Consider the following 52,304-nt stretch of genomic DNA (forward strand, 5'->3'; position numbering starts at 1 on the left):
CGGCAAACACCGGGGGGCTGGAGATGAATCCTGAGACGATTGCGATGATCAGGAAAGGGGTGGTCTTCATACCTAAGAGTTTATGCAGGCTGCCGGAGTTTGTCAACCCGTGGAACGGAAATTAACCGACTTTTTAACTCGGCAGCCCTTGCAGCGCGGCGCCGAATTCCTCCGGCGAGTGGTAGCGCTGCTCCGGATCCGGAGCCAGCGCCTTGGCCACGACCTCGTCCACGCCGGCCGGCAGTCCGGAGACGACCTGGCTCAAGGGGATATGCTTGCCGTTGACCTTGTTGAGCAGCATGCCGGCGCCCTGGCCGGCGAAAGGCAGCCTGTTGCTGAGCATCTCGTAGAAGCATACCCCGAGGGCGAAGACATCCGATTCCCGGCGCACGCTCCCCTGCTCCTGCTCCGGGGCCATATAGGGCGGGGTCCCCACGATGGTGTTGGTCTGGGCCACCTTGTTCAGCGCCTCCTGGGCTTGGCGCGCCACGCCGAAGTCCATCACTTTGACCTGTCCGCTGGCCGCCAGCATGATGTTCGAGGGCTTCAGGTCGCGGTGGATGACGCCCTGCTGGTGGGCGTAAGAAACGGCAGCGCAGGCGTCCTTCATGATGCGCTTGGCGTCGACCAGGGCCAGAGGCCCCTTCTCCCCCAGGAACTCATGCACGGTCCGGCCGTCCACGAACTCGAAGACCAGGTAGATGTCCCCGGAGTCCTCCACGATGGAGTAGATGTCCACGATGTTGGGGTGGTGCAGAGTGGCCACGGTGCGCGCCTCGGCCAGGAAGCGCCGGCGCTCCTCGGGGTCGGCGCGGACCTCGTCGCGCATCTTCTTGATGGCCACGCGGCGGGCCAAGGCGCTGTCCGTCGCTTCATAGACGACGCCCATGCCGCCGGAGCCGAGCTCGCGGGTCACGGTGTAGCCGCTCCAGAACCCATCCCCGTTCTCCTCCGGGCCTACGGCCGGGGCCGCGCCGGTGAGGCGGCGCAGCGTGGCGTGGACGGTCTGCCGCCAGCGCGACGAGAAGATGTGGAGCAGTCCCAAGGCCACCAGGCCGCCGCCCAGCACCGAGACGAGCATGAGGTGCGCGAAGCGCTTCTGCCGGCTGACCGGAGCCGGCGCCTCCGCAGGGGCGCCCTTCTTGGCGCCTACGTCGGCGAAGAGGAAAACGAGGTCCGAATCCCGGGGCGCCTCCAGGGCCTGCTGAAAGGTCTGCTGGAAGCGGTGGTCGAGCTCCGCGGCCTTCTTGAGGGATTCGATGGCGCCATCGCGCTCCTGGAGGCCGGCCAAGGCGAAGGCCCGGTTGTAGTAGGCGTAGGCGTTGGCGGGGTCCCTCTCCAGGCTGTAGTTGGCGTCGCCCAAGGCTTCTTTATATTGCCCGGCCTGGGCAAAGGCCCAGGAGCGGGTCTGCAAAGCGGCGGCGCTGCCCGGGGAGAGGCCCAAGGCGAAGCTGGCGTCATGGATGGCGTCGTTGTATTTCCCGAGCTTGTTCTCGGCGATGGCGCGGGCGTTGTAGGCCTCGGCGTTGCGGCCGTTGAGCGCGATGGCCTGGGTGAGGATCTCCTCGGCCTTGGAGAAATCGTGCACGGCCATGGCCGCGGCGGCCTGCTGGGTGAGGGCGGCGGACTGCTGGACCGCGGTGGGCGGGGCGTTGGCCTGGCGCTGGGCCGCGGCCGCGACCTCGGCCGGGGACATGGAACGGAACGAGGTCCCCATGACGCCGGAGCCGGCGCTGGAGTCGGGATTAGGGCTGATGTTGAGGTCGCCGGGCTTGTTCTTCGCGTCGAGGACGTTGGGCAAGGTGACCGAGGGGGCGCGGTTCTCCGAAAGCTTGAGCACGGCCATAGCGGCCTCATGCGCGGGCGCCTGATCCAGAGCCATCCTGGCGGCCTTGGCGGCCAGGCGCGTATCACCCATGTTGTAGGCAGCGCTCCCATAAGCCGCCAAGGTATCGGCTGACTTGTCGCCCCGATCGATAGCCGCCTGATAATTCTTCAGGGCCGCCGCATAATTCCTGTCGCGGAGATACAGCTTTCCCGCTTCACGGTAACCCCAGGGGTCGTTAGGATAGACGCTCTGCATCTGTCGAGGGAATTCATACACCACGGACTGGGACGACGGGGGCGGCATAGTCCCGGTCGCGGAGGGAGCCACCGGAACCTGGGGGGGCTGGATGGGGGCACCCGGGGGAGGCACCACCTCGGTCGACGGCGGCGGTGACGTCATGAAAGCCTGGTATTTCTTCCAAACGTCTTGCGAGTAGCGATGAGTCGGATCGATCTTGAGTAAGTTGTTGATCAGGGGCTTTATCTTGCCCTGATCGAAAGCACTGAGCTCGTTCTCATTTCTTCCGTCTTGCTTCATCTGTGTCCGTTGTTGATAAAGGCCCATCAACTGCTGGCCCAAATCGAAGATCTTCGGGTCCCTGGTGACCGTCGTCGGCACCGCAGGAGGGACAGTCTCTTCCGTGACCGTCGTCGGCACCATAGGAGGGACAGTCTCTTCGGTGACCGTGGTCGTCACCGCAGGAGTGACCGTCTGCGCTGGTTTGTTCGGATCGGTACCGGCCTGCACGAGGAGCGCGCCGCGGAATAAGCAGAATAAGAAGATGATTATAGAGATTCTTCGCATAGGCCCTCCCAGAAGCAAGTTTATCCCCTGCCTCTCGACTTGTCAAGCAAGTATCGCGATTTTTACTTAGATTTTGCCCCTTCTGCCGTCCCCCGCCGCCTCGCTCAGGCATGGCTTCTCCCCAGCGTTAAAATTCGGTAAATCGCGCCGTCTGCCCCTTGATTTGGCTGGGAAGTCCTGTTATACTCCCGACAGGAGGTTCAAATATGTTGAACATCATTCTACCCCTGATGATGTCCTGCGTCATGAGCGGTCCGGCGCACGCCGACGATGCCCAGGACCTGCGCAAATTGCAGCCCTTGACCGCCCAAGAGCAAGCGCTCTACGCCAATGCCAAGAGCGCCCCCGACAGTCTGCGCCAGTTCATCGCGACCAGGAAGTACGTGCGGATGGTGAAGCCGCTGGTCAAAGACCCCGCGAATTTCAACGGAAAGGGAATGCCCCCGATGCCGAAGACGGTGTCGGTGACATACGTGGTCGACGACCAGGAATGGGACATGCTCTGGAACATAATGCTGGCGCAGAGTTGATTCCGTCCCGATAAGGCACCGAACCCTCCGGCACGCGCCGGGGGGTTCTAGTTATCCAGGGCCAGCTTTGCTGCCAGTTTCGCAGCCTCGATGGTCGCCGTCGCATCCGCCCGGTTCATCCCCGCGATATCCATCGCCGTGCCGTGGCCGGGAGACACGCGCACGAAAGGCAGTCCCGCGGTCCAGTTGATCACGCCCAATCCCGCCGCGGCCTTGAGCCCGATCATGGCCTGGTCGTGATAAAGGCATACCAAGCCGTCGCAGCCGCCCTCAACGTGCAGCCTCCAGGCCGCGTCCGCGGGCAGTGGTCCGGACAAGGTCAAGCCAGCGCGCCGGGCCCGACGCACCGCCGGGACCAGCAGCGTCTGCTCCTCCCGTCCCAGGAGGCCTCCTTCTCCCGCATGCGGGTTGAGGCCGCATAGGACGAGCCTCGGCCGCTTCAGGCCGGTCGCTCTGAGAGAATCGGACAGGACGCGCGCCGCGGAGAGGACGTTCGCCGGCGACAAAGCGGAAGGCACGCGCGCCAGCGGCACATGCCTGGTCGCGAGCACGCACCAGAGCTTGAGCTGCGGCGCGGCCAGGATCATCTGCGCATCGGCCCCGGTCACGGCCCTCAGGTATTCCGTGTGGTCGTGATAAGGGACCCCTGCCAGGCTCCAGGCGGCCTTGTTGATGGGCGCGGTCACCACGGCGTCCACCAGCCCCCGCGCGGCCAGCCGCACCGCCGCCGCCACCGCGGCGAAAGACAGCGCCCCGCCGGCTGCGCTGACCCGCCCGTAGGCAGGCGCCTTCAGTCCCCGACCGGTGTCCCAGACCGGGATGGCTCCGGGCCGCCAGCCCGCGCGGCGCCAGACCGCCGTCTCTCCGACCAGAAGCGGCCGGCAGAGTCTCACGAGCCGGCCGCGCCGCAACGCCGCCATCACCGCCTCCGGCCCGATGCCGGAGGGATCGCCGCTGGTAAACGCGAATACGGGCCTACAGCGGCGAGAGGTTCCTTTCAATGACGGCCTGGGTCTTGAGAGATTTGACGTAGGACTCCAGTTCCCTCTGGTAGGCCATGTTCATCATCGCCTTGGAGAGCTCGTCCTTGAACTTCTCGAACTCCGGCTCCTCCGCGGCGCGCTTCTCCTGGACGCGGATGAGGAAATAGCCGACCTCGGTCTCGATGGGCTGGCTGATCTCGCCCACCGGCAGAGAGAAAGCGGACTTCTCGAAATCCGGCGGCGCCACGCCGCGGACCAGGAAACCGATGTCGCCGCCGCGCGTCGCGTACTCCGCCTCCTCGGACGCCTCCTTGGCCACCAAGGCGAAGTTCGAGGTCCCGTCCAGAAGGCGCCGGCGCGTCTCCTGGGCGGCGGCCAGCGCGCGCTTCCTCTCCCGCGCGGAGTTGGCGGGCGAGAAGCGGATGAGGATGCGCGACACCCTGACCCGCTCCGAGGTCATGGCCTTGACCTGGCCGGCGATCTCCAGGAAAGCCTGGCCCTCGTCTTCGCTCACAGCCTTGGGCGGCTCGGTCGCGCCGCTGACGATGAAAGCTTTGAGGCGTTCGAAGTAGTCCTTCACATCCTTCTCGGCGGGGGGCTGGACCTTGGACTTGACCGCCTCCTCCACGACCTTGCGCGCCATGATCTGCTTGGAGAGCCGGCCGCGGAACTGCTCGTAGGTCAGGCCCATGGCCTTGAGCTTCTTGGCGAACAAGGCCTCGGCGTCGGCCTCGCCGACCGGGTTGCCCTCGTCGTCCTTGGAGAAGCGGTCCTTGACCTCGGCCACGCCGTTGTCGATGTCGCGCTCGCGCACCCTGACCTTGAGCTTGGTGCCCTCCTGGAAGAGGACCTCGCGGTCGACGAGCTGCTCCAAAGTCGTCTCCCGGAGCTTGCGCACATGCGCCGGGTCCGCGGCGGCCGCGGGCATGGCCTTGCGCCAATAGTCCATCACCTCGTCGATCTCCTTCTGGAATTCCGAGAGGAGTATCGGCGTGCCGTTGACCACGGCGACGGTGTCCTCCAGGACCTTGGCCGAAACCGAAGCGGCCAGCCCCATCAGCACGACGCAAAGAGCCTTACTTGAACTGTTCATCGACGACCTCCACGGGGAACTTATCTTGAATCGACTGCAGGTAGCGGTCGAGCTTCTGCTTCTCCATGATCCTGGCGATGCGGTCGTGCGCCGCTCCGAACTCCACCCTGTGCTCGGACTCCTTCCTGACCACATGGTAGCCGAACTTGCTCTTGATGGGCCCGGCGATCTCCCCGACCCTCATCTTGAAGGCGATGTCCTCGAGCTCCGGGATGATCTCGCCGTAGACGGCCGGGGGCATGCGCCCCCCGTCCACGGCGGTGGCCGCGTCGAGCGAGTGGTCCCGGGCCAACGCGGTCAGGCTGGCGCCGCCCCGAGCCCTCTTGGCCAATTCCTCGGCCTCGACCGGCGAGGCGCAGAGGATGTGGCGGACCTCGATCTCCAGGGGATAGCGCCGATGGTAGTCCCGGATCTCATCCTCGCTGGTCTTGAGCGTCCCGTTGCCGCGCAGGTCGGCGATCCACATGCGGGTGAGCAGGTAGTCGCGGCCCTCGCGCAGGCGCTCCGCCTCGTCCGCCTTGAGCCGGTCCAACTGCACCCGAAAATCGACGGACCTGGGCACGTCCGAGTTCTGGGCCGCGGCCAGGATCAGCTTCTCGCGGATGAGGATGTCGAGGAACTGCCGGCGGCCGTTGGGGGTGGCCACGTAGTTCTGGTAGTTCTGCGCGACCTCCGCGAGCTTGCGCTGGAACTCGGACTCGGTGATCCTGAGGGGGCCGACCTTGGCCACCATGGCGTCCCGGTTCCGGCAGCCCGCCGCCAGGAGCGCGAGGAAGAGGAGAAGATACCTCACGCGCTCATCGTATCATTTTTGCCGTATTCGTCCCAACCAAGGCCGCGAGGAAGGCCTCCAGCCAAGGCAGCGGCTCCTCGCCGCGCAGGTCCACCACCAGCCCGTCGCCGTCGGGGCGGGGCGCGAAGCGCAGGCGTCCGGAGTAGGTCTTGAGCCAGGACTGCGTCGTGGCCGGGCCGATCGGCGCGTCCGGGCGGAACAGGACCTCCAGCGAGCTCTCCTTCTGCGTCACGGAGCGCACGCGCGCGCGCGCCGCCAGGGCCCTGACCTCCAGGACCCGGAAGAGCAGGCGCGCCGGCCCGGGCAGGGGTCCGCAGAGATCCTCGAGCTCCCGGCGCAGCGCGGCGGCCTCCTCCGAGCCGGCCTTGAGGATGCGCTTGTAGTAGTCGAGCCTCTCCATCTCCCCCGGCAGATAGCTCTCCGGGATGAAGGCGTCCAGATTGAGGTCGAGCGCCACCGGGGCCTCGCTCGGGGCCTCGGGCCGGCCCCGGCGGCGGCCGAGCTCGGCGTCCAGCAGGTCCGCGTACATCTCCACGCCCACGGCGTGGATGAAGCCGTGCTGGCGGGCGCCCAGGAGCTCCCCGCAGCCCCGGATCTCCAGGTCGCGCATCGCCAGCTTGACTCCCGAGCCCAGCTCGCCGAACTCGCGCAGGGCCTGCAGCCTCTTGCGCGCCTCGTCGGTCAAGGCCGAGAGCTCCTCCGCTTCGGCGGGGAAGAAGAGGTAGCAGACCGCCCGCTGGCGCTCCCGGCCGATGCGGCCGCGCAGTTGGTAGAGCTGGGCCAGCCCGAAGTCCTGGGCGTCCTCCACCAGCAAGGTGTTCACCGAGGGGATATCCAGCCCGGACTCGATGATGGTGGAGGCCACCAGCACGTCCGCATTCCGCTGATAGAACTCCCACATCGCGGCCTCGATCTCGGAAGCCCGCATGCGGCCGTGGATCATGACGAAGCGCGCCCGCGGCAGGAGCTTCTGCAGGCGGCCGCGGCACTCATCCAAGGACCGCACCCGGTTGTGGACGTAGTAGACCTGTCCGCCGCGGGAGAGCTCTTCGCTGACGGCCGCGGCGACCGCGCCCTCGTCGTAGGGCCCGACCTTCGTCACGATGGGCTGGCGCCCCACCGGCGCGCTCTGGATGAGCGAGATGGCGCGCAGGCCGGAAAGCGCCTGATTGAGGGTGCGGGGTATGGGGGTGGCGGAGAGGGCCAGGCAGTCCACGGTCCGGCGCAGGAGCTTGAGCTTCTCCTTGTCGGCCACGCCGAAGCGATGCTCCTCGTCGATGATGGTCAGCCCCAGGTCCTTGAGTCTGACGTCCTTCTGGAGCAGCCGCGCGGTGCCGATGGCCACATCCACCGTGCCCGCGGCCAAGCCAGCCAGGACCTTGCGGACCTCCGCCTTGGGCTGGAAGCGGGTCAGCAGCCCGAGGCGCACGGGATAGTCCGCGAAGCGCGCGCTGAAGGTGCGGTAGTGCTGCTCCGCCAGGATGGTGGTGGGCACGAGCAGGACGGCCTGCTTGAAGGCGGCCGCGCATTTGAACGCCGCGCGCATGGCCACCTCGGTCTTGCCGAAGCCCACGTCGCCCACCACGACGCGGTCCATGGGATGGGGGGCGCACATGTCGGCCAAAGTGTCCGCGATGGCCGCCGCCTGGTCCGGGGTCTCCTCGTAGGGGAACTCCGCGGCGAAGGCCCGCTCCATGGCGCTCTCCGGGGGGAAGGCGAAGCCGGGCTTGGCGGCGCGCTCAGCCTGGGTCCGCAAGAGCGCCTCGGCGAGCTCCCGGACCCCTTCCCGCACCGCCCGCTTGACTTCCTCCCAGTTGCGCGTGTCCAAGGACGAAAGCCGCGGGCGCTTGCCCTCCGCGCCGGAGTACTTCTGGACCCTGCCGAACTCGTACATGGGCAGGAAGAGCCGGTCCGAGCCGCGGAACTCCAAAGCCAGGCAGTCCACCGTGCCGTGGCCGGGCGCGGAGACCGGCTCCAAGTCCCCCCTCTTGAGCTCGCCGAGGCGCAGGGCCCCGCGGTTGGCCGCCGTGAAATGCCGCCAGCGCAAAGACGGGCGGTAGTTGCGCGAGAAAATCTCCGAGGCGGAGAACACGGCGAGCCGGTGGCCGGGATGATGGAAGCCGTGACGCAGAGGGCCCACGAGGAACTGGCAGGGCGGCGCCCCGGCGAAGCGGTCATCTAGGAGCTCCTGCATGCGGCGGTCCTCGCCGCGGTTGAGGCTGAAGAGGACCGTGCGATAGCCCTCCGCGGCCCGGGACGCGAGTTCCTCCCAGGCCCGGGCCGGATCGCCGAGGCACGGTCCGTTGGGACGCGCTCCCAGCTCCAGCGCCGCAACGGCCCCGGCGGACAGAGCGTCGAGGCCGTCCTCGGCGACTCGAGACCAGCCCTCTGCGAACCAGCCGGCCAGGGGCGCGCCCTGTTCCGGGGCCGCGGCGCAGACGGCCCGGGCTCGCCTCAGGAGTTCGCGGGTCTGCTGGGTCACGGGGTCCACGCTGCGCACGGAGGAGACCTCGTCCTCGTCGAAGAGGACGCGCACGGCCTCCAAAGGCTCCAGGCCGTAGAAGTCGAGGACCGCGCCGCGCTCCGCGAACTCGCCCGGGGTCTCCACAAAGTCGACTTTCCTATAGCCGGCGCGCAGCAGCCCCTCCACGGCCCGGCCGCGGCTCATGCGCTCGCCGACGCGGAACTCCACACCCAGCCCGGAGAGCTCGCCCGCAGTCGGGGCGGGCGCGCTCAGGGCCTCGGGCGTGGCCAGAGCCAGGCGGGCCCCGGAGCGCAGGAGCTCCAAGGCGGACAGGCGCTGGCGGGGGTCGTCGCCGAACAGGGCGGGGCGCAGGGGCGCGTCGTTGAAAAGCGGGGCGAGGGCCGAGGCCGCATCCGCCACGTCCTCGAGGTCGGCGTTCTCCCGGCGGATGAGCAGGAGCTTGCCCGCGAAGCCTATCCAGGCGCAGGGGTATTCCAGCCGGGGCGTGAGCAGGCAGCGCGCCAGGTAGGCCCAGGCGCCGGAGCCCGGCATGCTGAAGGAGTTCATGGACAGGCCGCCGCGGCGATCTCCGCGCAGGGAGCCGCACCCATGACCGTGCCGCGCCAGCTCCGGCTCGGGTCGATGAAAACGCACCTGCCCGCCCGGCCGAGAGCCGCCTGGCCCAGCGCCGCCGGATAGCCGGGCAGAGCCTCCCAGGCGAGGATCTTGGGGTCCGGACAGGGCAGATGATGGGCGAACTCCGGCAGGTAGTAATAGCGCAGGGACGGGTAGTAATAGGGTCCCATGTGCACGATGATGTCGCGGCGGTCGCAATGCTGGCGAACCGCCTGGGTCAGCTTGGCCAGGCGGGCGTCCAGCCAAAGTCCTTGGAAGGCGTACGCCGTGGTCCCCGCCAGGACGATTCCGCCGAGGATGGCCCGGAAGGACCGCGCGGCGAACCCCGGCTTCCCGGAAACCTCGGCGCAGAGGATGTAGAGGAGGGGCGTGAGGAAGACGAAATACCGCGGCTGGTTGAAGGCGCGGCCGGAGACCATCTCCACCAGGATCACGGAGCCCAACGGGATGGCCAGCAAAGACAGGCAGAGGACGGCGGTGCGGCCCTCGGGGCCGCGCAGCGTCCTCCACGAGGCGGCGACGGCTAGGCCTATCATGAGCAGGAGGGCCAGCCCCAGCAGGGTTACTCCGCGCTCCAAAGCCAGGCCCAAGAAGGCCGCGTCGAAGAAGAAGCTGCCGACGAGGGCGCCGATGCCGTGCAGGTCCAAAGGCCGCGTAAGCAAGGAGGTGTAAGGCTGCGCCAGCTGGGACCGCACCACGGCGAGCCAGGGCAGGTAGGCCGCGACCAGCAGGCCATGGAGTGCCAGCCAGCCGCGCAGCTGTCCGGGCCGGCGCGGAGCGGCCAGGACATAGTAGAGGAATTGGCCGACGAGCAGGGGCGCGAAGAAGACGTGGGTGTAGAGGCCGACGAGCGCCGCCGCCGCGTAAAGGCCGCGGCGCAGCGGCGAGGGCCGCTCCAGGAGGAGGAGCAGGAGGTGCAAAGAGGCCAAAGCCTCCAGCATGAACAAGGAGTAGGCTCTCCCATCCTGGGAGAGATGGACCCAGAACGAGGAGAAGCAGGCCAGGAAGAGCGCGAAGACCCGCTGGCGCGCCAGCAGCCGGTCCGCGATCCGCGCGAAGAGGAAGAGTCCCGCCACGCCGCAGAGGACCGAGAAGAGCCGTGCCGCGATCAGGGGGTCGGCGAAGAGGCGCACCCACGGATGCAGGAGCGCGAAGTAGACCGGGGGCGTCACCTCCAGCCCGCGCACCAAGGGCAGGAAGTCCCGCCAGGAGGCCTGCGCGATGATCAGGCTCTTGGCCTCATCGAACCAAAGCGAGCGCAGGCCCAGGCCGCAGACCCTGAGCAGGCAGCCCAGCAGGAGCAATGAGGTCTCCCAGGGATGGCGGCAGAGCCAATGCCAAAGGCGGCGGGCGAGATCGTAGGAGTACCAAGCCCGCTTCGCCACCCTCGCCACGCCCAGCTCTTCTGTCGTGCCGCGCTCCTTCCGATTGCGGGCCCCGCAGGGGCCCGCAACCGCTATGATACAATACACGGAGCCGGGAGGATTGGCGCCGTCTAACGGGGCTGTCTGCCCTTCAGCAAGGCTCCGAGGTAGCGGCCGGCCGGCTCGTTGCCGGGGCGGATGGCGAGGGCCCGCCGGAACTGCGCGATGGCCTCGTCGACGCGGCCTTTTCCGGCCAGGGCCAGGCCCAGGTTGGCGCGCGCGTTGAAGTCCCCGGGAGACAGCTTCAGCGCCGCCTCGCATTGCGCGATCGCCTCGTCGAGCTTGCCCTGCGCGATCAGGGCGCCGGCCAGATTCGCGTAAGCCTCGACGAACTCAGGGTCGGCGCCCAGGGCGCGGCGGAAATGAGCCACGGCCTCTTCCTGCCGGCCCGCACGGAACAGCGCGAGCCCCATGTTGTTGTTGATCGTCGGCTGGGCGGGCGCCAGTTGCAGGGCGGCCTCGTACTGCGCGATGGCCTCCGCGAGCCGGCCCTGCTTGGCGAAGGCGCGCCCCAGGTTGGTATAGGCCTCCATGTCGTCGGGCGCGATGCGCTGCGCCGCGCGGTAGTGCGCCATGGCCTCGTCGAGCCGCCCTTGTTCGGCGACCAGGGCCCCCAGGTTGACGTGGGCCAGGGCGGACTCGGGATTCTTGGCCAGCGTGTCGCGCCAGATGCCCTCCAGGCTCCGGTAGACGCGGGCCTGGCGCCAGGTCCCGAGCCACAGCAGGGCCAGCACGACCGCCGCGGCGCCGCGCCAGGCGCGCGGCCGCCCGGAGAGCGACCGGGCCAGGGCGCCCGCCGCGAGCGCGATCAGGCCGAGGCAGGCCAGATACTGGTAGTGGTCGGCGACGTAGGAGTAGCGATGGGTGTAGATCCGAGCCAATCCGAGCGCCGGCGAGAGCGTCACGATGAAGAATCCCACAGCCGCGAGGGGGCCGCGGCCCAGGCGCTCGCGCCAACGCCAGAGGCAGGCCGCCGCCGCCGCGCAGGCGCTCGGCCCCAGCCATAGCAGCGGGTCGCGCGCGTCGAGGGACCACTTGGCATAGCTGAAGCAAAGATCGGCGGGCCAAACGAGCTTCATGATGTAGAACCAGGGCGCGCGGCCCGCGAGTTGGAGCCTCTGCAGCAAAGAGAGAGCGAAGCCCGGCCCCTCGGCGCCGACATGATGGATCTCGACATAGACCGTCACGAGGGCCAGCAAAGCCCCCAGCAGGAAGAACGGCGCCGCGTCCGCGAACTCGCGCTTCCCTAGCTCAAGACCGCGCAGCCAGCGCACCAGGAGCAGGACGACCGGCAGAGTGCAGGCGGTCGTCTTGCTGAGCAGGGCCAGCAGGAAGAGGCCGAGGGCTCCCAGATACCACGCCCTCGCCCGCCTCTCCTCGAAGACCAGATAGGACTCCAGGGCCAGCAGGTAGAACAGCCCAGAGAGGACGTTCTTTCGCTCCGTGATCCAGGCCACGGATTCGACCTGGACCGGGTGCAGGGCGAAGACCGCCGCCGCAAGCCACGCTCCCTGGACCTTGAGCCTGCGCAGCAGATGCCAGGCGAGCAGGGCGTTGAGGACGTGCAAGGCCGCATTGACCAGATGGTAGCCGAAGGTGTCCAGGCCCCAGAGCCGCCGCTCCAGCCAGAAGGCCGTGAAAGTCGCCGGATAATACTGCTGGGTCTGGTTGACCATCCAGATCTTCAGCAGCCCGCCGGGCGCCGTCAGGACGGGGTTCTCGCTGATGTACTGGTAATCGTCCCAGATGAAGTCCCCCCGCAGCGCGGGGGCGTAAGCGGTGATGGTGAGCGCCGCCAGCAGGAGGGCGGGCAGCCACCAGGAGTCCTGTTTCACGGCGCCGTCGCAGGGTGGAGCCATCGTCGCGTCCCTACTTTAGCAGAAATCTCCCGCCCTCTTGCAAGAGGAGCGGAGACCTGGCCCTGAATCAGCTATAATCCCCGCATGCTGAAATGGGTGGAGATAGACCTAAGCGCGGTGCGCGCCAACGCACGCTGGGTGCTCTCGCGCCTCGACGGGAAGTCCCGCCTCATGGCCGTGGTCAAGGCCGACGCCTACGGGCACGGCGCCGTGCCCGTGGCCCGCGCCGCGGTCTCCGCCGGGGCCTCCTGCCTCGGCGTCCTCAACGTGGACGAGGCCCGCGGCCTGCGCCGGGGCGGGATCAAGGCCCCCATCCACCTGCTCTCCCCCATCCTGCCCGAGGCCGCCGGCGAGGCGCTTCGTCTCAAGGTGATCCCCACCGTGGACGACCTCAGACAGGCCGCAGCCCTTGGCTCGGCCGCCGGCTCGCGGGGTCTGGCCGTGCACGTGGACCTCGACTTCGGCCTGGGCCGCTGGGGCATCCTGCCCAAGGACCTCCCCGCCTTCCTCAAAGGCCTGCGCCGCCGGCGGTTGCGCCTGGCCGGCGTCTCCACCCACATCGACTACGTGCCGGGCAAGAACGCGGTGGAGGCCGAGGACAAGCTGCGCGCTTTCTGGCGCCTGGCCCAGCGCCTCAAGCGCGAGCATCCCGGCCTGGTCTGCCACGCCGCCAACAGCTCGGTCCTCGTGGACTTCCCGCACTGGAAGATGGACATGGCGCGCATCGGCAACCTGCTCTACGGCATCAACCCGTCGGCGGCCAAGCTCGCCCCGATCCAGAGCCCCTGGCGCTTCTGCGCCCGCATCATCGCCCTGCGCCGCGTGGTCAAGGGCCGCTCCATCGGCTACGCCAGCGAGTACGTGGCCGCGCGCACCATGCGCGTGGCGACCTTGCCCGCGGGCTATGCCGACGGCCTGACCATGGAGCCGGCCGAACGCCTCATCAGCTTCGGCTCCGGCTTCCAGTATTGGGGGATGGTCGGCAAGGCCAAGGCGCCTTTCATCGGCCGCTGCGGCATCTCCCATGTCCTGGTGGACGTGACGGCCGCTCCGCGCGCCGCGGTCGGCGACGTCGTGTCTTTGCCCGTGCGCCGCACAGCGGCCAGCCCGCATCTGCCGCGAATCTATCGGTAAAGTCGTAGAAATAACCCCTTTTCGGTCCACTCAGCCCGGCAGACATCATCTGACTTATCCTGACCCTAGGTTCATTGCTGCGGGACGGTCCATGCAGCACACTATAGCGAAGGATCTCTATTATGAAAAGGCAGGGCGCTTCAGGCTTCACGCTCGTCGAGCTCATGATCGTGGTCGCGATCATCGGCACCTTGTCGGCGGTCGCCGCGCCGAAGTTCGGCTCGCTGCTCAGCAAGGCCCATGAAGGCGCGTCCAAGGGCAGCCTGGGCATGATCCGCTCCGCGCTGCTCATCTACTACGCCGACATGGAGGGACAGTACCCGGGGCTGCTGGGCGCGCTGACGGTCAACGCCAAGTACCTGCCGGCACTGCCGGAGGTCGAGGTCCCGAAGTACCATGGGAACAGCACGGCGGTCCACTACGGGTTGGCTGCCAGCGATGCCGGGGGCTGGAGCTACAACAACACGGCCGGCGACCAGAACCAGGGGACGGTGCTGGTGAACTGCACGCACAAGGACTCCAAGGGCACCATCTGGGCGACGTACTGAGCCTCCGTCCGGGAACTGACCACGTCTGACGCCGCAGTCCTTGCCCCGGGCCTAGGCCGCTTTGAGGAAGGCCAGCGCGTTGCGCCGGGCCAGCGCCATCACCGTGCCCTGCGGGTTGACGCCCAGCGGCCCGCAGAACAGGCTCGCGTCCGCAAGGTAGAGGCCCGCGCAGCCGTGCGCCTTGCCGAAGGAATCCGCCACACACAGCCCGCGGTGCTCCCCCATGGGACAGGAGCCCATCAGATGCAAAGTCACCAGGCGCGCGTCGCTCTGCGTCACCGGAGCCGCGAAGACCCTCTCGGCGCCGGCGGCCATGAGCAATCCCCCAAGCTTCTGAAGCCCCTCATCCAGGTCGCGCAGATCCTCGGGTGAGACCTCGTAACGCACCAGAGGATCGGGGAAGCCCGGCAAGCCCCTGACCTCGCCGCGTCCCGAACCCGGCACCATGACATAGAAAGAAGCCATGCGCCGCCAGTCCTTGGCCAGGCGCGACAAAGGCTCCGGATAGTCCAGCAGGTTCAAGGCCAGGTTCGCCGGGGAGCCGATCGAGCAGCCGAAGGAGAACCTCCCGTGCGGAAGCTTGACCTGCTGTGCGGCCACGCCCAGGTCCGGGCCGTTGACCTCATCAGGGAACTGAGCGACCAGCTTGGCCATGGGATGCAGGGACAAAGACGCGCCGGCGCGCGGGGCCAGGCCGCTGCGGCGCAGCAGGGCCGGGGTCTGGATGGCGCCGCAGGCCAGGAACACCGTCTCCGCCTCGATCTCGAAGACGGGGCCCGAAGTCCGAGCCTTCAAGACCCAGCGCCCGCCTCGGCGCTCCAGGCGCTCGACCCGAGTCCCCTCATGGAGCCGGCAGCCGGCCTTCACCGCGCGCGGTATAAACGTTTCGGACATGGAGCGCCTGTGCAGGCAGCCGGGACCGGGGTAAGCCATGCGCAGAGCTTGGACGCACTCCAGCCCCAGGCTCTGGGCGCCCGCCGCGAGCTTGCGGCCTACAGGATGGCCGCTGGTGGAGTCCGCCAGCAGGCCCAATTCTGCTTCCAGGGCCTCGAAATGCGAGGCCAGATTCTTCTCCCCAATCCCCTCCACAGCCAAGCGGAGAGACCACTCCTCCAGCCGTTGGGCGGGCACCCTATGGTAAAGCGCGCTGTTGACCTCGCTGCCTCCCCCCACGGTCCGGCCTTCGACGTAGGCGACCGGGCAGGAGCCCAGCGCGGCCGAGACCCCCCCATGCCGGTACTTCTCCACCATCTCCTCAACGGAGAAAGGCCGGCAGGAAGCCTGCCCCAGGCCGGCCCCCTCCTCGACCAAAAGCACCTCTTTGCCCGACTCGGCAAGCACGCAGGCGGTCACGGCCCCGCCTGGGCCGGAGCCGACAACGGCTATTTGAGCCTTTTCGCTCATGGCTCCAGGTCCAAGCGCGAATAGAGCCGGAACACGACCAGGCTCTCGTGCAAGCGCACGAACATGCGGCAGAAGGACAACGGGCTGGCCCGCCAGGCCGCCAGCCGGGCCGAGCGGAGTTCCGGCCCCAAGCGGTGGAACAGCTCGCCGCAGGACGGGAAGGCGCTCAGATCGAATGCCTTGGCCAGCAGACGCACCCCGAGGCCTTGGGGCGAGGGCATGCGGCCGACCTGTTCGTCCACGAAGCGGGCCACGTCGTCGTAGGGCGCAGCCAGCACCGGCTCGCCGGGGGCCAGTCCCCGGCAGACCGAATCGACCACGGCCGAGACGATGCGGCCGGACCAGTTCATGGCATCTGGGCGCTCGCCGCCGCGAGGACCAGCGCCGTCAGGCCCGCGCAGAGCCAACTGACGCCGTCCTTGAGCACGAAGCGCACCGGGTCCTCGTCGAGCCTGCCCCGCCGCGCCAGATGCCACATGCGGCCCAAGGCAAAGAGGATGAGGAGACAGATGAGCCACAGGAGCACGGGCTTGGTGTAGAGCCTGGCCACCTGCTCGCTGTAGATATAGAAGGCAAAGATCAGAGCCGAGACGCAGCCGCTCGTCACCCCCAGATCGCGCAGCAGAGGGGCGTCCGAGGGCCCGTAGCCCCGTCCCGGCGACAGCGCAGCGCCCGAGAACTCCACATAGCGCTTCATCAAGGCCAGGCTCAGGAAGAGGAACATGGAGAAGCCGGAGAGCCAGGGCGAGAAGGGGATGCCCGTGGCCGCATGGCCGGCGAAGAGCCGGGCCGTATAGAGCAAGGCCAAACAGAAGACGTCGAGAACCACCACCGAGCGCAGCTTCCAGGAGTAGAGGAGCGTCAACGCGTAGTAGCTGGCGAGGACCAGCGCGAAGCCCTTGGGGAGGAAGGCCGCCACGCCGGCCGCGGCCGCGAGCAGGGGCAGAAGCAGGAGCGCCCAGGACAGAGGCAAGGTCCCGGCCGCGAAGGGGCGGTCCTTCTTGCCCGGCGTGGACCGGTCGACCTGGAGGTCCAGCAGGTCGTTGAGCAGATAGACGCTGGAGGCGCAGAGGCTGAAAGAGACGGCCGCCAGAAAGGCCTGCCCAAGGATCGCCAGGTCCGACCAGCGGTGAGAGGTGACGATGGGAATGAAGATGATGAGGTTCTTGCCCCACTGGTAGGGCCGCAGCGCGCGCCAGGCCTCGCGCAGGCGGCTGGAGCCGCCCGCGGAGATGCGCTCGGCCGGGACCAAGGCCGCGACCTCGGCGGCCAAGCTCTCCGGAACGTCGACGAGGATGGCCTTGCGCGCCGCGCGCCAGACCGGCAGGTCCTTGGCGTCGTCGCCCGCGTAGTCGAACCCGCCCTTCCCGAAGCGCTCCACCAAGGCCCGGGCTTTGGCTTCGCCTATGAGATTGATCCCGTCGTGGCTGGCCAGGACTTCATCGAAGAGTCCGGCGCGGTCCGCCACCTGCCTGGCGAGCCGGATATCCGAGGCCGTGGCCAGCACGAGCCTCCGGCCGGAAGCCTTTTGCGCGCGCAAACGCTCCAAGAGCGGGCCGTGGAAAGGCAGGGCGCTGACGTCCAAGGAAGCGGACTCGGCTATGCGGCGCTTGAGGAAGGCCAAGCCGCGCGCCAGCCAGAAAGGCAGGGCCAGCAGGAACCAAGGCCGGGCCTTGACCAAAGCTGCGGCCGATTCGAACAGGAGGTCGCTGCGGATGAGGGTCCCGTCGAGGTCCACGCAGAGCGGCAGGTCCGCAGGGCTCGGCTTAGTCACAGGTCCTCGTCGGAATCCGGCAAAATTGTATCATTTATCCGCCGGCCAACCAGTCATGAAAGCCTTGGTCACGGGAGGATGCGGATATTTCGGGGACCTGCTGACTGAGCACCTCCTCAAATCCGGGCACCAGGTCCGGATCTTCGACCTCGACGACGGCGAGCCTCACCGCGAAGGAGCGGAATACCGGCGCGCAGACATCCGGGATCGGGACGCTATAGCGGCCGCCTGCGTGGGCATGGACTGGGTCTTCCACAACGTGGCCCAGGTGCCTTTGGCCAAGGACCGGGCCCTCTTCTGGTCGGTCAACCGAGACGGCACCGAGAACCTCCTGCGCGCCGCAGCCGCGGCCAAAGTGCGCAAGGTGGTGCACACATCCTCCAGCGCGGTGTACGGCCGGCCGCTGAGCAATCCCGTCACCGAGGACACGGCGCCCGCGCCGCTGGAGGACTACGGCCGGGCCAAGCTGGCCGCGGAGCAGCTCTGTTTGGAGCACGCCGCCGAAGGCCTGGATGTCACCATCATCCGCCCCCGCACCATCCTGGGCCCCGGCCGCCTCGGCATCTTCCAGATCCTCTTCGAATGGGTGCGCCAGGGGGTGAACATCCCGGTCCTGGGCTCCGGGGACAACCGCTTCCAGTTCGTACATGCCGCGGACCTCGCCCAAGCCTGCCTGCTCGCCGCGGCGCGGCCCGGCGCGGAAGCCTACAACTGCGGCGCGGAACGCTTCGGCACCATGCGCGAGGCTCTTGAGGAGCTCTGCCGCCACGCCCGGACCGATTCCCAGGTCAGGAGCGTGCCCAAGGCTCCGGCCGTGGCCCTGATGCGCCTGTGCTCCGCGCTCGGGCTCTCGCCCTTGGGCCCCTACCATGTGATGTACGGCGAGGAGCTGTTCTTCGACATCAGCAAGGCCGTGCACGAGTTGGGCTGGAAGCCGCGCTACTCCAATTTTGAGATGCTCATGGAGAGCTACAACTGGTACGCGGCGAACCGCGAACGGGTCCTCTCGACCTCCGGCTCCAGCTTCCATCGCTCCGCCGTGTCCCCGGGCGCGCTGAGCCTGCTCAAGCATCTGCTCTGATGACCAGGTTCCGAAAGCTGGACGACTTCCGCTGGGAACTGCCGCGCACGGGGGCCATGCGCGTGCCCGGCCTGGTCTACGCCACGGAGAGGATGCTCCCCAAGTTCGAAGCGGAGAAGGTCGCGGAGCAGGTGGCCAACGTGGCGACCTTGCCGGGGATCGTGCGCTATTCCATGGCCATGCCCGACGCGCACTGGGGCTACGGCATGCCGGTCGGAGGCGTGGCCGCGACCTCGGCTGCCGATGGCGTCATCAGCCCCGGGGCCGTGGGCTACGACATCTCCTGCGGGGTGCGCCTGCTGCGCACGGACCTTAGGGCCGTGGAGGTCAAGGCGGTCATCCCCAAGCTCATGGACGCGCTGTTCCGGGCCGTGCCTTCCGGGGTGGGCTCTGAGGGTCCTCTGCGCCTGGGGAAAGAAGAGCTGCGCAAGGTCTTCGCCAAGGGCGCGCGCTGGGCGGTCGAGAAAGGGTACGGCGAGCGCTCGGACTTGGAGAACGTGGAGGACGGCGGGGCCTTGGCCGAGGCTGACCCGGAGCGGCCCAGCCCGCGCGCGGTCGAGCGCGGCCAGAACCAGCTGGGGACCTTGGGCAGCGGGAACCATTTCCTGGAGCTGCAGGAGGTCACGGATGTCTATGAGCCGGGCACGGCCGCGGTGTTCGGGCTGTTCCCGGGCCAACTGACGGTGCTCATCCACACGGGCTCGCGCGGCTGCGGCTACCAGATCTGCGACGACTCCTTGCGCTCCATGCAGTCCGCGGTGCGCAAGTACAACATATCCTTGCCCGACCGCCAGCTCTGCTGCGCGCCTTTCGCTTCGCCGGAGGGGCGGGCCTACTTCGGAGCCATGTGCGCGGGCGCGAACTTCGCGCGGGCCAACCGGCAGGCCATCACGCATCTGACGCGGCAGGCTCTGCTGCGGACTGTGGGCCGGGACCTGGGGCTGCGCGTGGTCTACGATGTGGCCCATAACCTCTGCAAGGTGGAGGAGCACGAGGTCGCAGGGAAGCTGACCCGGCTCTGCGTGCACCGCAAGGGCGCGACGCGGGCTTTCCCGGCGGGCCGGCCCGAGGTGCCGGAGGCTTACCGCGCCGTGGGCCAGCCGGTCCTGGTGCCGGGCTCCATGGGCACGGCCTCCTATGTCCTGGTGGGCACGGAGACGGCCATGAAGGAGACCTGGGGGACCACCGCGCACGGCGCGGGCCGGATGATGAGCCGGACCCAGGCCCTGAAGCAGATCCAGGGGCGGGAGCTGATGAGCCAGCTCAAGGGTCTGGGCATCGAGGTGCGCACGGATTCTCTGCGGGGCCTGGCCGAGGAGGCGCCTTTCGCCTATAAGGATGTCTCCGAGGTGGTGGAGGCCTGCCACGGGGCCGGGATCTCGCGCAAAGTGGCGCGGATGCGGCCTCTGGGAGTGGTGAAGGGTTGAGAGCGGGCTTCCGCATCCTGCCGCACACCTCCGAAATGGGGCTGGAGGTGACGGCTCCGGACTGGGCGTCTTTCTACCGCTGCGCGGCAGAGGGGCTCTTGGCGATCTACGGGCTGCGGCCGGGCAAGCACGGGACGGCGGAAGTCGATCGCTCCTTCGCGGCGGAGACTCCGGAAGACATTGTCGTCTCTTGGCTCACGGAGCTGATCTTCCTCATCGGGACCGAGAAGCTGGTCCCTGCCAAGATCGAGGTTCTCAAGGCCGGCCCGCAGGACCTGCGCGTGGTGATCAAAGGCAACCGGGGCAACGACATCTCACTGGCACGCGAGATCAAGGCTGTCACTTATCACGGTCTCGAGGTGGAGAGCGGCCGGTCCGGGATGAAGGCGCGCATCATCCTTGACTTATAATCGGGGACGTGGGTCTTGACGAAAAGGGTTCGCGGGGCTATAGTCATTACGTGGACGCCCTCCGGGGGTCCAAAAGAAGACAGCCGGCGGCGCCGCCGCCGAACAAGCCAAATCCCCGACAAGGGGATTTGGCTTTTCTAGGCGCCATCCTCAAGGCTTCGGATCGACTCGATGAGTGCGGCGAGCTTCACGAGATGCCGCTTCTCCTCCTCAATGATCCGGTCCACGATCGGGAGGTCCCCGGGCGGAAGGTGGTCCTTGAGGGTGATGTACGTGAAGATGGATTCTTTTTCGATGTAGACCCCGTAGGCCAGGGCGTCAAGGTCGGTGCTCACGTCTTCCAGCAGGACCTTGGCCAAGCGGCGCTCGGTAAACACGTAGGAGGAGGCCACGGCGCGCGCGAACCCCTCTGGAGCTCCGGAGGCGGTCTGCGCGGCGCTCGGCAGAGCCCGCAGCATGTCCTCGAAGCAGCGGGAGTGCGCCGACTCTTCGCCTTTGAGGAGGGCCCACAGGCTCCTGAGCTTCTCGTCGACAGCGCGGCTCTCGAAATACTCATAAGCCTGCCGGCCGCTCTCTTCGATATGGATCGCCAGCGCGATGAGCTCCCGGCTCTGCAGGAAGACTGCCATGTTCGTCATCGGACGACATGATAGTATAATGCAAGGCGCGGCGCTTTCATAACATCAACCTGATCAAGATCAAATCCTCCTTCGCCCGCTGGCTCGTGCCCGGTCTCGGGACGGCCGGTTTCGTCAGTATTTGCCTGCTCATGCACGCGTTCGAGCCGTGGGGGCGCGGCTTCGATACCGCCGGCGGGCCCCTCTTCACCTACCATCTGCTGCGAGCCGGCTTGGCCGGCTTCTTCGCGCTGCTGCTCTATGGGGCGGGGGATCTCGTCCTGGCCCATCAGCCGATCGCGCAGGCCCCCGTGCCAGGGAGAGAAAAGGGGGTAGAGGCCGAGTGGGGGACGCTCGATCGCATCCTCGACCGATCCTTCGCCGGTGCGGCCGTCCTCAGCCTCGGCTCCTTCGCCCTTGGCCTGGCGGGCGGCTACTATCGGCTGCCGGTGATCGCGGGGGCCGCGGCGCTGGTCTTTCTCACCCTGCGGCGGTCTCTTGAGCGGTTCGTGACCACGGATCCTCCGGCCGCCCCTGCCGGGCCCGGACCGGGCTCGGGCGCGGCGCCACCCCGCACCCGCTGGCCGGTGCGCGTGGTGGTCTGGCTCGTCATCGTCGAGGCGCTCTTCCTGCTGATCACGAAGGCGACCGACCTGCCGGTGCGACGGGACGGCGACTCGGTTGTCCACTACCTGCCGTACCTCGAGTCGGTGCTCGCGCAGCACTCGCTGGCGAAAAACCACTTCTTCATGCACTTCTTCTACTCGAAGGGCTACGGCCTGCTCTTCTTCCTCGCGCTGCTCGGGGGGCTGCGGGTGGCGGCGGTCGTCTCCTTCTGCTTCGCGGTCCTCGCGGCCCTGCTCGTCGCCACCACCGTCCGGCGGGTCGCCGATCCGCTCGGCATCGACGGGGCGCTCGCCGGTGCGGTCGCGGCGGCCCTTTACCTGGCGGCACCGCTCTACGTCGAGGCGTTCGACAAGCCCCACGTGACCAGCGGTGTGCTCATCTTCTACCTCGCCACCCGCATCGGCCGGCGGCTCGCCGGGTCGTCCGAACCGGGGGTCCAGCGCGGAGACCTGCTCTGCACGATCGCCACGCTGGTGATGAGTCCGCCGGCCTTCGCCTTCCTCCTGCCGCTGCTTCTCTTCGGCGCTGCGGCGGCCATCCTCTTGAGGCGACGGGCGGCCGCGACCCACCTCGGGCGGCTCTTGGTCGCCGCCAGCCTCTCCTTTGCGGCCGTCATCGGCTTCAACTACGCGACGACCGGCCTGCCGGAATTCACCCCGGCCGCCACGATGTTCCGCCTGCGCGACGAGACGCGGCTGCGGCGATGGATCGATCCGCTGGCGATCGAGTACCAGCTCACCCTCGACAACGACAACTACCTGGTCCCGAGCAACCTGACCGCGAAGACTATCCTGGACCCGGGACCGATGGAGGATCCTCAGATGGCCAGGCTCGGGGGATTGCGCCCAGTGCTCGTTGCTGTGGCCCTGTTCGGGCTCCTCTGCCTCGTCGCTCGTCGCCGCGAGGAGCTCCGCCTGTTGGTGCCGCTGGCGCCGATCGCTCTGCTCGCGCTGCTGGCGAACCTGGGTTTTCTCTTGGCCCCGCGTCTGCCGTCGGCGCACCGCTATGCCATGTTCCTGGTCCCGACTCGCTACATCCTCTATGTGGCAGGGGTGAGCTTCGTCCTCGGTGCGCTCCGCGGTCGTCTCGCGCGCGTCCGCGGAGTGGTCTCGCTGACCGTCCTCCTCGCCTTGGCGGCGGCCGCGGTCGACGCCTTCGCCGGCGTGGTCCGCGCTTGGCCGATCGACTTCTTCCTCGGCCGCCACTCCCATGCCGACGCGCTCGCCGACGGCTTTCCGGAGGCCGCCGCATGCCGCTGGATCCAGACGAAGTTGCCGCCGCACGGGCGCATCCTGACGTTGAACTACCTGTTCGGCTGCTACGCGCTGCCAGAAAGCCGCTTCGAGCCCTCGGTGATGAGCCACCTCATCCGCGACTTCGGTCCGATCCTCTACGGATCGCCGGAGGAGTCGCGGCGCCTGCTTGAGCAGCACGGCGTCGAGTACTTCCTCGTCGCGATCGACGGACGCCCGATCATCCACTTCGGCTTCATGTCCCTCTTCTCCCGCGGCAACATCGAGCGCCACCTGCGGGTGCAGGCGATCGGGCCGGAGGCATACCTCTTCTCGTGGCGTCATCCAGGAGAACCGATCGAACCGGAAGAGCGCGTGGCCTTCGACCGTTTCCTCAAGGTCCGTGATGCCCAGGCCGAGTTGCCCTGGCAGCCCGGGGGCTGGACGGGATTTCCCCACGGCTACTTCTTCAAGCGCATGCGGGCCTACTATGAGGGGCGGCCCTTCGAGTTCCAGCCGATGGACAATACGGCCGCTCGGACCGCCGGGCCTTGACAACTTCGGAGGCCCACCTTATACTCCTAATAGGTTGGAGGTCTCTACCCCCGTGACCCGAGAGAACTTCATCGTCGCCCTCCTATTGTTTGCCTGTGGAGTCCTCCCCTCCCTATCAGGCGCGGCGGAGCGCAAGCTCGTCTGGACCTTCCCCTGCACCTTCAAATACAACGACGTCGCCAAGTCCCTGTACGAGACCAAGATCAGCAGCCCGGAATGCGATTTCATCCACGCGACGTTCGGGAAGAATTCCACGCAGGATTTCAACAACTATGCCCTGACGGCTCAGCAAGCCTTCTTGATCGATGTGGGCAGCCACAGCGCCGCCGCTTATCACCTGCATAAGGCGGTGGTGGAGAAGCTCCTCAAGGAGACCGACCCCGCGAAGCTCTCCCCCAGCCTCTCCCCGAAGGCCCGTCTGGAGAAGCTGATGGGGTCCCGAAAGACTTTGATCGACGTGACCATCGCGTCTTTCAAGCCGTTCCAGTGGGAACAAATGGTGGGGGACTCCTATCTCGACAACCGGGGCGGAGGCCTGCCCAAGAGTTGGTCCCCCTATATCGACCCGATCCGCAAGCGTGCCGAACTTCTCAATCAGATGATTCAGCCGCTGCAGTCTCAGATGATCGGCGACGCCGCCGCCGGCCTGGCGACCAAGATCAAGGTCGTGGAGACCTTGAAAGCGGTGAGCTCCACCCCCCAAGAATGGCTGGCCAAGCTGTTCGACGGCGGGTCCAAGGGGCCGGGGGCTCCCGGCGCCGCTGGCCAGCCGGGCAAGTCGGATCCGAGCAAGGCCGTGGCGCCGTCGGCCAGGCTGGGCCCTTATTCTCCCAAGCTGGCGCCTCCGGCTCCGCTGCCCCAGACCGCTCAGGCGCAGGCCAAGTACGGCAACTTCAACCGCGGCTACAAGGAGGGCATGCAGCGCGTGGCCGACGAAGCGTCGCTCGCGTGGTGGCACTACACAGGCCAGACGCGCACCGTCGGCGACCCGGTGGGCAAGTCGAACCTGGTCTTCCACCAAGAGGGCGGAAGCTGCGCCCTGGGCGCCCAGTTCCAGGCCCTGCAGGTCCGCGGCAAGATCCCGCCCGCCAAGGACGATAAGGCCATCCGCGCCTTCGTCCAGCAGGCCCAGCAGGACGGGGCCTTCGTGGAGATCCGGGACAAGAGCGGCGGGCTCTACGGCGGCACTTCGTTCGCGAACCTGGACCGGATGCTGACGGCTTACAATGTCCCCCACGCCCTCAAGCTGAAAGCCACCCAGCAGGACCTCGACCGGGCCGTGCTCCAGAACGGCGACGCCATCGTCACCGTGAACGCCGCCCTGTTCTGGCAGGATCCCCAGCACGCAGTGGGCCACGCCGTCTACGTGACCGGCGCGGAAGTGGATAAGACCGGCAAGGTCGTGGGCTACTACTTCAACGACACGGGCACCGGAGAGGGCGCGCGCTTTGTCACCGCGGCGGATTTCAACAAGGCCTGGACGCACGGTCTCATCAGCTTCACCCCGGCCCATGGCAAGTAAACGCGCCGGGCTGTTGGCTCTGGCTGCCTGCCTGGCCGCCTGCAAGGGCAGCGACTACTGGGCGGGGCGGCTCGCCGCCAACCGCCTGCATCAGCGCGCCAAGGAAGTCCGCCAATGCGTCGACTGCTTGAAGTCGGTGCCCATCGAGTTCGGCGAGACCTACCCCGTCCCGATGCTCGACGGCAAGCAGGGGCATTTCCAGGTCCTGTATTTTCCGGTCAAGTTCTCCCCCTCCACGTGCACCATGGCGAGCCCGGTCTTCGCCGGGGAATTTGTCTTGGATGAGCCGGCCGCGGACCGCTGCGTCAGCCTGGACACGACCACGGTGGAGCCCCTCGGCCGCTGCATGCCGCCGGGGCTTTCCATGACCAAGCTCGCCCGGGCCGAGGCCCGTCTGTTCGAATCCCTGGACCCGGCGGCCGCCCTCTATTTCAAGGGCGCTCCGGTGGGCCCGCAGGAGCGCAAGCTCCTCTCCGGATATGTCGAGGCCATACAGACACTCGTGACGCCCGCCATGCTGCCGTACTATTACCGGCAGAACCCGGACTTCTGGGAATGGCTGCGCAAGGAGGGCGGCCGATCCATCCCGAAGCCTTAAGAGCTATCCAGGCCTCCTCAACGAGCAGCCGACAATCTCCATGAAGGTCCTCGCCCTCAATTCAAGCCCCAGGATGGAGAAAGGGAACACGGCCCTTCTGTTGGGCCCTTTCCTCGACGGCGTCCGCGGAGCGGGAGCCCAGGTCGACTTGGTCTATGTCCGCAAGCTGGGCATCAAGCCCTGCACGGGATGCTTCAGCTGCTGGAACAAGACCCCGGGCCGTTGCCCCCAGAAAGACGACATGGAGCAGCTCTATACGAAGCTGATGGGCGCCGACGTCTGGGTGCTCGCCACCCCGCTTTATGAATGCGGCATGACCGGCACCTTGAAAGTCCTGCTCGACCGGACCGTGGCCTGCCACGGTCCGGGCTGTGCGGACGAGAAGCCGGAGAAGCTCGTGCTGGTCTCTAGTTGCGGTGATTGGGCGCTCGAACGGTTTGATGCGCTCGTCTTCTACATGAGGGATCTGTGCAAGAACATCCGGAAAGAGAAAGGCTGCGAGTTTGCAGGAGCCTTGCTCAGACCCCATGCCGCGGCGATGAAGTTCATGATGGATGCAAAGATGCCTGTGGCAGACATCTTCACTTCCGCCCGTCAGGCTGGCCTCCAGCTGGTGAAGAACGGGCGGATGGAGCCGGAGACGCTTGCGAATGTCGCCCGCCCGTTATGCACCAAGCAGGAGTTCGCAGAAGCGAGCGGCGGGAAGTGAACGATCCCGGGGCACTGGAAGCATTCCCACCAAAGCGGTATTTGATATTCCTTTGATGTCTTCTGTATAGACTATGAGCAGAGTGGCAACGGGCCCTCGGGGGGTGCTTATGGTCGGAGTTCTGAACTTGTCGGAAGGCTCCACGATAGCGCTGCACGCGGCCCTGCATCTCGGGAAGGGGCAGGGCGCCCCAGTCACGACTCACAGCGCTGCCGAGGTGATGAAAGTCTCCGAGGCGCACCTGTCCAAAATACTGCAGAGACTGCACAAGGCGGGCATCGTGAAGGCCTTGCGTGGACCGAAGGGAGGCTACGTGCTGAACCGGCCGCTGACTCAGATCCGCCTGCTCGACATCTTCGAAGCCATCGACGGTCCCATGAAATTCAACTCCGGCTCGATCACCGCGCCGAACTGCGAAACGGACGGATGCATGCTGGGAAGCTTGCTCAACGAGGTCAACAAGCTCGTGGTTCAACGCTTCGAGCTGTGCCTCTCCGAGTTGTGAAGGCTGGGCAGGAGAAATAGCCCCGCTTCTGCCCCTCCGCCTAGCTTTTGTTTTCTTTTGACCACCCGACTTCGGACATCCCACGCTTGCTCAGGAATATTGGTTGACGCGGCTCCATAAAGCTTGATAGCATGGTTTTGCCTCTACAGTCCGCCAACGCGATACCCTGATGTACCTAAAAATCTGGACCGCATGGGCCCTCGTAGCCCTCCTGATCGCATGGGATTTACATGGCGCCTTTTGCCGGTACGAAAAGGATAAGCAGGCATGGAAATTGTGCCTGCACACCCTGTTGCTCGCCATTCTTGGATACCTGATGGTGTACTTGGGCCTATTCTGCCTGCGCATGCAATTCGATCTCGGCCCCTGGGCCAGGCCAAGCAAGATGTTCCGGTCCGTCCCACGGGCCACGCAGGCCATCGGCCCCGCTGGTCACGCGGTGACGCGCCCACACAAGAAGAAGTAATCCCGCCTCCCTGACGCGGCCTGACATCGCCAGACACGGCTGATATTGCATGTCAGGACCGCCGGCACTATCCTCCTAATGCCCCAGCCGTGAAGACGCGGCAGGAGCGCTCCTCATGAAAGAGTTCTGGACCCGGCGCATCACTTTGGTGGCGATCCCGACGGCCGCGGACCTCCCCTCCTGGCGCGCCTGCCTGAGCTTGCGTCTCATCGTCCTGGCCGCGGCCGGCTGGGCCGGCCTCACCTTGCTGGTTCTCATCCTGGGCGCGCAGCTGGCCGACTACGGGATGCTCAAGGCCGACAATACTTCGCTGCGCGCGCGGCTGGCGAGCCTGGCCGCGGAGATGGCGCGTTCTCGCGCCGAGCTCGACGCGGGCCGCGCCGCCGACCAGCAGGTGCGGGCCCTGCTGCGTCTGCCGCCGCACTCGGAAGCGGCGCGCCCGGCCGCGGCGACAGTCTCGTCCGGCTCAGGGGGCCCCGGCCCGGCCGACCGGGCCCTGCTGCAACAGCTCCTGAGGGAGCCTGCCCGCGTGACAGCGGACCCACTGCGCGGCGATCTCGCCGATCTGCGCCGGCTCAGCCGCGAGCGCGTGGCCAGCTACAAGGAGATCGCGGCCCATCTGGCGTGGCGGAGCAGGCTCCTGCAGGCTACGCCCCGCGGCTGGCCCATCCCCGGCCGCATCACCTCGAAGTTCGGCTACCGTTTCTCACCCATGAGCCCGGAGGACGAGGTCGAGAGCCGGGAATTCCACCCCGGTCTCGACATCGCCGATGCCCTGGGCACTCCCATCCGGGCGACCGCCGACGGGACGGTGGTGCGGGCACGCTGGAGCGGCGGCTATGGGCGGCTGGTCATGCTCCGGCACGACCTCGGCTACGCCACGCTCTACGGGCATGCATCGCGGTTCTTCGTGAGGGAAGGAGAGCGGGTCCAGCGGGGTCAGGTCATCGCGGCCACGGGCAGCACGGGCCGGTCCACAGGCAGCCACGTGCACTACGAGGTCTGGTGGAACGGCAAGGCCATCAACCCGGCCAAGTTCCTGAAGGATTGACCGTCAGGGCAGCAGGACCGAGGCCACGGCGTGGCAGGCGATGGCCTCGCCCCTGCCGATCTCGCCCAATCCCTCGTGGCTCTTCGCCTTGACGCTGACCCGCTCGACAGGAACGCCGAAGACCTCGGCCACGGAGGCGCGGAAGGCCTTGTAGTGCGGCTTCATCTTGGGCTCCTCGGCCACGATCGTCACATCGAGGTTGGAGATGCTGCCGCCGGCATCCTTGAGGCGCTTGATGACCTCGGCCACGATGTCCTTGCTGGCCATGTCCTTCCATTTGGGCTCATCAGGCGGGAACAGCGCGCCGATCTCACCCCCCGCGAAGCTGCCCAACACGGCGTCGGCGGCCGCGTGCAGGACCGCGTCCGCGTCCGAATGGCCCAAAAGCCCCTTCTTGCCCGCGAGCTTGACCCCGGCCAGCCACAGGTCCCGGCCCTCCACGAGCCGGTGGATGTCGAAGCCGAAGCCCACGGCGATGCGCCGCCGGCCGCCCTGCCTCTGCTCCAATAATGCTTCTGCCATGACCAGGTCCTCCGGCGTGGTGATCTTGAAATTCTCGTAGCTGGAGGGCACGACCCGCACCTTCTGGCCGCACTTCTCCACCAGCTGGCTCTCATCGGTGGCGGTCCGGGCGTCCGGAAAGCGGTTCAAGGCCTCTTCCAGCACCTCGCGACGGTAGCACTGCGGGGTCTGCGCGGCCCAGTAGGCGCTGCGCGCCGGGGTGTCCGAGATCCACATCTGCTTGTTGGTCACCTTCTTCAACGTGTCCTTGACCTGCACCGCGGGCACGGCCGCGCCCGAATCGGTCGCCTCCTCCACCACGGCTCGGATGATCTCCGGGGTCACCAGCGAACGGGCGCCGTCGTGCACGGCCACGACCTCCGCGTCCTCGGACACCGACTGGAAGCCGTTGCGCACCGAGTTCATGCGCGTCGGCCCGCTCTCCACGAGCTTGACGCGCGGGCCCGCCAGGCGAGGACCGTGCTCCCGGATGTTCTCCGCGGCCGTCACCAGGATGACCCGCTCGACCTCCGGCAGGGAAAGGAAAGCCTGCAGAGACCACTCCACCACGGTCCTCCCGGCCAGAGGCAGGAACTGCTTGGGCTTGCCCATGCGGGAGCCCGAGCCGCCCGCGACGATGATCGCCTCGACTTTCACGGCCAGGCCTTTACTTCTCGCCCTTGGCCTTGCCGAAGACCATGCGGCCCGCGGGGTTCTGCAGGATCGAGGACACCGCGACGTCGACGCGCTTGCCGATGAAGCGGCGGCCGTCCTCCACCACCACCATGGTCCCGTCGTCGAGATAGCCGATGCCCTGGTCGCGTTCCTTGCCTTCCTTCATGACGAAAAGGGGCATGGACTCTCCCGGCAGCACCACGGGCTTGAGGGCCGTGCCCAAGTCGTTGACGTTGAGGCAGACCACCCCTTCCAGCGTGGCGATCTTGTTGAGGTTGAAGTCCGTGGTCACGACCTTGGCGCCCATGTCCTTGGCCAGGCGCACGACCTTGCCGTCCACGTCCGCGATCTCCGGGACGTCCTTGTCGAGTATGCGCACCGGGACCTCGGGGTTCTCCTGCAGACGGGCCAGGATGTCGAGGCCGCGGCGGCCGCGGGCGCGCTTCAAGGCGTCTGGCGAGTCGGCCAGGTGGTGCATCTCGGCCAGGACGAAGCGGGGCACGATCAGGGAGCCCGACAGGAAGCGCGTCTCGCAGACATCCACCACGCGGCCGTCGATGATGGCGCTGGTGTCGAGCACCTTCATGTCCGCGCCCCGGCGTTTGCCGAGCTTGCGCAGGTCCTTATCCAGGTCGTCGAGCTCGGGCATCTTGCGGATGGCGATGATCATGCCCAAAGCCCCCAGGGCGAAGTAGCGCAAGGCCGAATAGTTGCCCCAGATGTGGTAGAGGTTCTCGTTGCCCATCTGGAACACCGTGTAGTCCACGATCTTGGCCACGATGATGCCGCAGGCAGCGCCCAGGATGCCGGAAATGACGGTCACCAGGCTGATCTCCGCGATGAGGAACTCCGAGATCACAATGGCCAGCCCTACCACCGTCCCGACGGTGAGGCCCTTGGGGGTAGGAGAGATCTGAAAGTACACCAGGGCCGGACAGCTGAGGATCACGAGGATGCGGAATATCCAGATGCCCATGAGGACTCCTTCTTTGCCACCGCGGCTTCGCCGTGCCCCTGCCGGGCATTAAGGTTATTAAGATGAGTCCCGGCAGGTCCAGAACGGCTCGGCTGCGGCTAGGATTTAGACGGCTTATGACTGCCCGACAGCACTTCGGCGGCCGCTTGCAGGTCCGCCACGCCCACGAGTTCGATACCCGGCTTGCGGCAGAGTTCCTGGAGGCCGCGCGCCGGGACCAAAGCCCGCTTGAAGCCGGCCTTGGCCGCCTCCTTCAGGCGCGCCTCCAGGTACGGCACGCGCCCCACGTCTCCCAAGAGCCCGACCTCGCCCAGCATCACCCAATCCGTCGGGATAGGGACCTCGCGGGAGGAGCTGACCACGGCCAGGCACGCGGCCAGGTCCACGGCCGGGTCCTTGATGCGCAGCCCGCCGGCCAGGCTCACGAACACGTCGCGGTCCTCGAGCCGCAGGCGCAGATGCTTCTCCATGGCCGCCAGCAGCACCAGGACTCGGTTCAAGTCCAGGCCCGTGGCCATGCGGCGGGGCAAAGGGTATTTCGTATGCACGACCAAGGCCTGCACCTCCACGAGCATGGGCCGCGAGCCCTCCAGGGTGACGGAGGCGACGCGTCCCGGCAAAGGCCGGCCGTCGCGGTCCGCCAGGAAGAAGCGGGAGGCGTCTCCCACCTCGGAGAGGCCCTTCTCTCCCATCTCGAAGAGCCCGAGCTCGTCGGTGGGGCCGAAGCGGTTCTTCTGGGCCCGCAGCACGCGCAAGAGGTCGTGGCGCTCGGTGTCGAAATAGAGGACGGTGTCCACGATGTGCTCCAGGACCTTGGGGCCGGCCAGCGAACCCTCCTTGGTGACGTGCCCGAGGAGGAAGACCACCGCATCCGTGGACTTGGCCGCGCGCAGCAGTTCGGCCGCGCATTCGCGCACCTGGGCCACGGTGCCCGGGCTGGAGGTGAGCTCCGGGTGGAAGACGGTCTGCACGGAGTCGAGCACGATGAGCCAGGGCTTGACCTTGGCCACCACAGCGAGGATCTTGCCCAGGTCGGTCTCGGCCAGCAGGTGGATGGAGTCGCTCCGCACGGCCAGGCGCTTGGCCCGGGCCGAGACCTGGCGCAGGGATTCCTCGCCGGAGACGTAGAGGATGGGCTCTTGGGGCCGGGCCGCGGCGAAACGGCCCGCGGCCTGCAGCATCAAAGTGGACTTGCCGATCCCGGGAGGACCCGCCAACAGCGTAACCTGCCCAGGGACCACGCCGCCGCCCAGGAGCCGGTCGAACTCCCCGATGCCGGTCCCGGTGCGCGCCTCCAGGTCGGAGGGGGCGTCTTTGAGAGCCACGACCTCCGATGAGAACTCGGTCAGGCGCCGCTGCGCGGCACCCGCGAGAGCGGTCGGCCGGGCCTCCACGACCTCCTCGATCATGGTGTTCCAGGCCGCGCAGTCAGGGCACTGGCCCATGGGCTTGGGCGCGGAGTAGCCGCACTCTTGGCAGCGATAGAGGGTCTTGAGGCGGGCCATCACTTGCTCTTGGACCGGCCCTTCGTGGTCGCGGCGCCGAAGGTGGCCAAGCCGAAGAGGTAGGCGACGTCCTGGTCCTCCCACATGACGTTGGCCCAGGTGTGGAAGCGCGGGACCTCCTGCACGTCCTCCACCCGGGCGCCGATGCCCAGCCACTTGGTCAGGCGGGCGAGCAGGCCGAAATCGAACTCCGGGTGCGAGAACTGGTGTCCTTTGTATTGGCGGTTGCGGCCGAATTCATAGCCCTGAGCCATGACGCTGAACCGGTTGCCGAAGGGATCCTCATTGCCGACGGGCTTCCTGTAGAAGGGCGTGACGGTCAGGCGCGCGCCGCCGGAGGAGCGGATGGCGCCCACCGCGACGTCCACGTAGGGCCCCTTCCCGAGGACCTGGCCCTCGAAGCCCAGCAGCCCGTCGACGCGGTTGGGCGGCGCGTAGTCGATGCCGCGCCGGGTCGAGTCGTTGACGTTGGCGAGGTTCGCGCCGCCGATGTAGTAGTAGCGGCCCGGGCGCGGGGAGATCTTGAGTCCCACGTCCGCATGCGAGGTCCGGATCAAGGCGTCGTAGCGCCAGTCCAGGTTCCACCAGGTGTGGAACTGGGTGATGCGGCCGAACACATCCTTGGCCGTGGAGGCGGCGTCCTTGACCGAGGTAATGGTGATCTTGACGTCTTCCTTGACTTGGGGGTCGTGCAGGAGCGCGCCGATGGCGCCCTTGTCGGTGGAGAGGCTGGCCATCATCGTGTTGCTCTTGGCCAGGAGGTCGTCGAGCTTGGCGGTGATGGCGTCGGTGCGGTCGATGGCCTTTTCCAGGCCGGGCTTGGTGGTCTCGATGAGGTCGTTAAGGTTCGCGGTCAGCTCCCGCACGTTGGCCACCGTCTCGCGCAGGTTCTCGGTGAGCGAGCCGCGCGGGCCCTTGGCGGTGAGCTCTCCCAGCATGGTCTCCAGGCTGCCCAGGGCCTTGGTCATGGCTTTCTCCAGCATGACCGGGTCATCGCCCTGCAAAGTGGCGCCCGCCTCGATGAGCCCTTGGGAGAGGTTCCCCTGCTCGACGGCCAGGTACTTGGAGCCGATGATGCCGGTGGAGGCGACCGTGAAATGCGCGCCCTTGTAGATGTCCACGCCCTTGCGGATCTGGCAGACGGCCTTGGCCAGGCCGTGCTCCAGGACCAGGCCCTTGACCTTGCCCACCTCCACGCCGGAGAGTTTGACCGGGGCGTCCTTGCTCAGGTTGCCCACGTCGTGGAAGGTGACGCTGATACTGTAGCGCGGCTCCATGCTGAAGTCGCCCAGCAGGAAGATGGCCGTACCCAGTAGGATGAGCCCGCCCAGGACGAAGGCGCCGACCTTGGCTTCCAGGCTCATCGCGCGCCAACCTTGCCGGCCTCGGCCGTCTCCGGCTCGAAGTCCTTGAGCTTCATCTTGATGGGGCCCTGGCTGAGCCCGTCTACGAACTGCCGGACATAGGGGTCGTCGGTGGTCTTGATGACCTCAGGACGGTCCGAGGCCATGACGCGGCCTTCGTGGATCATGGCGATGCGGCTGGCGACCTTATAGGCCGACTTCATGTCGTGAGTGACGACGATGGCCGTAGTCTTGAGCGCCTTCTGAAGGTCCAGGATCAAGTCATTGATCACGTCCGACATGATCGGGTCCAGGCCCGTCGTGGGCTCATCATACAAAATATAGGTAGGCTCCGCCGCGATGGCCCGGGCCAGCGCCACCCGCTTTTTCATGCCGCCGGAAAGCTCCGAGGGCCTCATGTCCTCCACGTCCTGCAATCCCACCAAAGCCAGCTTGTCCTTGGCGATTTCCCGGTAGCGGGAGGCCGGGATCTTGGTGAGGTAGCGCAGGCCGAAGGTCACGTTCTCCCATACCGATAGGGAGTCGAAGAGCGCCGCCTCCTGAAAGAGGTAGCCGAAGCGGCGCCGGTACGTGGCCACTTCGGACTCACGAGTCAGCTTCGTGATGTCCGTGCCGTCGACCTTGATGGAGCCGGCGTCCGGCCGCACCAGCCCGATGACGCACTTGAGGAAGGTGCTTTTGCCGCAGCCGGACCCGCCGATGATGGCCAGCGTCTCGCCGTCCTGGACCGTCAGGTCCACGCCGCGCAGGACCGGCCGGCCCGGATAGCTCTTGTGGACCCCCCGGGCGTCGATCATGTGATGCCCACGGCCGACAGGATGGCGGTGACGAAATAGTCGATGATCAGGACCGAGGCCATGCTCAGCACCACGGCCGCGGTGGTGGACTTGCCCACCCCTTCGGCGCCCCCGGTGGTGGTGATGCCCTTGAAGCAGGAGATGAAGGAGATGATGCCCGCGAAGACGAAAGTCTTCAGGAAGCCGTGCATGAAGTGACGGATCTCCATGTTGTCGAAGATGTCCGAGGTGTAGACGCTGGTGGGTATGCCGAGCTTGACGTAGGCGACCACCCAGCCGCCGAAGCACCCGCTGAAATCCGCGACGACCGTCAGGATAGGCAGGACCATGAGGAAGGCCATGACCCGAGGGATGACCAGGTAGCGGACCGGGTCCGTGCCCAAGGTGTAGAGGGCGTCGATCTGCTCGGTCACCTTCATGGTCCCCAACTCGGCGGCGATGGCGGCGCCCGCGCGGCCGGACACCACCAGGGCCGTCATGACCGGGGCCAGCTCCATGACCATGGCGAACGAGACCACCGTGCCCACGAAGAGGGGCTCATTGAAGAAATGCTTGGAGGAGGCTCCGGTCTGCAGGGCCAGCACCATGCCCGTGAAGAAGGTGGTCATGGTCGTCACCGGCAGGGACTCCACCCCGATGCGCAGCATCTGGTTGAGGACTTGCCGCCACTCGATGGGGGCGCGCAGCATCCAGGCCGCCGTGGAGCGCACCAGGAAGGTGAAGCGCCCCATCGACTCGGAGACGGCCATGGCCTCGCGGCCGAAATCCTCGACGAACGCCGCCTTCATCAAGACATCCCTCATGACGGCAGGTAGGCCCTCGGCACCCGGCCGGTGAGCGCGGTCGTCGTCTCGTAGGGGATGGTGCCCGCGGTCGTCGCGGTCTCGGCGGCCGAGATCACCTCTGCGCCCTGGCGGCCGATCAGGACCACGTCGTCGCCTACCCGGGCCCCCGGCACAGCGGTCGCGTCGAGCATGAGCATGTCCATAGAGATGTTGCCGATGATGGGACAGCGCCGGCCGCCCAGCAAGGCGCCGCCCCGGTTGGAAAGTCGCCGGGAGTAGCCGTCCGCGTAGCCGATGGGCACCGTGGCGACCCGGGTCGGCCGCCGGGCACGGAAGGTCGCTCCGTAGCCCACGGCCGCCCCGCGGGGCACGGTCTTCAGGAATACCACCTTGCTCTTGAGGCTCAGGACCGGCTGGAATCCCGGATAGAGCCCGTAGATCGCCAGCCCGGGGCGCACCAGGTCCAGCCGGGTGGAGGGGTAGCGCAGGGCCGCGGCCGAATTGGCGGCGTGGCGCAGGCGCGGCGAGACCCCGGAGCGGGACAAGTCGCGCAGCGCCCGGCGGAAGCGCCGCAATTGCTCCCCGGTGAATGCCCGGTCCGTCTCCGCGCAGGAAAAATGCGTGTAGGCTCCGGCGACGTCTACGAGCCGGTGCTCGGCCAGATAACCGGCGGTGGCGACCGCGGCGGCCGGGCTCATGCCGATGCGTCCCATGCCGGTCTCGATCTTGAGGTGGCAGGAGACCTTGCGGCCCAGCCGCCGGGCCACCTCCGCCAGCCTGCGGGCGGAGTCGAGGCTCGCCACGGTGGGGGTCAGCCCGAATTCGGCCGCGGCGAGGAAGCTCTCGAAGGGGTAGAGGCTGCCCAGTACCAGGACGGGCAGGCGGATGCCGGCCTCGCGGAGGGCCACCCCCTCCTCGACCGAGGAGACGCCCAGCCAGTCGGCGGCCCTGGCTTTCTGCGCGGCTTGGGCGCACGCCGCGGCGCCGTGGCCGTAGGCGTCGCCCTTGACCACGAACAGGATCTTGGTGGAGCGCGGCATGCGGCGGCGGAAGCGCCGGAGGTTCTCCCGGAGGGCGCCGAGGTGGACTTCCGCCCAGGTGGGCCGGAAGAACCGCCTCGTGTTGGTCATCTCAATCGGAGAATGTGGTCTGCGTGTCTTCGACCTCGGAGGCCGAGGGGCCGGCCGGCGCATCGTCGAGCGCGGCGTTGTCGAAACGGGTGATGTTCATGTTGAAGGCGACATCGACGTCCCCGACCGGGCCCTGCCGCTGCTTGGCGATGATGATCAGGGCCTTGCCTTCCAAGGTCGGGTCGTTGCGCTTGTAATAGGATTCGCGGTGGATGAAGGCGACCAGGTCCGCGTCCTGCTCCAGGGCGCCGCTCTCGCGCAGGTCCGAGAGCACCGGCTTGTTGTCGGTTCGCCCTTTGTCCTCGGAGCGCCGCGAGAGCTGGGAGAGGGCGATGACCGGCACGTTGAGGTCCCGGGCCAGGAACTTCAGGCCCCGGGAGATCTCCGAGACCTCCTGCTGGCGGCTCTCCGAGCGCGCCCCCCCGCGCATGAGCTGCAGGTAGTCGATGATGATCAGCGCGAGCTCCCGGCCTTCGCGCCTGAGCCTGGCAGCGAGCTGCCGCGAGATGGACCGGGCCCCCAGGACCGAGAGGTTGGGCATGTCGACCACGTGCAGGGGCGACTCGGAGAGGCGCGCGGTCGCGTTGGTGAGCTGGGTCCAATGCTTGTGCTGGAAGAAGCCGGTGCGGATGTCCATGAGGTTGACCCGGGCCTCGGAGGCGATGAGCCTCTGCATGATGGCGTGCCGGGACATCTCCAGCGAGAACAGCAGGACCGGCTTCTTGACCTCCATGACCACGTGCGCGGCGATGTTGAGGGCCAGGGCGGTCTTGCCCTGGCTGGGCCGCGCCGCGATGAGGATGAGGTCGGACTTCTGGAAGCCCGCGGTCTTCTTGTCCAGCAGCCGCAGCCCCGAAGGCACGCCCGTGACCGCGTTCTTGGCCTTGTGGGCGGCCTCGATCTGGTCGAGCACCTCGTGGGCCAAGTCCTTGGCCTCGACGATGTCGCGCTGGGACTGGCTCTGGGCCACGCGCAGGACGCTGGTCTCGGCGTCGTCGAGGAGCTCCGCCGCCGGCTTATCTTCCTTATAACAGGCGGCCACGATGTTCGTAGACGCCTTGATGAGCTCGCGCAGGATGGCCTTCTCCTTGACCATGCGGGCGTAGTGCTCGACGTGGGCGGCGGTGGCGACCCGGTGCTGGAGCTCGGCGAGGAAAGCCATTCCGCCGAGCTCGTCGAGCCTCTTGAGCTTGCGCAGCTCTTCGCTGACCGTGACCACGTCGACCGCGGCCGAGCGGCTGGCGAGCTCCGCCATGACCCGGAACACGGTCCGGTGCGACTCCTGGTAAAAATCCATCTCGCCCAGGATGTCCATGGCCCGCTCCACGGCATCCGGCTCGATGAGCATCGCCCCAAGGACGGCGCTCTCGGCCTCCAGGGCCTGGGGCGGGAGCTGCGGGGAGTCTTTGGCCATGGGAGGGGCGCTGCGAGCCCGGGCCGCCGGCTACTCCCGCGCGACGACGGCGACCGTGACCTTGGCGGAGACCTCGGGCTGCAGGCGCAGCTCGACCTCGTGCTCGCCGACCGTCTTGATCGGCGAGTCGAGCCGGACCGCGGTCTTGGGGACCACGAAGCCGCTGGCCTTGAGGCTCTTGAGGATGTCGGATTTGCCCACGGACCCGAAGAGCTTGCCTTCGGGGCTGGCGGGCACGGTGAAGGAGAGCTTGACGCCGGTCAGCTTGCCGGCCAAGCCCTTGGCGATCTCGACGTCGGCGGCGACGAGCTTGGCGCGCTTATCCTTGCACTTCTCCCATTCCTTGAGCACGGCCGTGGTCGCGGCCACGGCCAGGCGCTTGGGCAGCAGATAGTTGCGGCCGTAGCCGTCGGCGACGTCCTTGATGTCCCCGGCGCGGCCGAGGTTCTCTACGGTGGAACGCAGGATGACCTTCATGAGATGACCTCTCTTAAAAACACTCCCGGCTCAATAAGTGACGTAAGGCAGCAGAGCCAGGTTGCGCGCCCGCTTGATGGCGCGGCTGAGGCTGCGTTGATGCCCGGCGCAGTTGCCGGTGATGCGGCTGGAAAGGATCTTGCCGGTGTCGGTCAAGAAGGCCCGCAGGACCTGGATCTGCTTATAGTCGATGTCGCGCACCTTCTCGGCGCAGAATCGGCAGACCTTCCGGCGGACCGGGAACGGGGGACGCCGCCGGCCCGTGTCGGGCCTGCGGGAGGGCGCGCTGGGACGGGGCGCCTCGGATTGCTGGACTGCGGAGGCCGCGGGAGCCGCGGCCGGGGTCTTCTCGGGTTCAGGCTGGAACATTTAGAACGGAGCCTCCTCGATTTCTGCATCTGCGGCGGGTGTCCCGCCGGCGGCTTGGGACTTCTCGGGCGCTCCAGCCGCGGCGCCTTCGCCGGGCTGGCTCAGGAATTGGACGCGGTTGGCGACCACCTCGAAGACGGTGCGCTTCTGTCCGCCGTTGTCCTCGTAGTCCCGGGAAGAGAGCCGTCCCTCGACGGTCAGGGCCACGCCCTTCTTGGCGCGATCCTTGGCGCGCTCGGCCGCCTGCCCCCAGACCACCACGTCGATGAAAAAAGCCTGGTCCTTCCATTCCCCGGACTTGGTGTCCTTGTAGCGGCGGCTCACGGCCATGCGGATCGTCGTCTTCGGGGTCCCCGCCGACGTGACGAAATGCTCGCCGTCCCGCGTGGCGCGCCCAGCCAGGACGATGAAATTGATCTCTGGGAGCCGGACCCCGGTGGACATCGGTCTAGGAGGCTTGGGCCGGAGCCTTGGCCTTCTTCTCCTTGACCTTGTACTTGCGGTCCTGCGCGACCACGGTCATGTTGCGCAGGACATCGCCGGCCACGCTGAAATTGTGGCTGAGCTTCCTGAGCAGCGCGGGGTTGGCCCGATACTTGAGATAGGCGTAAACGCCTTCGCGCGCCTTGCCGATGAGATGGGTCAGCTTGCGGCGGCCCCAAATCTCATGGTTGACGACCTCGCCGCCTTCCCCGGCGATGACCTGTTTGGTCTTCTCGACCCACTCGGCGACCTCCGGGTCGGACAGGGCCGGTTTCATGATGAGAACGGTTTCGTATATGCGCATATCCGAAATACGATAACAAATCTATGAAGACCTTACAAGAATAATCTCTAGCTTGACGACCAGCCCCCGGGCCTGTTATGCTGAAGATGATGCCGCTTCCCTGCCGCGCCCGGTTCCTGCCGCTGGCCGTGCTGTGCTGGCTCCTGGCCGGCCCCGCGCAAGCCGACTCCTTCCCCTCCTGGTATGCCAAGGCGCAGAAGGCGGAGGCCCGCCACGACGACGACGCGGCCCTGCAGGCCTGGTCCAACGCTCTGCACCTCTGGAAGTCCACGGACAGCAAGCCCAAGAAAGCCCAGGCCCTGGCCGCGCGCGCCGCCCTCTACCATAAGAAGGGCGAGTGGGAGGCCGCGCTGAAAGACCTCTCCGGCGCCCTGAAGCTCAAGGCCAAGGACGCCGTCCTCTGGCACCAACGCGGGGTCCTCTACCTCGAACACGACCAGGCTTCCGAAGCCATCAGCGACTTCTACAAGGCCACGGCCCTCAACCCCGGCTTCTCCGAAGCCTTCTTCGACCGCGGCCGCGCCTATGCGTTGCAAGGCGATGCGGAATTCTCGAAAGAGGATTTCCTCACCGCCTGCCACCTCGGGCTCCAGAAGGCTTGCGAGAAGGCCGGCCGGACCAAAGGCTCAGCGAAGTCCAAGGGCAAGGTCAAGCCCTCGGCGCAGGCCGCGACCCCGCCGTCTGCCCTGCCGGCCGTCGAGGCTTCCACCCCGACAGCCCCGACGACGGTCGCGGCTTCCTCCCCGACGGCCCCGACGACGGTCGCGGCTTCCTCCCCGACGGCTCCGACGGCGGTCGAGGCTCCCCCCCCGAAGGCCGCGCCGCCGTCCGCGCCCAAGCGGAGACGGACCCCGAAGGCTTCCGCACCCCGGACCGCGCCGAAGGCCGCCGCCAGCACCGCTACCGCCATGGTCGAGATCCCGGTGGGCTCGGCCCTGGAGGAACTCCCCACCGGCGAGACGACCATCACCGAGGAGTCTTCCCAGCGCGCGGCGCAGCCGGATTTCCGCTCCTGCATCAACCGCATCCGGGCCTGTTCGGAGAACGGCGAGAACGGGGACAGCTACAGCGCCTGCGTGGCCCGCGCCCGGCTCTGCGAACAATACCCCAAGCAGGGCTGCTGCCCCCGCGACTGCGTGGTCCTTTTCCAGAAACTGCTCAACTCCATGAGCGAAGCCGAGGCTTTCCGCGAAGTCTTCAAGCCCAACAGCGCCTGCTTCTCCATCGAGAGGCCCCAATCCGACGAGATACAGGAAGAGGCCTCGCCCTGACGGCGAGCCGGCGCCGAGGCGACGCGGTCTTCTTGACAAAAGATGACAGATTCCGTACATTAAATACGAAACAACCTCATCGCCCATGAAACAGAAGCGCAAGGCCGCCCGGAAGCCCTTCCTCGGAGAAGTCCCGGAGGTCATGGACATCAAGACCTTGGCCCAGTACCTGGGCCTGGGCCGCTCCAAGATCTACGGACTCATCCGCCAGAAGAGGATCCCCGCCTCGCGCATCGGGCGACAGTACCGATTCTCCAAGCCGCTGGTCGACGCCTGGCTGCGGGAGCGCCTGATCACCCCGCAGCCGGAACAGCAGATCCCGCTGTTCAAGCCCAACAAGTAAAGACTCCCGTAACAGACCGGCTCCTCCGTCGGAAATCCCTTGCATCCCCGTCGAAGATGTGGTATATTTCTTCCACAAAGGGATGCGGAATCGTCATCCCGCCGAGTGAAAACGGAGGAAAGCAGAATGGCAGAGAAAGTGACCAAGGTCGGCGTGAGCCGGGCGCAGGGCTTCCTTTACTACATTGACAAGCAGGGCGATGTCTCCCGCGCCAAGATGGCCCGCGGCGGCAAGAAGGGCGGAAAGTGCGAGAAGGTGCAGAAGGTCGGCCTGAAGAAGGAAAAGGGCTACCTCTACTACCTGGACAAGAAGGGCGATATCTCCCGCGCCAAGATGGTCAACGCCTAGAGCGCCGACCCTCGAACGACCCCCGTCGCCTCTGGCGGCGGGGGTCTTGTTTTTGTAGAGTCTGGGCCATGAGCCGCGTCGGGACTTCCTCTAATAGCGAAGACTGGGCCGACCGCTGCGCCGAGGCCGCGCTGGGCGGCCTGGGCGCCTTGGCCGTAGTGCCCGACGGAAGACTGGTCCGCGACCCGGCTCTGCGGCGGTTGCTGCGCGCCGTCGCGGACGAAGCCGCGGCCGCGGCCGCAGGCTCCGGGCTGCGGGTGACCGCAGCCCCCGCGCGCATCGCGTCCGCTCGGTGCCGCCGGCACCCGAATCGTCGCCATCCTTGGCAGCGCGCTCTGCGCCAAGGCCGCAAGACCGGAGCCAAAAGCGTCTTCGGGCCTCTGCTCAAAGCCGCCCGGCGCGCGGGCACGCCGGTCCCGAAGCTGGCCATCATGTCCGAGGTCCTGCGGCGCCTGGACGCAAGGAAGGGGTCCAGCAAGAGATGAGCGCCAAAATACTAGATGGGAAAGCCGTGGCGGCGGCCCTCCGTGCCGGTCTGCAGTCGGACATCGCGGCCGTGCGCGAGGCCCGGGGCACTCCCCCGAAGCTCGCCATCGTCACCCACACTTCCGAGGAGTCGGCGGGCGCCTATCTGCGCGCCAAGCTCAAGGCCGCGGCCGAGGCCGGACTCCTGGCCCAAGCCTATCCCTGCCCGGACGGCGCGGGGCCGGGAGAGCTCGGCGGAATACTGGCCCGGCTCGGGGCGGATGACGCGGTGGACGGCATCATCGTGGAACAGCCTCTGCCCAAAGGCTTCGACCCGGCGTTGGTCTTCTCCGCCATCCCGCAGGGCAAGGATGTGGAGGGGGTCAACCCCGTCAACTACGGCCGCTTCTTCCTGGCCAAGACCGCAGCCGAGATCGCGGGCTGCGGAGCCTTCCCCCCCTGCACGGTGGCGGCCGTCATCGCCCTGCTCGGAGAGACCGGCAGCTCTGCGGCGGGCCGGGAGGCCGTGGTGGTGGGCCGCTCCGAGATCCTGGGCCGGCCCGCGGCGCACTACCTCAGCGCTCTCGACGCCACCGTGACCTTGTGCCACTCCAAGACCGCGGACCTGGCCGGGCACGTGCGGCGGGCCGACATCGTGGTGGCCGCCCTGGGCCGGGCGAACTTCATCAAGGGCGGCTGGATAAAGCCCGGCGCTGTGGTCCTGGACGCGGGCATGAACCGCCACGGCGGGGCCTGGGTGGGAGACGTGGAGTTCGCGGCCGCGGCGCAGCGCGCCTCCTTCATCACGCCGGTGCCGGGCGGAGTGGGGCCGGTGACCACGGCCGTGGTGCTGGCCAACACCGTGGAAGCGGCTCGCCGCCGTCTGGAGGTCCGGTCCGCGTAGCGGACCGGACCCCGAACTCACAAGGACCGGAAGAGCTCGTCGAACCGCGCTTGGTCCTGGCCGAGCAGGCCGCGCGCCCAGCCCCCGTAGGCCTCCCAGAACATGTACTTGACGTTGCGCAGGCCGGCATCGGGCACGCCCGAGCCGCCGCGGCTCATGGCCTTGAGCCGGGCCGACTCCTCCAGGAACACGTCGGTCAGGTGCCTCAGGTGCGACTGCGTGTTGGGCCCGAATGAGGCTCCGGCCGCGAAAGGCAGGAGCAAGGACGGGTGGACCATGCCGGCGCGATCCGCCGCCGCCTGGGGCTGGTTGACGGAATTCGCGAACATGAGCCGCGAGAAGGCCGCCAGGTCCAGGTAGTCGCCGGGTTGCATGCCCTTCTGCCGGGCGCGCTCGGCGATGGTCTGCTCGGCCGCGGCCAGGTCCAGGCGCAAGGCCGGCTCGGAGACGCCGGGCGCCGCGCCGCGCGACAGGCGGTCCGCGTAGAGGACCAAGAAGCTCAGGTAGCGCTCCACCTCGCTGTAGTCGCGCTCGGGCTTGGGCAGGTCCGCGTCGAACTGTCCTCCCCCCGGCCGCTTCTGGCTCTTCCAGGGGATGTTGGCCCCGCGCAGCTCGAAGGACACGACCATGCGGCCGTCCTCCAGCCCCCAGTACCGGAAAGCCACGAAGGCGAATTTCTCGTTGTCCAAGTCGCGGTGGTCGGGCCGGCTGGCCGAAGGCAGGGCCTCGTTGACCAGCCGGTTCACGCGCTCGGAGCGGCCCTGGTGCCAGGGCAGCAGGAAGGGATGAAAGAGGTTGTCGTAGGACTTGACCGCGGCCTGGGCGAAGAGCACGTTGTTGATGAGCTGGAGCATGGACTGCAAGGCCGGCATCTGCCCCTGCAGCACGGCGGGCTCGGCCCTGAGGAAAACGTGGTAGTGGGTCCCGGCATGCCCGGTGTCCGCTATTATGGCTTTGGTCCGGCCGATGGCCTCGCGCGCCGTGGCCGCGGGGTGCTCGCGGTCCGTGACGATCTCGGGCTCCAGATAGCGCGCGAAGGGATGCTCGCCGCGGAAGAGGCGCGGCTCCTCGAGGTGCGGATGCTGGGCCACGTAGGGCGGGGCGCGCGGCGAGCGCTGCAGCAGCCGGAATAGCGGGCCGTCCCAGACCTCGTCTCTGCCGCGCTCGCGCGTCACGGCCGCGTCCAGCAAGGAGACGTACTTGAGCTTGGAGTCCAAAGGCATGTCGTCCCATACGTTCCAGGCGTCCTTGGGACGCAGCACGCGGGTCAGGCGATGGAACTGGTAGGCGGTCCGCTCGACCCAGTTCATGCCGGCCAGGACCTGCGCGACCAAGTCCGGCCGCATCTCCACAGGGCGGTAGTACTCGAATACGCTGCCCGAAGAGTCGCGGGCGTCGCGCAGCGTGAGGTTGCCTTCTTGCTCCTGGTGGATGGCCACGCCGCTGAAACTGCGGCCGGCGGCGGCCTGCACGATATGATCGATGGGCGCGGCCTTGGAGAGCCCCGGCCGCAAGTCTCCACCCGCTTCGGCAGGCTCGGCCAAGACCGCGGGGACGCCTTCCGAGGCCGTCGCCGGGGGGCGCTTCTGGTTGTCGAAGACCGCGGCCGATGCGCCCGAGGCCTTTTCCTCCGCCGCGGGATGCGCGAGCGTGTCCTGGATATCCGCGGTGTTCTCCTGCAGGACTGCGGCGGGCGGCTTTGCCGGGCCGGCTGGGGCTGGCGTTGCGATGAGCGCGCTGGGAGTGATGACGGCAGGGCTCTGGCCCGAGGACCGGACTTCGGGAGCCGGCCGGCTGAGAACGCCTCCGGTCAAGGACGGGGCTGCCAGACTCCCGGTGAGGGAGCCCGCGCTGCCCAGCAGGCTGGGACTCCCGGGCAGGACCACGGGGCTGCCGCTGGCTTCGCGGCCTTCGCCAGTGACGCGCACCGCGTCCGCGGCCAAAAGCCTAGAGGAAAGCAGGAGACCGGCCGCTAAAGCGGCCAGCCCCCCCAGGAAGGGGCGTTTGCGACGCATGTCCTTAGTATAAGAGTTGAACGCCCCGGCCGCCAGGGGGGCTGACGGCCGGAGCGTCCTTTGCGAACGATGAGGAGGAGGCAACGGAACCGGTGTCCGCTAGAACGAGCCTGTTCTCCTCATGCTTTGATGATAGCCCCCGGTCCGGATGATATCGAGGGACTTTTGGGCCTGTGGAGAATAGGACTAAAGACTGCGCCTGAACGGAGCTCAGGCGCTCGTTAAGAGGGGACGACCCGGATGTTCTCGCCGAGCTTCTGCTTCAGGAGGGATTCGATGGCCGAGAGGGTGTTGGTCCCGGCGCTGGGGCAGCCCATGCAGGCGCCCTTGTACTCGATGAAGACCTCCCAGACGCCGCCCTCCTCCTTGAGGTCCACGAGCTCTACGTCCCCGCCGTCCGCGGCCAGCATGGGCCGCAGGTCCTCGCGGAAGACCTGCTCCACGGCCTTGAGCTTGCGCACCAAGGTCATGGAGTTGAAGTCCTTGGTCTCCATCTGCTGGTGGAGCTTCGCCTTCTCCATGGCCGCGCGGGTGTCGCGCAGGATGTCCACCAGGTAGTGCTGGCGCTTCTCGTGGCCGCCGGGCTCGATGCAGGATTTGCAGAAGCCGCCGGCCTTGGTGTAATGGGTTATGTCCTCCACGGTCTTGAGGTCGTTGAGGCGGATGGCATCCACGATGGTGCCCAGGCTCACCCGGCCGCACTCGCACACGATGGTCTCGGTCTCCAAGGAGCGGAGGTCGACGCCCTTGTACTGGGCCACGGCCTTCTTGATGACGTCGTAGGCCATGACGCTGCAGTGCATCTTCTGCGGCGGCACGGCCGGGACGTCGGGCGTGTCGCGCAGGGCCCTCTCCACGTCGATGTTGGTGATCTTGGACGCGGCGTCCACGGTCTGGCCCATGCAGAGCTCGGCCATCATGTCGCTGGAGGCGATGGCCGTGCCGCAGCCGAAGCTCTTGAAGCGCGCGGCCTTGATGACGTTGGTCTTGGGGTCCACCACCCAGTAGAGGCGCACCGCGTCGCCGCAGGACTCGGCACCGTGGTCCGCGACGACGAGCTTGCCGCCGAGCTTCTTGGCGTCCTTCTCGGTCAGCTCGCCGCGGTTGGTGGGGTTGTCCATGCGGGCCGCGACCTTCTTGGAGTAAGCCTCCCAGAGCGCTCCGCCCAACAGGTCCTTCTTGGCCATAGATTCTCCCCTAGTAGCTCGCCGAGATGGCGCGCAGGCGCCCTACGGCCTCGGTGAAGGTCTTGATCGTGAAGTCTATCTCGGCGGCAGTGGTGAAGCGCGAGAGGCTCAGGCGTATGCCGGTGTGCGAGAGCTCCGAGCCCGCGCCGATGGCGGCGATGATGGGGCTGGCCTCCAGGCTCTCCGAGGCGCAGGCCGAGCCGGTGGAGGCGGCGATGCCGTTCTTGTTGAGGTCCCAGAGCAGGGCCTCGCCCTCGACGCCCCGTATGCTGATGAACACGGTGTTGGGCACGCGCAGTTCGCGCCGGCCGATGACCAGCACGTCCTTGAGCTTCAAGAGGCCGTCTTCGAGCCGGTCGCGCAGGCGGCGCACGTCGGAGTCCTCGAAGCCGAGGTTGTCCACGGCGAGCTCCAGCGCCAGACCCATGCCCACGATGCCGGCGGTGTTGAGGGTGCCGGCGCGCTTGCCGGACATCTGCTCGCCGCCGTGCAGAAGGGGCGGGAGCTTGAGTCCCTTGCGGATGAAGAGGGCGCCGATGCCCTTGGGGCCGTGGAACTTGTGGGCGCTCAGGGAGAGGAAGTCCACGCCCGCGTCCTGGACGTCCACCTTGAGCTTGCCTATGGCCTGGACCGCGTCGGTGTGGAAGAGCACGCCCTTCGCCCGGCAGAGCCGGGCGATTTCCTTTATGGGGAAGATGATGCCCGTCTCGTTGTTGGCCCACATGACCGAGACCAGGGAGGTCTTCTCCGTGATGGCGCGGCGCACGTCTTCGGCCTCCACGCGCGCGTCCTTGTTGACGGGCAGGAAGGTGACCTTGACGCCCTGGCTCTCCAGGAACTTGCAGGTGTTGGCCACGCAGGGGTGCTCGACCGAGGTGGTGATGATGTGGTTCTTCTCCCCGTTCTTGATGAGGTCGAAATAGACGCCTTTGAGCACTGTGTTGTTGCTCTCCGTGGCGCAGCCGGTGATGAGGATGTCGTCGTCCTCGGCGGCGTTGAGCCCCTTGTAGAGGCGGTTCATGGCCACGCGCAGGTCGGGGTGGACCTCGGTACCGAAGCTGTGCAAAGAGTTGGGATTGCCGTACTTCTCGCAGAAGTAGGGCTCCATGGCCTGCTTGACCATGGGGTCGACGATGGTGGTCGCGTTGTTGTCGAGGTAGATGCGCTCCATTAATCCTATTCTATCATTTGGCCCTGCCCTGTAAACGCTTTTCCTCGTCGGAACCGGTACAAGTCATGCCGGATTATCAGGGTTGGATATATCCCCGACTGCGGCGCGCTGTCGCGCGTCGCAGTCGCGCGCTGAAAGCGCGCAAGAGCCGAGTCGGAACGCTCAGCGCCGAGTTATCCACGGACTCTGCCCGGGCAGAGTTGCTCAGGTCGAGGACTTATCCACCGACTTGCCCCGGGGCAAGTCCATGAAAGCTCGTCCTCCGAGCCGGACTCCGAATTGTTCCCGATATGATAATATCGCCCTCATGAACGAAGCCCCAGGCGACGGCCTAAAGCGGGAACTGGGGCTCTTCGACTCGACCATGATCGTGGCCGGCTCCATGATCGGCTCGGGCGTCTTCATCGTGAGCGCGGACATCGCGCGCACGGTGGGCGGCGCGGGCTGGGTCCTGATGGTCTGGCTCATCACGGGCCTGTTCATGGTGACCGCGGCCGTCAGCTACGGGGAGCTGGCCGGGATGATCCCCCACGCCGGCGGGCAGTACGTCTACCTCCGGGAAGCCTACGGGCCCTTGGCCGGGTTCCTCTACGGCTGGACGCTCTTCTTGGTCATCCAGACCGGGACCATCGCGGCCGTGGCCGTGGCTTTCGCCAAATACACGGGCGTGCTCATCCCGTGGTTCTCCGAACAGCACATCCTCTTCGCGCTGGGGCGGTTCCACATTTCGGCCGCGCAGCTCCTGGCCATCGCGGTCATCGCTTTCCTGACCATCTTGAACCTGCGCGGCCTCAAGCTGGGCAAGCTGGTGCAGAACCTCTTCACCGTGACCAAGATCGCCTCGCTCTGCGGGCTGTCGCTGCTGGTCTTCTACGCCCTGCGCCACGGTCCGGCGTGGTCCGCGAACTTCCAGGACGCCTGGCAGGCCTGGTGGCAGCGCTGGGAAGGCGGCCAGGTCGTCTCCACGGAGCCGCTCTCGGGCTTGAAGCTGTGGGCTGCGGTGGGCGTGGCCATGGTGGGCTCGCTGTTCTCGGCCACGGCCTGGGAGAACATCACCTACACGGCCGCGGAGGTGCGCCGGCCGGAGCGCGACATCGCGCTGGCCTTGGTCCTGGGCACGTCCTTGGTGACCCTGCTCTACCTTCTGGCCAACGTGACGTACCTGGCGGCCTTGCCCTTGGACGCCATCCGCGGCGCGCCGTTGGACCGGGTGGCCACGGCCGCGCTCTCCGCGCTCTTCGGCGCGCCGGGCGGCGTGCTCATGGCCGCGCTCATCATGGTCTCGACCTTCGGCTGCAACAACGGGCTGATCCTCTCCGGCGCGCGGGTCTATTACGCGATGGCCAAGCACGGTCTCTTCTTCAAGAGGATCGGCCGCTTGAACAAGAACTCGGTGCCCGGCGCGGCCTTGGTCTTGCAGGGCATCTGGGCCGGGCTGCTCTGCCTCTCCGGGGCTTACGGGGACCTGCTCGATTACGTCATCTTCGCGGTCATCCTGTTCTACGCCATGACCGTGGCGGGGATCTTCGTGCTGCGCGTCAAGCGGCCGCAGGCGCTACGGCCGCACAAGGCCTGGGGCTATCCTCTGGCGCCGGCCTGCTTCCTGTTGGCCGCGGCTGCCATCGGCCTGGACCTGCTGATCTACAAGCCGGTCTACACCTGGCCGGGCCTGGGCATCGTGCTGCTGGGCATCCCGGTCTATTTCCTGCGCCGGAGGTCCGCATGAGCCATCGGGTCCTGATCACGGGCGCGACTTCGGGCCTGGGGAAGGAATTGGCCATGCAGCTGGCCCAGGAGGGCTTCCTGTTGGCTCTGACCGGGCGGCGCGAGGACCGCTTGAACGAACTGGCCGCGGCGGTCAAGGACGCGGGCGCGGGCGGAGCGCTGGCTTTGGCGGGCGATGTGACGGACGTGGCGGCCGTGCAGAGGCATCATGCGCTGATCATGGAGCGCTTCGGGGGCTTGGACTGGGCGATCCTGAACGCGGGGGTGTCGAGGTCGTCGGACGCCAAGGAGCGCTTCAGCGCGGACGATTTCCGGCTGGTCTACGGGGTGAACGTCTTCGGGATGGCGAACTGGATCGAGGCGGTCCTGCCGGGCATGCTCAAGGAGAAGGCGGGGACGATCGTGGGCGTGGCCAGCGTGGCGGGGTATCGGGGCATCCCGCGCTCCGCGCCGTACAGCTCGAGCAAGGCGGCGGTGATCTCGCTGCTGGAGTCCCTGCGCGTGGACCTGCGGGGCACGGGGGTGAGGGTGGTGACGGTCTGTCCGGGCTTCGTGCGCACGGAGATGACGGCGAAGTGGCGCGACGAGGACATGCCGTTCTTGATGGAGCCGAAGGACGCGGCGCGGGAGATGATCGCGGGGATCAAGGCGGGCCGCCGGGTGGTGGATTTCCCGTTCCCTTTCTCGACGGCGGTCAAGTACGTGGTCAGGAACATGCCGGGCTGGCTCTACGACCGGGTGGCCAGCCCGGGCACGAAGCGCCGGGCGAAGTGAATCGCTTTACTCTATGAACCGCCACTCTCATATTCGAGGTTTGCTGTTGGCATTCTGTGCTGCGACCATATTTCCCCTCGTGGCAAACGGCTGGGAGGTGAAGGTCCAGGATGTGGACCGACGGATGAAGGAGGCCAAGCGCCGCTGGTCAGAGGCAAATGGCAACCGGGCCGTTCAAGCCATCCTGCGTGATGCCAAGCAGGTCAAGAAGCCGGGCTGGGTCCAAAGGATTCCTGCCGGCTCGGCCAGCATCTATTGGTCGGAAACCTATGGCGGCAAGACCTACCATTTTAGTGCCAGTTACGCTAAGAGTGTGAAGAATCTGAACAATCCAGGCCTGTTCTTTGCGGCCGCTCAAAATGCGGCGCTCTCAGAATTAGCAAAGGTTCTTGGCACGTCGAATACAAGCACGGAAGACATGGCTCCGTTCCCCTCCTCACGAATTCAAGATGTTGTCTGGGGCACGGTCGCCATCGATTGGTATGCGTCCAAAGACGGCACACTGTATGCCCTGCTGGTGGCTCCGCGCTGACCCGCCGGCAAGGGGCCAGTGGTAGCTCGCAAATACGCCCACCAGCCTTTTGTCATGGAGTGGCGGAAGTCCGGCACCGCAAGGTGGTGACGGTCTGCCCGGGCTTCGTGCGCACCGAGATGACGGCGAAGTGGCGCGACGAGGACATGCCGTTCCTGATGGAGCCGAAGGACGCGGCGCGGGAGATGATCGCGGGGATCAAGGCGGGCCGCCGGGTGGTGGATTTCCCGTTCCCGTTCTCCACGACCGTGAAGTACGTGGTGAGGAACCTGCCGGGCTGGCTCTACGACCGGGTGGCCAGCCAGGGCACGCGCAGGCGCGCCAAGTAGGGCCCGCCGGGCCCGCTAAGTGCGGCTGGTAATCTCTATGAGGTGGTATCCGAACTGGGTCTTGACCGGGCCTTGGACCTTGCCGACCTCGGCGCTGAACACGACGCGGTCGAATTCGGCGACCATCTGACCGGGGCCGAACTCTCCCAGAGCCCCGCCTTGCCGGCCCGAGGGGCATTTGGAGTGCTTCTTGGCGACTTCGGCGAAATCAGCGCCGGCTTCGATCTGCTTCTTGAGGGTCTCGCACTCGGCCTGGGTGGGCACGAGGATGTGGCGCGCTTTGGCTCTGGGCATATGCCCTCCGGTTGAGGCGGATTCAAATCAAGGCCCGACATGTTATCAAAGCCGCCGAGCGTATTCAACGTCAGTGGCTCTGTCTGGCGGCTCTGTGCGGGAAGGCGAGGATGCAGGCGCCGATGAACAGGAGGAGGGTGGCCGAGGCGGTGTAGCGGCTCAAGGCCATGCCCCCGGCGCTGTGGGGCTTGTCGAGGAGGTCGCCGACCACGGCGCCGAGGGGCCGGGTGAGGATGAAGGCGGCCCAGAAGAGGACGGTGCGGGATATCTTGGTGCGGTAGTAGGCGGCGGCGACCGCGGCCAGGAGCGTACCGAAGACCGCGGCGCCGCCGAGGTAGCCGAGGCCGGCGGTGTCGGCGGTCCAGTCGCCGAGGGCGGTGCCGAGGGTCTGGGAGAACATGATGGTGACCCAATAGAAGAGCTCGGCTTTGGGCGTGCTGACGGTGTCTACGGACACTGAGCCGAGGGTGCGTTTCCAGACGGACAGGGACGCCATCAGCAGCAGGAAGAGGATGGCGGTGCCTCCGGCATAGCCGATGCCCAGCGAGCGGTCGGCGAAGTCGGCCATGGTGGTGCCGACGGTGGTGGTGGCGATGATGGTGGTCCAGTAGAGGACGGGGTGGAAGCGTTTGGCGCGGATCTGGGCGAAGACGGCGATGAGGAAGATGGCGGCGAAGATCGCCGTGCCGACGACGTAACCGAGGTTCATGGACATGGAGACCGCGTCGCCGGCGGTCTCGCCGAGGGTTGTGGCGAAGATCTTGATGATCCAGAAGAGGAAGGTGACTTCCGCGACTTTGCTCATCCTTGGGTCTGTCTCAGCTTCCATTGGGTCCTCGCTGCGGGATTCTTCTTTATATTGTACCACTCAGAAGATGGGAGCGGTCTCCTTGTAGAAGTCGTCGAGGGTCGGGGTCCTTTTGGCAGGGCCGGACAATTCTCTGAGCAGGCCTTCCCAGCCGCAGAAGTGGTGGTTGGTGGCGCGCAGCGCGCCGCGGCTGTCGTAGAACACGGCTCGGTCCCATTCGAGGCCTTCGTCGTGGGTGTCGTGCTCGGCCGCGATGAACCAGGAGCCGTCGGGGAAGCGGAACGTGACGAGCTTGGCGTCGGCGACTGGTTCGGGGGCTTTGGCCTCGCCGGGGAGGCCTTGCTGGAGGTCGACGGCGGGTAGGCTGCGGATGTCGTCTTTGCAGGCGGCAAAGCGCGCTTTCCAATCAGCGACGAAATGGTGGGCTGAGTAGGCGCGGATGCCGACGAGGATCAGGATCAGCGCCGTGACTATTGCGAGAATCCGGCCAAGCCAGGTGAGGATCCTCTTCATATCCCGAATCACAACGAGGTCATTGCCTTTCTACCAAGCCTTAACGAAACGCTGAGCCGCCGCCGGGCGCATGGGCCGACCGCTTGAGCGGGCGGCTCATGCGAATGTTAGACAGTGCATTGTTCAATAGTCGCCCTTTCTCAGTCGGGCCAGCGCCTCGTCCGGCGAGCCGGACTCATCGAGAATCTGGCGGAAACGTTCTTGCGTTAGGAGTTCCTTGTCGTATTGGACATCAAAGGTGCTCGATCTCTCCGAAGCCACATAGTAATTGGCGGGGTCGAACCCCGCCGGCTTGCCGGCCAAGTGGCGAGGCGGCACAATGAAATCAGCTTTCTTGAGCAAGACGCGGATGCCCACAACGCCCCAACAATGGGCCATCAGTGACTTCATCCCCGGGGAATCGCTCGCCAAGGGACCAAAGGATCTCACGTCCCGGCTGAACTCAGGCAGTTCCCTTGCCGCTTTGAGCCACTCCCTGGCTGCGACCACGGCATGTACTTGATTAAGATTCAAGTTCGGCTTGACCTCGTTCCTGGGCAAGCCGATCTCGTCAGCAGACAAGAGGGCCAAACCAAAGCAGACCTCTCTGATTTCTTTTAGGCGAAGAGGAATTGGAGGGGAACCCTTGAGACGCTTGTTTCGCCCATTTTGTTAGGGCCGGGGAAATTTCCATCAGCCGATCTCCAGCGCCGTGTAGACGCTCACGGGTAGCCCCATGTACTTGAGGATTTCCTTGTGCTGAACCGTAAGGCCCTGAAACTGTCGGTGGAC

At 66.9% G+C, this 52,304-nt stretch carries 50 protein-coding genes and 1 pseudogene; 21 read left to right on the plus strand and 30 right to left on the minus strand.

Features of this window, described 5'->3' with window-relative positions; genetic code table 11:
- Nucleotides 1-133 precede the first annotated feature (133 nt).
- Nucleotides 134-2,083 carry a protein kinase gene (locus NTY77_12760; GenBank protein ID MCX5796356.1) on the minus strand — a complete coding sequence of 650 codons (1,950 nt, stop codon included), beginning with the start codon at nucleotides 2,081-2,083 and terminating at the stop codon, nucleotides 134-136.
- A gap of 755 nt (nucleotides 2,084-2,838) precedes the next feature.
- Between NTY77_12760 and NTY77_12765 the strand changes: the two genes are divergently transcribed.
- Entirely contained in the window at nucleotides 2,839-3,162 is a 324-nt protein-coding gene (locus tag NTY77_12765; protein ID MCX5796357.1) for a hypothetical protein, read from the plus strand.
- Between the two features lie 47 nt (nucleotides 3,163-3,209).
- Here NTY77_12765 and NTY77_12770 read toward each other — a convergent pair whose 3' ends face one another.
- The 6 genes from NTY77_12770 to NTY77_12795 all read right to left on the minus strand — a co-directional run bounded on the left by NTY77_12770 (nucleotide 3,210) and on the right by NTY77_12795 (nucleotide 12,414).
- Entirely contained in the window at nucleotides 3,210-4,082 is an 873-nt protein-coding gene (locus tag NTY77_12770) for a 4-hydroxythreonine-4-phosphate dehydrogenase PdxA (protein ID MCX5796358.1), read from the minus strand.
- Between the two features lie 55 nt (nucleotides 4,083-4,137).
- Nucleotides 4,138-5,238, minus strand: coding sequence for a peptidylprolyl isomerase (locus NTY77_12775; GenBank protein MCX5796359.1), 1,101 nt, complete (start codon nucleotides 5,236-5,238; stop codon nucleotides 4,138-4,140).
- Entirely contained in the window at nucleotides 5,222-6,031 is an 810-nt protein-coding gene (locus NTY77_12780; GenBank protein ID MCX5796360.1) for a peptidylprolyl isomerase, read from the minus strand. The genes NTY77_12775 and NTY77_12780 overlap by 17 nt, the downstream gene beginning before the upstream one ends.
- A gap of 4 nt (nucleotides 6,032-6,035) precedes the next feature.
- The gene (locus NTY77_12785) at nucleotides 6,036-9,062 is read right to left on the minus strand and encodes a DEAD/DEAH box helicase (GenBank protein ID MCX5796361.1); all 3,027 of its coding nucleotides are present in this window, start codon (nucleotides 9,060-9,062) and stop codon (nucleotides 6,036-6,038) included.
- Nucleotides 9,059-10,525: a glycosyltransferase family 39 protein gene (locus NTY77_12790; protein MCX5796362.1), complete on the minus strand. Its 1,467-nt coding sequence runs from the start codon at nucleotides 10,523-10,525 to the stop codon at nucleotides 9,059-9,061. The genes NTY77_12785 and NTY77_12790 overlap by 4 nt, the downstream gene beginning before the upstream one ends.
- A 101-nt stretch (nucleotides 10,526-10,626) precedes the next feature.
- A complete protein-coding gene (locus NTY77_12795) occupies nucleotides 10,627-12,414 on the minus strand; it encodes a tetratricopeptide repeat protein (GenBank protein MCX5796363.1) in 1,788 nt (595 codons plus the stop codon).
- Nucleotides 12,415-12,498: 84 nt separating this feature from the next.
- Between NTY77_12795 and alr (NTY77_12800) the strand changes: the two genes are divergently transcribed.
- Together alr (NTY77_12800) and NTY77_12805 are read left to right on the plus strand one after the other, a co-directional pair.
- On the plus strand, nucleotides 12,499-13,548 hold the full coding sequence (alr, locus tag NTY77_12800; protein MCX5796364.1) for an alanine racemase: 1,050 nt from the start codon (nucleotides 12,499-12,501) through the stop codon (nucleotides 13,546-13,548).
- 122 nt (nucleotides 13,549-13,670) lie between these two features.
- A pseudogene (locus tag NTY77_12805) lies at nucleotides 13,671-13,766 on the plus strand (prepilin-type N-terminal cleavage/methylation domain-containing protein).
- A gap of 381 nt (nucleotides 13,767-14,147) precedes the next feature.
- Here NTY77_12805 and NTY77_12810 read toward each other — a convergent pair.
- From NTY77_12810 to NTY77_12820, 3 genes are read right to left on the minus strand one after another with little or no spacing between them, the layout of a single operon-like run.
- On the minus strand, nucleotides 14,148-15,500 hold the full coding sequence (locus NTY77_12810; GenBank protein MCX5796365.1) for a GMC family oxidoreductase: 1,353 nt from the start codon (nucleotides 15,498-15,500) through the stop codon (nucleotides 14,148-14,150).
- The gene (locus NTY77_12815; GenBank protein ID MCX5796366.1) at nucleotides 15,497-15,850 is read right to left on the minus strand and encodes a hypothetical protein; all 354 of its coding nucleotides are present in this window, start codon (nucleotides 15,848-15,850) and stop codon (nucleotides 15,497-15,499) included. The genes NTY77_12810 and NTY77_12815 overlap by 4 nt, the downstream gene beginning before the upstream one ends.
- On the minus strand, nucleotides 15,847-17,274 hold the full coding sequence (locus NTY77_12820) for a UbiA family prenyltransferase (GenBank protein ID MCX5796367.1): 1,428 nt from the start codon (nucleotides 17,272-17,274) through the stop codon (nucleotides 15,847-15,849). The genes NTY77_12815 and NTY77_12820 overlap by 4 nt, the downstream gene beginning before the upstream one ends.
- Nucleotides 17,275-17,329: 55 nt before the next feature.
- On the opposite strand from NTY77_12820, the gene NTY77_12825 reads away from it, so the two are divergent.
- The 3 genes from NTY77_12825 to NTY77_12835 are packed head-to-tail and all read left to right on the plus strand — an operon-like array spanning nucleotide 17,330 to nucleotide 20,192.
- Nucleotides 17,330-18,355: an NAD-dependent epimerase/dehydratase family protein gene (locus NTY77_12825; protein ID MCX5796368.1), complete on the plus strand. Its 1,026-nt coding sequence runs from the start codon at nucleotides 17,330-17,332 to the stop codon at nucleotides 18,353-18,355.
- A complete protein-coding gene (locus NTY77_12830; GenBank protein MCX5796369.1) occupies nucleotides 18,355-19,782 on the plus strand; it encodes an RtcB family protein in 1,428 nt (475 codons plus the stop codon). The genes NTY77_12825 and NTY77_12830 overlap by 1 nt, the downstream gene beginning before the upstream one ends.
- Complete coding sequence (locus NTY77_12835) at nucleotides 19,779-20,192, plus strand: archease (protein ID MCX5796370.1); 414 nt, start codon at nucleotides 19,779-19,781, stop codon at nucleotides 20,190-20,192. The genes NTY77_12830 and NTY77_12835 overlap by 4 nt, the downstream gene beginning before the upstream one ends.
- A 137-nt stretch (nucleotides 20,193-20,329) precedes the next feature.
- Here the strand turns inward: NTY77_12835 and NTY77_12840 are convergent, their stop codons facing one another.
- Complete coding sequence (locus tag NTY77_12840; protein MCX5796371.1) at nucleotides 20,330-20,830, minus strand: hypothetical protein; 501 nt, start codon at nucleotides 20,828-20,830, stop codon at nucleotides 20,330-20,332.
- 131 nt (nucleotides 20,831-20,961) lie between these two features.
- Here NTY77_12840 and NTY77_12845 point away from each other — a divergent pair, with 131 nt between their 5' ends.
- The 6 genes from NTY77_12845 to NTY77_12870 all read left to right on the plus strand — a co-directional run bounded on the left by NTY77_12845 (nucleotide 20,962) and on the right by NTY77_12870 (nucleotide 28,074).
- Entirely contained in the window at nucleotides 20,962-23,223 is a 2,262-nt protein-coding gene (locus NTY77_12845; protein ID MCX5796372.1) for a hypothetical protein, read from the plus strand.
- Nucleotides 23,224-23,275: 52 nt separating this feature from the next.
- Entirely contained in the window at nucleotides 23,276-24,745 is a 1,470-nt protein-coding gene (locus NTY77_12850) for a hypothetical protein (GenBank protein ID MCX5796373.1), read from the plus strand.
- Nucleotides 24,735-25,343: a hypothetical protein gene (locus NTY77_12855; protein MCX5796374.1), complete on the plus strand. Its 609-nt coding sequence runs from the start codon at nucleotides 24,735-24,737 to the stop codon at nucleotides 25,341-25,343. Before NTY77_12850 ends, NTY77_12855 begins: the two co-directional genes overlap by 11 nt.
- 40 nt (nucleotides 25,344-25,383) lie before the next feature.
- Nucleotides 25,384-26,052, plus strand: coding sequence for a flavodoxin family protein (locus NTY77_12860; GenBank protein ID MCX5796375.1), 669 nt, complete (start codon nucleotides 25,384-25,386; stop codon nucleotides 26,050-26,052).
- A 109-nt stretch (nucleotides 26,053-26,161) separates the two neighbouring features.
- Nucleotides 26,162-26,557: an Rrf2 family transcriptional regulator gene (locus tag NTY77_12865; protein ID MCX5796376.1), complete on the plus strand. Its 396-nt coding sequence runs from the start codon at nucleotides 26,162-26,164 to the stop codon at nucleotides 26,555-26,557.
- 581 nt (nucleotides 26,558-27,138) lie between these two features.
- On the plus strand, nucleotides 27,139-28,074 hold the full coding sequence (locus NTY77_12870) for a M23 family metallopeptidase (GenBank protein ID MCX5796377.1): 936 nt from the start codon (nucleotides 27,139-27,141) through the stop codon (nucleotides 28,072-28,074).
- 3 nt (nucleotides 28,075-28,077) lie between these two features.
- On the opposite strand, the gene ispD is transcribed toward NTY77_12870, so the two are convergent.
- The 12 genes from ispD to rpsF all read right to left on the minus strand — a co-directional run bounded on the left by ispD (nucleotide 28,078) and on the right by rpsF (nucleotide 38,854).
- A complete protein-coding gene (gene ispD / locus NTY77_12875) occupies nucleotides 28,078-29,232 on the minus strand; it encodes a 2-C-methyl-D-erythritol 4-phosphate cytidylyltransferase (GenBank protein ID MCX5796378.1) in 1,155 nt (384 codons plus the stop codon).
- A gap of 10 nt (nucleotides 29,233-29,242) precedes the next feature.
- Nucleotides 29,243-30,226, minus strand: a complete 984-nt coding sequence (locus tag NTY77_12880) for a TRAM domain-containing protein (protein ID MCX5796379.1) — start codon at nucleotides 30,224-30,226, stop codon at nucleotides 29,243-29,245.
- Nucleotides 30,227-30,324: 98 nt separating this feature from the next.
- A complete protein-coding gene (gene radA / locus NTY77_12885) occupies nucleotides 30,325-31,731 on the minus strand; it encodes a DNA repair protein RadA (GenBank protein ID MCX5796380.1) in 1,407 nt (468 codons plus the stop codon).
- Nucleotides 31,731-33,095 carry an MlaD family protein gene (locus NTY77_12890; GenBank protein MCX5796381.1) on the minus strand — a complete coding sequence of 455 codons (1,365 nt, stop codon included), beginning with the start codon at nucleotides 33,093-33,095 and terminating at the stop codon, nucleotides 31,731-31,733. Before NTY77_12890 ends, radA begins: the two co-directional genes overlap by 1 nt.
- Nucleotides 33,092-33,892 (minus strand): ABC transporter ATP-binding protein, encoded by an 801-nt coding sequence (locus tag NTY77_12895; GenBank protein ID MCX5796382.1) that lies wholly within the window; start codon nucleotides 33,890-33,892, stop codon nucleotides 33,092-33,094. The genes NTY77_12890 and NTY77_12895 overlap by 4 nt, the downstream gene beginning before the upstream one ends.
- Nucleotides 33,889-34,680, minus strand: a complete 792-nt coding sequence (locus NTY77_12900) for an ABC transporter permease (GenBank protein ID MCX5796383.1) — start codon at nucleotides 34,678-34,680, stop codon at nucleotides 33,889-33,891. The genes NTY77_12895 and NTY77_12900 overlap by 4 nt, the downstream gene beginning before the upstream one ends.
- An 11-nt stretch (nucleotides 34,681-34,691) precedes the next feature.
- On the minus strand, nucleotides 34,692-35,807 hold the full coding sequence (gene alr, locus NTY77_12905) for an alanine racemase (GenBank protein ID MCX5796384.1): 1,116 nt from the start codon (nucleotides 35,805-35,807) through the stop codon (nucleotides 34,692-34,694).
- 1 nt (nucleotide 35,808) lies between these two features.
- Entirely contained in the window at nucleotides 35,809-37,221 is a 1,413-nt protein-coding gene (gene dnaB / locus NTY77_12910) for a replicative DNA helicase (protein ID MCX5796385.1), read from the minus strand.
- 30 nt (nucleotides 37,222-37,251) lie between these two features.
- Nucleotides 37,252-37,698 carry a 50S ribosomal protein L9 gene (gene rplI, locus NTY77_12915; GenBank protein MCX5796386.1) on the minus strand — a complete coding sequence of 149 codons (447 nt, stop codon included), beginning with the start codon at nucleotides 37,696-37,698 and terminating at the stop codon, nucleotides 37,252-37,254.
- Nucleotides 37,699-37,728: 30 nt separating this feature from the next.
- Nucleotides 37,729-38,067, minus strand: a complete 339-nt coding sequence (rpsR, locus tag NTY77_12920; protein ID MCX5796387.1) for a 30S ribosomal protein S18 — start codon at nucleotides 38,065-38,067, stop codon at nucleotides 37,729-37,731.
- On the minus strand, nucleotides 38,068-38,511 hold the full coding sequence (locus NTY77_12925; protein ID MCX5796388.1) for a single-stranded DNA-binding protein: 444 nt from the start codon (nucleotides 38,509-38,511) through the stop codon (nucleotides 38,068-38,070).
- 4 nt (nucleotides 38,512-38,515) lie between these two features.
- Nucleotides 38,516-38,854, minus strand: a complete 339-nt coding sequence (gene rpsF, locus NTY77_12930) for a 30S ribosomal protein S6 (GenBank protein ID MCX5796389.1) — start codon at nucleotides 38,852-38,854, stop codon at nucleotides 38,516-38,518.
- Nucleotides 38,855-38,943: 89 nt separating this feature from the next.
- Between rpsF and NTY77_12935 the strand changes: the two genes are divergently transcribed.
- The 5 genes from NTY77_12935 (at nucleotide 38,944) to NTY77_12955 (ending at nucleotide 42,185) form a co-directional block, all read left to right on the plus strand.
- Complete coding sequence (locus tag NTY77_12935) at nucleotides 38,944-40,125, plus strand: hypothetical protein (protein ID MCX5796390.1); 1,182 nt, start codon at nucleotides 38,944-38,946, stop codon at nucleotides 40,123-40,125.
- An 85-nt stretch (nucleotides 40,126-40,210) separates the two neighbouring features.
- Nucleotides 40,211-40,468 carry a helix-turn-helix domain-containing protein gene (locus NTY77_12940; GenBank protein ID MCX5796391.1) on the plus strand — a complete coding sequence of 86 codons (258 nt, stop codon included), beginning with the start codon at nucleotides 40,211-40,213 and terminating at the stop codon, nucleotides 40,466-40,468.
- A gap of 126 nt (nucleotides 40,469-40,594) precedes the next feature.
- Nucleotides 40,595-40,816 (plus strand): hypothetical protein, encoded by a 222-nt coding sequence (locus NTY77_12945; protein ID MCX5796392.1) that lies wholly within the window; start codon nucleotides 40,595-40,597, stop codon nucleotides 40,814-40,816.
- A 68-nt stretch (nucleotides 40,817-40,884) separates the two neighbouring features.
- On the plus strand, nucleotides 40,885-41,301 hold the full coding sequence (locus NTY77_12950; GenBank protein ID MCX5796393.1) for a hypothetical protein: 417 nt from the start codon (nucleotides 40,885-40,887) through the stop codon (nucleotides 41,299-41,301).
- Nucleotides 41,298-42,185: a bifunctional 5,10-methylenetetrahydrofolate dehydrogenase/5,10-methenyltetrahydrofolate cyclohydrolase gene (locus NTY77_12955; protein ID MCX5796394.1), complete on the plus strand. Its 888-nt coding sequence runs from the start codon at nucleotides 41,298-41,300 to the stop codon at nucleotides 42,183-42,185. Before NTY77_12950 ends, NTY77_12955 begins: the two co-directional genes overlap by 4 nt.
- 17 nt (nucleotides 42,186-42,202) lie before the next feature.
- Here the strand turns inward: NTY77_12955 and NTY77_12960 are convergent, their stop codons facing one another.
- The 3 genes from NTY77_12960 to NTY77_12970 form a co-directional block, all read right to left on the minus strand.
- On the minus strand, nucleotides 42,203-44,200 hold the full coding sequence (locus NTY77_12960; GenBank protein ID MCX5796395.1) for a hypothetical protein: 1,998 nt from the start codon (nucleotides 44,198-44,200) through the stop codon (nucleotides 42,203-42,205).
- A gap of 221 nt (nucleotides 44,201-44,421) precedes the next feature.
- Nucleotides 44,422-45,387, minus strand: coding sequence for an iron-sulfur cluster assembly scaffold protein (locus NTY77_12965; GenBank protein ID MCX5796396.1), 966 nt, complete (start codon nucleotides 45,385-45,387; stop codon nucleotides 44,422-44,424).
- Between the two features lie 10 nt (nucleotides 45,388-45,397).
- Nucleotides 45,398-46,558, minus strand: coding sequence for a NifS family cysteine desulfurase (locus NTY77_12970; GenBank protein ID MCX5796397.1), 1,161 nt, complete (start codon nucleotides 46,556-46,558; stop codon nucleotides 45,398-45,400).
- Nucleotides 46,559-46,865: 307 nt separating this feature from the next.
- On the opposite strand from NTY77_12970, the gene NTY77_12975 reads away from it, so the two are divergent.
- From NTY77_12975 to NTY77_12990, 4 genes are read left to right on the plus strand one after another with little or no spacing between them, the layout of a single operon-like run.
- On the plus strand, nucleotides 46,866-48,284 hold the full coding sequence (locus tag NTY77_12975; GenBank protein MCX5796398.1) for an amino acid permease: 1,419 nt from the start codon (nucleotides 46,866-46,868) through the stop codon (nucleotides 48,282-48,284).
- Complete coding sequence (locus NTY77_12980; GenBank protein MCX5796399.1) at nucleotides 48,281-49,057, plus strand: SDR family NAD(P)-dependent oxidoreductase; 777 nt, start codon at nucleotides 48,281-48,283, stop codon at nucleotides 49,055-49,057. Before NTY77_12975 ends, NTY77_12980 begins: the two co-directional genes overlap by 4 nt.
- A 13-nt stretch (nucleotides 49,058-49,070) precedes the next feature.
- Complete coding sequence (locus NTY77_12985) at nucleotides 49,071-49,589, plus strand: hypothetical protein (protein ID MCX5796400.1); 519 nt, start codon at nucleotides 49,071-49,073, stop codon at nucleotides 49,587-49,589.
- A gap of 59 nt (nucleotides 49,590-49,648) precedes the next feature.
- Complete coding sequence (locus NTY77_12990; GenBank protein ID MCX5796401.1) at nucleotides 49,649-49,918, plus strand: hypothetical protein; 270 nt, start codon at nucleotides 49,649-49,651, stop codon at nucleotides 49,916-49,918.
- 15 nt (nucleotides 49,919-49,933) lie between these two features.
- Here NTY77_12990 and NTY77_12995 read toward each other — a convergent pair whose 3' ends face one another.
- The 4 genes from NTY77_12995 to NTY77_13010 all read right to left on the minus strand — a co-directional run bounded on the left by NTY77_12995 (nucleotide 49,934) and on the right by NTY77_13010 (nucleotide 52,073).
- A complete protein-coding gene (locus NTY77_12995) occupies nucleotides 49,934-50,212 on the minus strand; it encodes a peptidylprolyl isomerase (GenBank protein ID MCX5796402.1) in 279 nt (92 codons plus the stop codon).
- A gap of 70 nt (nucleotides 50,213-50,282) precedes the next feature.
- A complete protein-coding gene (locus NTY77_13000) occupies nucleotides 50,283-51,041 on the minus strand; it encodes a hypothetical protein (GenBank protein MCX5796403.1) in 759 nt (252 codons plus the stop codon).
- Nucleotides 51,042-51,080: 39 nt separating this feature from the next.
- Nucleotides 51,081-51,533: a hypothetical protein gene (locus tag NTY77_13005; GenBank protein ID MCX5796404.1), complete on the minus strand. Its 453-nt coding sequence runs from the start codon at nucleotides 51,531-51,533 to the stop codon at nucleotides 51,081-51,083.
- 123 nt (nucleotides 51,534-51,656) lie between these two features.
- Nucleotides 51,657-52,073: a hypothetical protein gene (locus tag NTY77_13010; GenBank protein ID MCX5796405.1), complete on the minus strand. Its 417-nt coding sequence runs from the start codon at nucleotides 52,071-52,073 to the stop codon at nucleotides 51,657-51,659.
- Between the last annotated feature and the right edge of the window lie 231 nt (nucleotides 52,074-52,304).

The organism is Elusimicrobiota bacterium (genome assembly GCA_026388095.1).
Lineage (GTDB): Bacteria > Elusimicrobiota > Elusimicrobia > UBA1565 > UBA9628 > UBA9628.

Bases quoted from the DNA above. Each gene is read 5' to 3' on its own strand.
- NTY77_12760 (MCX5796356.1), bottom strand. From the start codon at position 2,083: ATGCAGAGCGTCTATCCTAACGACCCCTGGGGTTACCGTGAAGCGGGA.
- NTY77_12765 (MCX5796357.1), top strand. From the start codon at position 2,839: ATGTTGAACATCATTCTACCCCTGATGATGTCCTGCGTCATGAGCGGT.
- NTY77_12770 (MCX5796358.1), bottom strand. From the start codon at position 4,082: ATGGCGGCGTTGCGGCGCGGCCGGCTCGTGAGACTCTGCCGGCCGCTT.
- NTY77_12775 (MCX5796359.1), bottom strand. From the start codon at position 5,238: ATGAACAGTTCAAGTAAGGCTCTTTGCGTCGTGCTGATGGGGCTGGCC.
- NTY77_12785 (MCX5796361.1), bottom strand. From the start codon at position 9,062: ATGAACTCCTTCAGCATGCCGGGCTCCGGCGCCTGGGCCTACCTGGCG.
- NTY77_12795 (MCX5796363.1), bottom strand. From the start codon at position 12,414: ATGGCTCCACCCTGCGACGGCGCCGTGAAACAGGACTCCTGGTGGCTG.
- alr (MCX5796364.1), top strand. From the start codon at position 12,499: ATGCTGAAATGGGTGGAGATAGACCTAAGCGCGGTGCGCGCCAACGCA.
- NTY77_12810 (MCX5796365.1), bottom strand. From the start codon at position 15,500: ATGAGCGAAAAGGCTCAAATAGCCGTTGTCGGCTCCGGCCCAGGCGGG.
- NTY77_12815 (MCX5796366.1), bottom strand. From the start codon at position 15,850: ATGAACTGGTCCGGCCGCATCGTCTCGGCCGTGGTCGATTCGGTCTGC.
- NTY77_12825 (MCX5796368.1), top strand. From the start codon at position 17,330: ATGAAAGCCTTGGTCACGGGAGGATGCGGATATTTCGGGGACCTGCTG.
- NTY77_12830 (MCX5796369.1), top strand. From the start codon at position 18,355: ATGACCAGGTTCCGAAAGCTGGACGACTTCCGCTGGGAACTGCCGCGC.
- NTY77_12840 (MCX5796371.1), bottom strand. From the start codon at position 20,830: ATGACGAACATGGCAGTCTTCCTGCAGAGCCGGGAGCTCATCGCGCTG.
- NTY77_12845 (MCX5796372.1), top strand. From the start codon at position 20,962: ATGCACGCGTTCGAGCCGTGGGGGCGCGGCTTCGATACCGCCGGCGGG.
- NTY77_12855 (MCX5796374.1), top strand. From the start codon at position 24,735: ATGGCAAGTAAACGCGCCGGGCTGTTGGCTCTGGCTGCCTGCCTGGCC.
- NTY77_12860 (MCX5796375.1), top strand. From the start codon at position 25,384: ATGAAGGTCCTCGCCCTCAATTCAAGCCCCAGGATGGAGAAAGGGAAC.
- NTY77_12865 (MCX5796376.1), top strand. From the start codon at position 26,162: ATGGTCGGAGTTCTGAACTTGTCGGAAGGCTCCACGATAGCGCTGCAC.
- NTY77_12870 (MCX5796377.1), top strand. From the start codon at position 27,139: ATGAAAGAGTTCTGGACCCGGCGCATCACTTTGGTGGCGATCCCGACG.
- NTY77_12880 (MCX5796379.1), bottom strand. From the start codon at position 30,226: ATGGGCATCTGGATATTCCGCATCCTCGTGATCCTCAGCTGTCCGGCC.
- radA (MCX5796380.1), bottom strand. From the start codon at position 31,731: ATGGCCCGCCTCAAGACCCTCTATCGCTGCCAAGAGTGCGGCTACTCC.
- NTY77_12890 (MCX5796381.1), bottom strand. From the start codon at position 33,095: ATGAGCCTGGAAGCCAAGGTCGGCGCCTTCGTCCTGGGCGGGCTCATC.
- NTY77_12895 (MCX5796382.1), bottom strand. From the start codon at position 33,892: ATGATCGACGCCCGGGGGGTCCACAAGAGCTATCCGGGCCGGCCGGTC.
- NTY77_12900 (MCX5796383.1), bottom strand. From the start codon at position 34,680: ATGAAGGCGGCGTTCGTCGAGGATTTCGGCCGCGAGGCCATGGCCGTC.
- alr (MCX5796384.1), bottom strand. From the start codon at position 35,807: ATGACCAACACGAGGCGGTTCTTCCGGCCCACCTGGGCGGAAGTCCAC.
- dnaB (MCX5796385.1), bottom strand. From the start codon at position 37,221: ATGGCCAAAGACTCCCCGCAGCTCCCGCCCCAGGCCCTGGAGGCCGAG.
- rplI (MCX5796386.1), bottom strand. From the start codon at position 37,698: ATGAAGGTCATCCTGCGTTCCACCGTAGAGAACCTCGGCCGCGCCGGG.
- rpsR (MCX5796387.1), bottom strand. From the start codon at position 38,067: ATGTTCCAGCCTGAACCCGAGAAGACCCCGGCCGCGGCTCCCGCGGCC.
- NTY77_12925 (MCX5796388.1), bottom strand. From the start codon at position 38,511: ATGTCCACCGGGGTCCGGCTCCCAGAGATCAATTTCATCGTCCTGGCT.
- rpsF (MCX5796389.1), bottom strand. From the start codon at position 38,854: ATGCGCATATACGAAACCGTTCTCATCATGAAACCGGCCCTGTCCGAC.
- NTY77_12935 (MCX5796390.1), top strand. From the start codon at position 38,944: ATGCCGCTTCCCTGCCGCGCCCGGTTCCTGCCGCTGGCCGTGCTGTGC.
- NTY77_12940 (MCX5796391.1), top strand. From the start codon at position 40,211: ATGAAACAGAAGCGCAAGGCCGCCCGGAAGCCCTTCCTCGGAGAAGTC.
- NTY77_12945 (MCX5796392.1), top strand. From the start codon at position 40,595: ATGGCAGAGAAAGTGACCAAGGTCGGCGTGAGCCGGGCGCAGGGCTTC.
- NTY77_12950 (MCX5796393.1), top strand. From the start codon at position 40,885: ATGAGCCGCGTCGGGACTTCCTCTAATAGCGAAGACTGGGCCGACCGC.
- NTY77_12955 (MCX5796394.1), top strand. From the start codon at position 41,298: ATGAGCGCCAAAATACTAGATGGGAAAGCCGTGGCGGCGGCCCTCCGT.
- NTY77_12960 (MCX5796395.1), bottom strand. From the start codon at position 44,200: ATGCGTCGCAAACGCCCCTTCCTGGGGGGGCTGGCCGCTTTAGCGGCC.
- NTY77_12965 (MCX5796396.1), bottom strand. From the start codon at position 45,387: ATGGCCAAGAAGGACCTGTTGGGCGGAGCGCTCTGGGAGGCTTACTCC.
- NTY77_12970 (MCX5796397.1), bottom strand. From the start codon at position 46,558: ATGGAGCGCATCTACCTCGACAACAACGCGACCACCATCGTCGACCCC.
- NTY77_12975 (MCX5796398.1), top strand. From the start codon at position 46,866: ATGAACGAAGCCCCAGGCGACGGCCTAAAGCGGGAACTGGGGCTCTTC.
- NTY77_12980 (MCX5796399.1), top strand. From the start codon at position 48,281: ATGAGCCATCGGGTCCTGATCACGGGCGCGACTTCGGGCCTGGGGAAG.
- NTY77_12985 (MCX5796400.1), top strand. From the start codon at position 49,071: ATGAACCGCCACTCTCATATTCGAGGTTTGCTGTTGGCATTCTGTGCT.
- NTY77_12995 (MCX5796402.1), bottom strand. From the start codon at position 50,212: ATGCCCAGAGCCAAAGCGCGCCACATCCTCGTGCCCACCCAGGCCGAG.
- NTY77_13000 (MCX5796403.1), bottom strand. From the start codon at position 51,041: ATGGAAGCTGAGACAGACCCAAGGATGAGCAAAGTCGCGGAAGTCACC.
- NTY77_13005 (MCX5796404.1), bottom strand. From the start codon at position 51,533: ATGAAGAGGATCCTCACCTGGCTTGGCCGGATTCTCGCAATAGTCACG.